Here is a 57,671-nt window from a genome sequence, read left to right on the forward strand (position 1 = left end):
GCGCCGCGCCGCGCCGCGCCGCAGAGACGCAAACCCGCGCTCGCCACTCAGGCCACCCCGCCAAGCCGTGCCCGCCGAAAAATCCGCCTGCTCGCGGCCGAAGGTAAAAGCGTGGCCGACGCGCGGTGGTCCGAGCGGGACGCGGGGGTGATGGCAGGTTGGCGGGGCTGCCGGGATCATGGGCGTATGACCGAGGCCCGCTCCGATTCACGCCGGATGACGATCAGCGACCCCCAGGTGATGCGGGCGATGGCCCATCCGGCTCGAATCGCGATCATGGAGCACCTGAACAGTCGCGAGAGTGGTGGGACTGCCACCGAATGTGCCGAGATCGTTGGGTTGTCGCCGAGCGCAACCAGTTACCACCTTCGTTCGCTGGCGAAGTTCGGCCTGGTTGAGCAGGCGCCGAGCCGGGGGGACGCGCGCGAGCGGTTGTGGCGTGTGCCGAGTGTGAGTGTGCTGGTCGAGGCGGGTCGTGATGCCGGGCCTGAGGCGCGTGCGGCCGAGCAGGCGCTGGTGGAGGCGCATGCGGTCCGGGCCATGGAGCGGACCCGGGACTGGTTGCGGCGCGCCGGGGACGAGCCGGCCGAATGGTACGACACCGCTCTGTTCACCGACACGCTGTTGCTCCTCACCGCCGACGAGTTGGCCGAGTTGAACGAGGCGGTGCTGGCGCTGCTCCGGCCGTATCACCCGCGGCGGCGGCAGGGTGCCCCACCGGCGGGGGCGCGCACGGTCGCGGTGCAGTACCGGACGGTGCCGTTGGCATAGCCAGGCTTGCATCAATCAGTTGTGAAGCATTATTTTCGAAGTATGTCCTTCACAACGGACGAGTCGCGCTGGTCGGACGTCTGGCTCGCCGCCGCTGCTCGAGGCACCACGATCTGCGGCGACTTCCTCGCCGCGACCGCGCTGGCGCTGGCGCTACAGGGTGCCGGTGCCGGCGGTCTGGCCGTATCGGGGCTGCTGTTGTCCGCCACCCTGCCCCTGGTGGTACTCGCCCCACTCGCGGGCCGACTCGCCGACCGGACGGACAGCCGTACCCTGCTGGTGACCATCGGGTTCGGGCAGGCCGCAATCTGCGCGCTCCTCGCCGTCATCGAGCAACCGGTACTGATGGTAGGGCTCGTCGCCCTGCTGGCCTGCGGGCTCGCGGTCACCCAACCCTGCCTCGCCGCGCTGCTGCCGGCGATGGTCCGCCCGGCCGACCTGCCGCGAGCCAGCGCGATCAGTCAGACCGCCGTCTCGCTCGGTGCGCTCGGCGGCCCGGTGCTGGCCGGCCTGCTGGTGGGACAGTTCGGCACCCGCGTACCGCTGCTTCTCGATGCCGCGACCTACCTGGCGCTCGTGGTCGCGGGCCTACTGCTGCGGACCCGACGCGGCGGCCGGCGGCCCGCCGCCGTGGGCAGCGAGGCCGTTGTGGGCAGCGGGGCCGCCGCCAGCCCGGCCACCACCGTGAGCAGCCCGGCCGTTCTGGGCGGCGTGGCAACCCCTGGGGGTACGGAGATCGGCTGGCGGCTGCGCCGCGATCCGCTGATGCTCGTCATGGTGGTGAGCACCGCCGTGGTGATCGCGGCGATCGGCGGCATCAACGTGATCGAGGTCTTCTTCATCCGGGAGACGCTGGGGGGCTCGGCGACCACGTACGGCCTGGTGAGTGCCGCATGGATGGCTGGCATGCTGCCGGGGACCTGGCTCGCCGTACGACTTGCCGGGCGGCTCGACGACGACGGCGCGTTGGTACGGGGGGTGCTGGCCACTCTGGCCGTGTGCAGCCTGATGGTGTTGCTGGCGGCGACGGTGCCGGCCGCAGGTGTGTTGGTGCCGCTCTGGCTGGTGGGGGGTGCGGCCAACGGTGGCGAGAACGTCTTCGCCAACCTGCTCACCGCTCGGCGGGTACCGGAGGCGATGCGCGCCCGGGCGTACGCCAGCTACGGCGCTGCGGTGCAGGGTGGCTCGATGGCCGGCTTCCTGATCGGCGGGGCGTTGCTCGCGGTCGTTCCGCCTCGGCCGCTGATCGCCGGTGCCGGTGTGGTCGGGCTGCTGGTGGTGCTGGTGTTCGTGCCGGTCGTGACCCGGGCGGTACGACGGTCGTCAAATGCGGGCTTGGCCACTCCGCGCCGGCCCGCCGAGCCGGAGCCAGCCGCCGGCGATACGGTCGGGCCATGGCTGAGCGCATCGCACGCCCGCGGGTCGGGCACATCCAGTTCCTGAACTGCCTGCCGATCTACTGGGGTCTGATGCGTTCCGGTGCCCTGCTCGACGTCGACCTGCACAAGGACTCGCCGGACCGGTTGAGTGCGGCGCTGGTCGCCGGCGACCTCGACATCGGCCCGATCACGCTGTTGGAGTATCTGAAGCACGCCGACGAGCTGCTGCTCCTGCCGGACCTGGCGGTCGGCAGCGACGGGCCGGTGCTCTCGGTCAACATGGTCTCCACCCGGCCGCTCGCCGAGCTGGACGGCGCCCGGGTGGCGCTCGGTTCGACCTCGCGGACCGGGGTCATGCTGGCTCAATTGCTGCTCGCCGAGCAGTACAACGTGCGGCCCGAGTACTTCCGCTGCCCGCCGGATCTGACCCAGATGCTGCTGGAGGCCGACGCCGCCGTGCTGATCGGGGACGTGGCGCTGCGGGCGTACTACGAGGCACCGCAGAAGGGCCTCACTGTCACCGACCTCGGCCAGGCGTGGCGGGAGTGGACCGGGCTGCCGATGGTCTTCGCCGTCTGGGCGGTCCGCCGCGATTTCGCCACCGCCCACCCGGGCCTGGTGAAGGAGGTGCACGAGGCCTTCCTGCGCTCGCGGGATCTCTGCCTGGCGGAGTTGGACCAGGTCGCCGAGGCGGCTGCCCGCTGGGAGACCTTCGACGCGGAGACGCTGGCCACGTACTTCCGTACCCTCGATTTTTCCCTTGGCGACCGGCAGGTCGCCGGGCTGCGCGAGTGGGCCCGACGGGCCGCCGCCATCGGCGAGGCCCCGGCGTTGCCGGACGGCGGCCCGGAGTTCTTCGCCGGCTGACCGCTGCCAGCCGGGCCGGCAAAGCCAACCGGCCCGGCGAAGCGCCGAGGCGCCAGGGGCTCAGGTGCCGGGGCGGAGCAGTGCCTCGGTGATCTTCTGGCAGTTCTTCATGCCGTAGTCGTAGCCCATGTTGATCGGGTACTTGACCATCACGCCCATCGTCCAGGTGTCACCGATGGCCAGGCAGTTGATGTGCATCTCCTGCTCCCTGGTCCGGTCGATCCACCCGTTCTTGATGGCGATCTTCTTCTGCTCGGCCGCCGGGAAGGCCTTGCGGATACCGAAGTCGCCGGCACCGCGAACCAGTTTCATCTCGTTGAGCAGCCACTTGGTCCACTTCGGCCCGGCGGCGGTGCCGGTGACGATGCAGTTGCCCATCCGAGCCGTGTCCCGGGGGGAGAGCGCCGTCCGGCTCCAGCCGCCGTCGGGGGCGACGCTGCTGTCGGTCAGTTTGCACATGGAGATGAGCCGCTTGATCGAGGCGTCCCGGTCGACCTGGTTGTAGAACTGTTCGGCCCGGGTGTTGTCGCTGTCCCGGATGATCCGGGTCGCGTCGGCGAGCTTCGCGTCGCTCGGGGTCTGGCCGGCGTCGGCCGCGCGACGCAGGTAGTCGGCGACGATCCATGCCTTGATCATCGAGGCGGTGGTGCTGGTCTCGCCCATGTTCTTCGAACCGATGATCTTCCCGGTTCGGCGGTCGAGGACGCTCCAGGAGTACCAGCCCTCGATGTTCAGATCGAGGTCCTTGGCCACGAAGGGCAGCGGCTCCAGCGACGGGCTGGGCTTCGGTGACGGCGAGGACGGCTGGCGGGCGCTGCGGTCGGTGCCGGCGCCGGTGGGGCGGTCGCTGGTGCCGGAGCCCGCGTCGCCCCACTTGGCTGCGGCGGACGACTCGAACGGCGAACCGGGCAGCAGCCGCAGCGACACCAGGACCAGCCCGATGAGGATGACCGCGACGGCGATCAGCCGAATCGGTGAAGCCTCGCCGCCGTTGCGCCGGTCGACCCGACGGTTACCGGCCATCAGAGCTTTCCGACCGGCTGCTGCGGCACCTTGAGCGCGGCGCCCGGCTGCGGGGTGACCAGTTGGGTGGCCACACTGGCGCAGACCTTCGCGCCGTAGTCCAGGCCGGTCCTGATCGGGTAGCGCAGCATCACCGCGAGGCTCCACTTGCTGGTGACGGCGAGGCAGTTGACGTGCCAGTTGCCGTCGCCGTAGATCGGGGTCCAGCCGTTCTTCATGCTGACCGGCCCCTGAGCGGTGATCGACTTCGGTAGGCCGTCGATGATCCCCCAGCGGCCACCGCCGGACTCGGTCTTCTGGTCCTTGGTCGCGGTGGTGCCCCTGACCTTGCTCATCTGATCCAACACCCACTTGGTCCACTTCGGGCCGGCAGCCTTACCGTCGGCGATGCAGTCGCCGACCCGGACCGCGTCGCGGGGAGACATCCGGGTATAGCTCCAGTAGCCGGTGTACGGCTTGGTGTTGCCGCGCTTGGTGTCGGTCAGCCCGCAGATCTTGATCGCCCGCTGGATCACCGCGTCGGGAATGCTGCTGGTCGAGGGCTTGTATGAGCCACCCGCGGCGGCGTGGACCTTGTTCGCCGCCCCGTCGTTGCTGTCGACGATGGCGAGTCGAGCCGCCTCCTTCAGCGCTGCGGGCGGCTCCTTGTCGCCGAGCTGCCGCAGGTAGTCGGAGACGATCCACGCTTTGATCATCGATTCGGTGGAGCTGGTCGCAGTCATGTTCGGCGACCCGGAGATCTTGCCCGTCTTCCGGTCCAGCAGAGCCCACGAGAAGAACTCACCCTTGAAGCTCACCGACACCGGGCCGGCCGCCAGGGTGGGTGGCGGCGGTGGGGTGGGTGCGGGCGCGGCGACGCTCGCCGTGCTTCCGCCGCCGCCTCCGCCGCTGCCGTCGCTGGCGAGTCGGGCGTACGCGGTGGGGACCAGTAGGACGCCGCCGAGCACGACCGCCGTGATGGCGAGCACCAGGGTCACGCGAGATCGCATGAGTGGCTGAACTCCAGGTGTCAGGGCCGGGGGGACCGGCTTGCCGTCGGGACGAATCGGGTGCGATCGCCGAGGCCGGGGGAGGTGGCCTCTGTGGAGATGTCGATGTCGGCAGCCGATCGGTTGACCGGCAGAAGTCTACGTCCGGACCGGCAGACCGCCAGGGTTCGACACTAGGCAACCTGCGATAAAGGCGGGATATGGGGCCGGTATGAGGTTTTTGCAGGGATTCACCTTTGTTTCGTGGCCTAAGTCACGACGACAGGGCGACCTCCAGGTAGCACAAAGCAGTCATTCGATTACGGATGGGATGCTCGGATTCCTGTTACACCCCCTGGCGCAACGTGGCGCAAGCTGTAACACTTAGCCTCATGTATGGCAACGACTTCTCCGCCCCGAACGGCACCCCGGACGAGGCGCCCGGCGGCCTGCTGGGCGAGGTCGAGGCCGCCGAGGCCGAGCTGCGGGCGGCGGCGACGCGCGGGCGGCGTGGCGGGCCCGCGCCGGACGAGGACCTGGCGGCGTACTTCGCCGAGGTGGTCGACGCCGAGCAGAAGATCGAACCCCGCGACTGGATGCCCGACGCGTACCGGCGGACGTTGATCCGGCAGATCGCCCAGCACGCCCACTCCGAGATCATCGGCATGCAGCCGGAGGGCAACTGGATCAGTCGGGCGCCGTCGCTCAAGCGCAAGGCGATCCTGCTGGCCAAGGTGCAGGACGAGGCGGGTCACGGCCTCTACCTCTACGCCGCCGCCGAGACCCTCGGCATCAGCCGCGACGAGCTGGTCCAACTGCTGCTCGACGGCCGCCAGAAGTACAGCTCGATCTTCAACTACCCCACCCTGAGCTGGGCCGACGTGGGCGCCATCGGGTGGCTGGTGGACGGCGCGGCGATCGTCAACCAGGTGCCGCTCTGCCGTTGCTCCTACGGCCCGTACGCCCGCGCGATGATCCGGGTCTGCAAGGAGGAGTCGTTCCACCAGCGGCAGGGCTACGAGATCCTGCACACCCTGGCGCACGGCACCCCAGCGCAGCAGGCGATGGCCCAGGACGCGGTGGACCGTTGGTGGTACCCGTCGCTGGCCATGTTCGGCCCGCCAGACGGCGACTCCACGCACTCCGCCCAGTCGATGGCCTGGAAGATCAAGCGCTTCTCGAACGACGATCTGCGCCAACGCTTCGTCGACATGTGCGTCCAGCAGGCCGAGATCCTCGGGCTGCGCATCCCCGACGCGGACCTGCGCTGGAACGACGAGCGGCAGGCGTACGACTACACCCAGCCGGACTACGACGAGCTGATGCAGGTGATCTCGGGCGACGGGCCGTGCAACCGGGAGCGGATGGCCCACCGCCGGGCCGCGCACACCGACGGCACCTGGGTACGCGAGGCCGCCGCGGCATACGCCGCGAAGCGGGCAGGACAGAAGGAGACGGTCGCAGCATGACGCAACACACCCCGCTCTGGGAGGTCTTCGTGCGGGCCCGGCGCGGGCTGTCGCACACGCACGTCGGCAGCCTGCACGCGCCCGACGCCGCGCTTGCCCTGCGCAACGCCCGCGACCTCTACACCCGCCGCCAGGAGGGCGTGTCGATCTGGGTGGTGCCGGCCGGTGCGATCACCGCGTCCAGCCCGGACGAGAAGGACTCCTTCTTCGACCCGGCCGCCGACAAGGTCTACCGCCACCCCACCTTCTACGAGGTGCCGGACGGGGTGGCCCACCTGTGAACGGGCCCTTCGACTTCACCCTCGCGCTCGCCGACGACGCGTTGGTCGCGGCCCAGCGGTTGGCCGAGTGGACCACCCGTGCCCCGGAGATGGAAGAGGACATCGCGCTGGCCAACATCGCCCTCGACCAGCTCGGCGCGGCGCGCCTGCTGCTGTCGTACGCGGGCGAGCTGGAGGGCGCCGGCCGCGACGAGGACGCGCTGGCGTACCTGCGCGACGACCGGGAGTTCCGCAACGCGCTAGTGGTCGAGCTGCCCAACGACGACTTCGCGGTGACGATGGCGAAGCTTTTCTTCCTGGCCGCGTACCAACTGCCGCTCTACACGGCGCTGGCCGGCTGCGCGGACGAGCGGTTGGCCGCGATCGGCGCGAAGGCACGCAAGGAGTCGGCGTACCACCTGGACCATGGCGCGCTGTGGGTGAAGCGGCTCGGTGACGGCACCGAGGAGTCGCATCGCCGGATGCAGGCGGCCGTCGACAAGGTGTGGCCGTACACCCACGAGTTGTTCGCCGCGGACCCGGCGGCACCGGTCGACCCGGCCACCCTGCGGCCGGCGTTCGACGAGGTCGTCGGCCCGGTGCTGGCCGAGGCGACGCTCATCCAGCCGGACAGCGCCTGGGCCCCGGCCGGTGGGCGGGCCGGTGTGCACACCGAGCACCTGGCCTACCTGCTCGCCGAGATGCAGGTGCTGCACCGCGCCCACCCCGGAGCGAAGTGGTGAACCCCAGGGAGGCGGCCGCGTCGGTGGTGGACCCGGAGATCCGGGTCATCACCATCGACGAGCTGGGCATCCTGCGGGCGGTCGAGGAGGATCCGGCCAGTGGCCGGGTCACCGTCACCATCACCCCGACCTACACCGGCTGCCCGGCGATGGATGTGATCCGGGCCGACATCCGCCGCGCGCTCACCGCCGCCGGCCACCCGGACGCGCAGGTCCAGACCGTCTACAGCCCACCGTGGAGCACCGACTGGATCTCCGAGCGTGGGCGGACCAAGCTCGCTGCCGCCGGGATCGCCCCACCGGCCCCGGTGCCCGCCGCCGGCGTCGTGTCGCTGACGCTGGCGGTCCGCTGCCCGCAGTGCGGCTCGCCGGAGACCGAGCAGGTCAGCCGGTTCGGCTCCACCGCGTGCAAGGCGTTGTGGCGGTGCCGTTCCTGCTCCGAACCCTTCGACCACCTGAAGGCGCTGTGACTGTCACCATCACCCGCCCGGTTCGCCGCCGGCCGGTCTTCCACCCGTTGACCGTCGCCGCCGTCGACCGGCTCACCGACGACTCCGTGGCGGTGACCTTCGCCGTACCCGAGGAACTGCGGGAGACCTTCGCGTTCCGCGCCGGTCAGCACCTCACAGTGCGGCGAGCCGCGGAGGACGGCGCGGACGTGCGCCGGTCGTACTCGATCTGTTCCACCCCCGACGACCTGGCCCGGCACGGCCGGTTGCGGATCGGGGTGCGGGAGATCCCCGGCGGCGCCTTCTCGGCGTTCGCCTGCGGGGCGCTGCGCGGCGGCGACACCGTCGAGGTGCTGCCGCCGCTGGGCACCTTCACCACGGCGTTCGCGCCGGACCGGGTGCGGCACTACGGCGCTGTCGTCGCCGGCTCCGGCATCACCCCGGTGCTCGGGCTGGTCGCGACCGCCCTGGCCGTCGAGCCGGCCAGCACCTTCACACTGGTGTACGGCAACCGCACGGCGAACACTGTGATGTTCGCCGAGGAGTTGGCCGACCTGAAGGACCGTTACCCCACCCGGCTGCACCTGGTGCACGTCCTCTCCCGGGAACAGGGCGAGTCGCCGCTGCTCTCCGGTCGGATCGACGCCGAACGGCTGGGCCGGTTGCTGGGCACCATCGTGCCGGACGACCTGATCGAGGAGTGGTTCCTCTGCGGCCCGTACGGCATGGTGGTCGACGTCCGGGACGTGCTGACCGCACGTGGGCTGCCCGAGTCGGCGGTGCACACCGAGCTGTTCCACGTCGACACGCCGCCGGAGCCGGTGCGCCGGCCGGTCGACCAGGCGGGCGCCGGGGCCGAGGTGACCATCGTCCTGGACGGCCGGTCGTCGAGCTTCACCATGGGCCGCGAGGAACGGGTGCTGGACGCCGCGCTGAAGGTGCGGGGCGAGCTGCCGTACGCCTGCAAGGGTGGCGTCTGCTCGACCTGCAAGGCGAAGGTCGTCGACGGCGCGGTCACGATGGCCCGCAACTACGCGTTGGAGCCCGACGAGCTGGCCGCCGGCTACGTGCTGACCTGCCAGTCCAGCCCGACAACCGACAAGCTCACCGTCGACTACGACGCGTGACGACGCCGAATGCGCCGATCTTGCAGTTTCGGTTGTCGAGATGAGTGGGATGCCCCTTATGTCGCGACAGAAAGTGCAAGATCGCGGAGACGGTGCCAGCCCTGAGCACCCCTCCGGGCCAGGGCGCGGGACCGGCGTAGGCTCGGGGGCGTGACGGTGAGCCGGGAGATCGACGACATCCTGCAGCGCGGCGCGGACGGCGGGCGGATCACGCCCGAGGGGGCGCTGCTGCTCTACACCGAGGCGCCCTTCCACGCGTTGGGCGAGGCGGCGGACGCGGTGCGTCGGCGACGCTACCCGGACAACGTCGTCACCTACCTGATCGACCGCAACATCAACTACACGAACGTCTGCGTGACGGCGTGCAAGTTCTGCGCGTTCTACCGGGCGCCCAAGCACAAGGAAGGGTGGACCCACCCGACCGAGGAGATCCTTCGCCGGTGCGGCGAGGCGGTCGAGCTGGGCGCCACCCAGGTGATGCTCCAGGGCGGGCACCACCCGGACTACGGAGTGGAGTACTACGAGGAGCTGTTCTCCTCGGTCAAGCAGGCGTACCCACAGCTGGTCATCCACTCGATCGGCCCCAGCGAGATCCTGCACATGGCCAAGGTCTCCGGGGTGAGCCTGGACGAGGCCATCGCCCGGATCAAGACCGCCGGCCTGGACTCGATCGCCGGCGCCGGCGCGGAGATGCTGCCCGAGCGGCCCCGCAAGGCCATCGCCCCCCTCAAGGAGTCGGGCGAGCGCTGGCTGGAGGTCATGGAGCTGGCCCACCGGCAGGGCATCGAGTCGACCGCCACCATGATGATGGGCACCGGCGAGACGCACGCCGAGCGGATCGAGCACCTGCGCATGATCCGCGACGTGCAGGACCGCACCCGCGGTTTCCGGTCCTTCATCCCGTGGACGTACCAGCCGGAGAACAACCACCTCAAGGGCCGCACCCAGGCGACCACCTTGGAATACCTGCGCCTGGTCGCGGTGGCCCGGCTCTTCTTCGAGACCGTGCCGCACCTGCAGGCGTCCTGGTTGACCACCGGCAAGGACGTCGGGCAGCTCTCGCTGCACATGGGCGTCGACGACCTCGGCTCGATCATGCTGGAGGAGAACGTCATCTCCTCCGCCGGTGCCCGGCACCGCTCCAACCTGCACGAGCTGATCGGCATGATCCGCTCCGCGGACCGGATCCCGGCGCAGCGTGACACTCTCTACAACCGGCTCGCCGTGCACCACACGCCGGCCGACGACCCGACCGACGAGCGGGTGGTCTCGCACTTCTCCTCGATCGCGCTGCCCGGCGGCGGCGCGGGCCGATCCCTGCCCCTGGTGGACGTCAGCTGACTGTCGACACCCGGCCGTTCGGCTGATCGACGCTCATGCTCCCGCCGGATCACCCCGGCGGTACGGGTGGTCCCCGCCGCCGCAGCGTCAGCCTGTCCGCTGCGGGGCTGGTGGAGATGATCGTCGGCCGCTAGCGTCCCGGCTCATATCCGTCACCACCGTCGACGGACGAGGCTGTCCTCCATCGGCCCGCTGCGGGTCGTTCATATAACGCACGGCAGTACGGGCGGGATGGGTGACCATCCCGCCCGTACTGTCTGCCCAGCTCGGACCGGACGGATGAAAACGGCTCCGCCTGCTGGTGTGGAAGATCGGCCTCCGATAACGTCCGCTCGTTCCGCAACCATTCTTTCTTCCCTACCCCCGGGGGACTGATGACAGCGTTCCACCGCTCGACGCTGGTGCGCGCCAGTGTCGTGGCGCTGCTCGCGGCCGGCGGCATCGCCGCCGCGGCCGCACCAGTGCTTGCGGCCGAGGAGGCCGATCTGGCCCTGGTGCCGCTCAGCTACAACCTGGCCAAGGGTGTGACGGAGGCCAAGAGCAAGCCGTTCAAGTTCTCGGTCGACAACACCCGGAGCAAGGAAGACGCCAAGGGCGTCAGTTACACAGTGGACACCAGCAAACTGAAGACGAACAAGGTTCGGGTAGTGGTACCCGACGGCTGCCGGGTGAACGGCAAGAAGTTCACCTGCCGCCTCGGCGACCTGGCCGCCGGCACCAGCGAGGACTTCGGTATCCCGGTCTTCTCCACCGGTGGTAAGGGCGCCGCCGGCACTCTGGTGGTCACCATCCGCTCGGCCACCGAGGACCCCAACGAGGAAGACAACAAGGTCGAGCACGACATCACCGTCACCGAGCCCGGGTACGACCTGACCAGTTGGGTGCAGGACGTCAACGCGAACGTCGTGGTGAACGGCGTCAACGGCGACGACCCCGACCTTCGGCCGGTGCGGCCGGGCGAGACGGTGCCGGTCGACTGGGCGGTCTACAACGACGGCAGCCGCAAGGCCACCGGCCTCGCCTACGTGCTGACCCTCCCGGCGGGCGTCACCTTCGACACCCTGCCGGACACGTGCACCACGCAGACCTTCGGCGTCACTCAGGCGCTCTGCCAGGACGACGGCGCGGTGATCCGGCCCGGTGACTACTACACCGCGGACATCAAGGTGACCGTCGGCAAGGACGTCACCGAGCCGGTGCTGCGGGTCGGCGAGCTTGTGGCACACGGCCTGGACGCGGCGGCCGGCAAGCCCGAGGAGCAGCCGCGGCGGGCCAACACCGCCCAGCGGAAGGCCTTCACCGAGATCGACGAGGGCGACAACCAGGCGATCTTCGACGTCTTCGTCGACCTGGCCGTCGACCCGACGCCGACGCCCACGCCGACGGCCACCCCGACGGCCACCCCGACGGGATCGCCGACCCCGACGCCGACGGTCACCCCGACCCCGACGCCCACGGTCACCCCGACGCCGACGCCGACGGTCACTCCGACCGAGTCGCCGACGCCGACGCCGACGGTCACCCCGACCGAGTCGCCGACGCCGACGGCCACTCCGACGGAGTCGCCGACCCCGACCCCGACGCCGACGGTCACCCCGACGGAGACGCCGACCCCGACCCCGACGCCGACGGCCACTCCGACCGAGTCGCCGACGCCGACGGTCACCCCGACCGCGACGGTCAGCCCGACCGTGACGCCGACCGCGACGGTCAGCCCGACCGCGACGCCGACCGTGACGGCCAGCCCGACCGTGACGCCGACCGGGACGGTCAGCCCGACCGTGACGGCCACGCCGACGCCGATCCCCAGCGGTACGACGACGCCGGGCACTACCGTCTCGCCGGGTACCGGTGGTGACCCCGCCGGTGGTGGCTCGGGCGGTGGCGGCCTGCCGGTGACCGGTGTGCAGGTCGGCCTGATCGGTGGGATCGGCGTGGTCATCCTGCTGGTGGGTGGGGCGCTGCTGGTGCTCACCCGTCGCCGCAAGGTGGTCCTGGTCTCGCCGGCCGACGAGAAGTCGACCGACTGACACCGGTGCCCTGACCGGCGGCGCGCCGGCGAGGCGCGACCGCGACGGGTGCGATGGCGACAGGCGTTCGGACCGAGGTGTCACGGACGCGGGCACGACGCGAGGGCGGGGTGGGCGACCACCCCGCCCTTTCGCGTACGGGGTTCGTGCCGCCCACCCAGCGAACGTCGGTTGGCGGGCGGCTGGCAGAGTGAGGGGGTGAGCCGTACCCCGCAGGGCCAGCGCGCCAGTCTGGACAAGCAGCCGCACGAGGTCGCCGCGATGTTCGACGGCGTGGCAGAGCGTTACGACCTGACCAACACGGTGATTTCGCTGGGCCAGGACCGTTCCTGGCGGCGGGCCACCCGCGCGGCGCTCGGGCTGCGGCCGGGCGAGCGGGTGCTGGACGTGGGCGCGGGCACCGGCGTCTCGACGCGCGAGCTGGCCCAGTCCGGGGCGTACGCGGTCGGGGTCGACCTGTCGCTCGGCATGCTGCACACCGGCAAGAGGGCGCGGCCCGAGGTGCCGCTGCTGGCCGGAGACGCGCTGCGGCTGCCGTTCGCCGACGCCAGCTTCGACGCGGTGACCATCTCCTTTGCGCTGCGCAACGTCAACGACACCGACGCGGCGCTGCGTGAGTTGGCCCGGGTGACCCGGCCGGGCGGCCGGTTGGTGGTCTGCGAGTTCAGCACCCCGGTCAACCCGGTCTTCCGGACGGTCTACCTGTCGTACCTGATGCGGTCGCTGCCGGCGGTGGCCCGCACGGTGTCGAGCAACCCCGAGGCGTACGTCTATCTCGCCGAGTCGGTCCGGGCCTGGCCGGCACAGTCCGCGCTGGCCGGCCGGGTGGCCGCAGCCGGGTGGGGGCGCGTGGCGTGGCGCAACCTGACCGGTGGCGTGGTGGCCCTGCACCGGGGGATCCGCGAGTAGCGAGCGGACCGCACCGACCGCTACGGACATTATTCAGGTTCCGTAAATATCGGACTTGGTCCACTTTGCCCGGTACGCTCGATCGCATGACCGGAGCACACCCGGCGGACCCGGTGGCCGCCACCGACGACGACGCGGCCGAACTCATCTCTCAGTTGCGCGACTTGGCCGGGGCCGACCCGGTGGAGGTCCGGCAGGTGGTCGCCGAGGTGTTGGCCGCACTGGACCGGGCGGCGGGTGGGGCGCTCCGCGAGCATCTGCCGGAGACAATTCGGGTCGACGCGGGCTTGGACGCCTCCAGCCCGGCCTGACACCTGACCGCTGTGGACGGTGATGAGCTGTCACATCGGCGAGTTAGGTACCCCTGATCCTGCGCTGGTATGACGCCGGTCATACACTCGTCCCGTCTGGCTTGTGAAGCATTTCACGAGCGTGCGGGAGGAGGCGCGAATGACCGCGGTGGAACATGACGCCGACGTCATTGTCGTGGGCGCCGGTCCCGGTGGGTCAGCGACTGCGTACCACCTGGCCCGGCACGGCGTACGGGTGCTGTTGTTGGAGAAGACCGAGTTCCCCCGGGAAAAGGTCTGCGGCGACGGGTTGACCCCGCGCGCCGTGCGCCAGCTCGTCCGGATGGGTGTGGACACCTCGCCCGAGGCGGGCTGGCTGCACAACCGCGGCCTGCGGGTCATCGGCGGCGGGGTGCGCCTCGAACTGGACTGGCCGGAGCTGGCCAGCTTCCCCAACTACGGTCTGGTGCGCACGCGGCTGGACTTCGACGACCTGCTCGCCCAGCGGGCGGTGGCCGCCGGCGCGAAACTGCGGACCAACGTCAACGTGCTAGGCCCGGTGCTCGACGGCGACGGCCGCGTCACCGGCGTCGAGGCGGAGGTCGGGCCGGGCAAGGAGCCCACCACCTTCCACGCCCCGCTGGTCGTCGCGGCGGACGGCGTCTCCGGCCGGTTCCCGCTCGCGCTCGGGCTGGCCAAGCGGGAGGACCGGCCGATCGGCGTCGCCGTCCGCCGCTACTACCGCTCGCCGGCCAAGCACGAGGACAACTACCTGGAGTCCTGGCTGGAGCTGCGCAGCAAGGACAGCGGCGACAACCTGCTGCCCGGGTACGGCTGGATCTTCGGCCTCGGTGACGGGCGGGTCAACGTCGGGCTCGGCGTGCTCAACTCGTCCTCGGCGTTCGGCAAGACCAACTACCGCCGGCTGCTCACCGACTGGCTCGCCAACACCCCGGAAGACTGGGGGATGACCGACGAGACCAACGCCGACGGCCCGATCCTCGGTGCCGCGCTGCCGATGGGCTTCAACCGGGTGCCCCACTACACCCGGGGTGTGCTGCTGGTCGGCGACTCGGGCGGCATGGTCAACCCGTTCAACGGCGAGGGCATCGCGTACGCGATGGAGTCCGGCGAACTGGCCGCGGAGGTCATGGTCCAGGCCCTCGCCCGCCCGGCAGGGCCGGAACGCGAGCGCGCGCTGCTGGCGTACCCGAACGAGCTGAAGGCCCGGCTCGGCGGCTACTACCGGCTGGGCGGCATCTTCGTGAAACTGATCGGCCGCCCCGAGATCATGCGGATCGCCACCAAACACGGCATGCCGCACCCGACGCTGATGCGTTTCGTGCTCAAGCTGTTGGCCAACCTGACCGACCCGCGCGGCGGGGACGCGATGGATCGGGTCATCAACGCGATGACGAAGGCCGCCCCAGCCGTATAAGTAGGACGGCATCGGCGCTGGTCACGGCACCGATGCCGACAAAGATCGACCCCCGCCGACTGCCACTGCGAGGGACGTGAATAGTGTGATTTTCGTCAAGCACCGAGGGCAGGGAAGGACGAGCAGGAGAAAACGATGTCGCTCTCGCCTTACGCACCGATCATCGGGCTGTTCGCCCTCGCCGCGGCGTTCTCGCTGTTTTCCGTTGGCGCCGCCCGCTTCGCCGGTCCCCGTCGCTACAACAAGGCCAAACTCGAGGCTTACGAGTGCGGCATCGAGCCCAGCCCGCAGCCGGTCGGCGGCGGGCGGTTCCCGATCAAGTTCTACCTGACGGCGATGCTCTTCATCGTCTTCGACATCGAGATCATCTTCCTCTACCCCTGGGCGGTCTCGTTCGACGCTCTGCCGATCTTCGGCTTCGTGGAGATGGTCCTGTTCATCGTCGCGGTCTTCGTTGCGTACGCCTACGTGTGGCGGCGCGGCGGCCTGGACTGGGACTGAGGAAGGAACGTCAGATGGGCATCGAGGAGAAGCTTCCCGCCGGCGTCCTGCTCACCTCGGTGGAGAAGCTGGTCAACTGGTCTCGGAAGTCGTCCGTGTGGGGCGCCACCTTCGGCCTGGCCTGCTGCGCCATCGAGATGATGGCCGCCGGTGGTCCGCACTACGACATGGGCCGCTGGGGCATGGAGGTCTTCCGGGCGTCGCCCCGGCAGGCCGACCTGATGATCGTGGCCGGCCGGGTGAGTCAGAAGATGGCCCCGGTGCTGCGCCAGATCTACGACCAGATGGCCGAGCCGCGCTGGGTGCTCTCGATGGGCGTCTGCGCCAGCAGCGGCGGCATGTTCAACAACTACGCGATCGTGCAGGGCGTCGACCACGTGGTGCCCGTCGACATGTACCTGCCCGGCTGCCCGCCCCGGCCGGAGATGCTCATCGACGCGATCCTCAAGCTCCGCGAGAAGATCATGTATGAGCCGCTGGGCCCGAACGGCCGCAAGATGCTGGCGGCCCGCCAGGAGCGCGGCGACGTTCCGATCGTGCCCTACGGCTCGATGCCCTCCTCGTACCGCAGCGACAAGGCCCGGCGCGCCGAGTGGACCCGGGCGGTCCGCGAGGGCCGCGAGGAGCAGCTGCGCATCGAGAACTGGATGAACGCTCAGAACCACCTCCACCCGCAGGCAGGCCCGAAATGACGTCACCCACGGACAAGCCAAACGACGGCGGAGTGCCGCTGCCGGTGGTGCCGGCCGGCGCCACCAGTGGTGCCCCCGCCGAGTTCCCGCCGGCCAGCCCGGCTGGTCGCGGGATGTTCGGCAACCAGGGCACCGGCGACGTGTCCGGCTACGGCGGCCTGGTCCGCCAGCGCCAGCCCATCGAGGAGGCGTCCCGGCCGTACGGGGGCTACTTCGACGAGGTCCGCGACGCGCTGGAGGAGGCGTACCCGGCCTTCAACGACGCGATCGAGAAGGTAGTTGTCGACCGGGGTGAGCTGACCCTGCACGTACGCCCGGAGCGGATCGCCGAGGTGTGCCAGGTGATGCGGGACGACCTGGCGCTGCGGTTCGAGCTGTGCTCCTCGGTGTCCGGTGCGGACTACCTGGGCGCCGACGAACGCCGGCTGCACGTGGTCTACCTGCTCACCTCGATGACGTACCGGCGGCGGGTCCGGCTGGAGGCTGCGGTCTCCGTCGAGGCCCCGCACCTGCCCAGCGTGACCGCCATCTACCCGACGGCGGACTGGCAGGAGCGCGAGGCGTACGACATGTTCGGCATCGTCTTCGACGGCCACCCCAACCTGACCCGGATCCTCATGCCGGACGACTGGGAGGGCCACCCGCAGCGCAAGGACTACCCGCTCGGCGGCGTCCCCGTCGAGTACAAGGGCGCGGAGATCCAGCCGCCGAACGAGCGGAGGTCGTACCAGTGAGCGCGAGGAGTGCAGCGGGTCGGAGCCCCGCAGTCGCGATCGGAGGGCCGGCACTGTGACGACGTCGAACTACGCCAGCGAGCGCGAAACCGACGAGGGCCGGGTCTTCACCGTCACCGGTGGGGACTGGGACACGATCGTCTCGGGCACCGACCCGATCAACGACGAGCGCATCGTTGTCAACATGGGTCCGCAGCACCCGTCCACGCACGGGGTGCTGCGGCTGATCCTGGAGCTGGAGGGCGAGACGGTCCGCGAGGCCCGCTCGGTCATCGGCTACCTGCACACCGGCATCGAGAAGAACCTCGAATACCGCAACTGGGTCCAGGGCTCGACGTTCGTCACCCGGATGGACTACCTCGCCCCGATCTTCAACGAGACGGCGTACGCCCTCGCGGTCGAGAAGCTGCTCGGCATCACCGACGACATCACCGAGCGGGCCACCACGATCCGCGTGCTGATGATGGAGCTCAACCGGATCTCGTCGCACCTGGTCTGGCTGGCCACCACCGGCATGGAGCTGGGCGCGATCTCGATCATGCTGTACGGCTTCCGCGAGCGGGAGTACATCCTCGACATCTTCGAGACCATCACCGGCCTGCGGATGAACCACGCGTACGTGCGGCCGGGCGGTGTGGCGCAGGACGTGCCGGACGACGCGATCGTCAAGATCCGCGAGTTCCTCAAGATGATGCCGAAGAAGCTCAAGGAGTACGAGGACCTCCTCTCCGGCCAACCGATCTGGACCGAGCGGACGAAGAACGTCGCGGTGCTGGACGTCACCGGCTGTGTGGCGCTCGGCATCACCGGCCCCGTGCTGCGCTCCGCCGGCCTCGCCTGGGACCTGCGCAAGACCATGCCGTACTGCGGCTACGAGACGTACGAGTTCGACGTGCCGACCCACCCCGACGGTGACGTGTGGGGTCGCTACCAGGTCCGGCTCGCCGAGATCCGGGAGTCGATGAAGCTGGTCGAGCAGGCGCTGGACCGGCTCCGTCCGGGCCCGGTGATGGTCGCCGACCGCAAGATCGCCTGGCCGGCGCAGCTCGCCATCGGCGTGGACGGCATGGGCAACTCGCTGGAGCACGTCGCGAAGATCATGGGTCAGTCGATGGAGTCGCTGATCCACCACTTCAAGCTGGTGACCGAGGGCTTCCGGGTCCCGCCCGGCCAGGTGTACGTCGCCATCGAGGCGCCCCGCGGCGAGCTGGGCGTCCACGCGGTCTCCGACGGTGGCACCCGGCCCTACCGGGTGCACTACCGGGAGCCGAGCTTCGTCAACCTGCAGGCCCTCCCGGCGATGGCCGAGGGCGGTCTGATCGCCGACGTGATCGCCGGCGGCGCCTCGTTGGACCCGGTGATGGGTGGGTGTGACCGATGACGACGACTTTCACTGACGAGACCCGGGAGCGGGCGCGCGACATCATCGCCCGTTACCCGGCGGACCGGTCCCGCTCGGCGTTGCTGCCGCTGCTGCACCTGGTGCAGGCCGAAGAGGGGTACGTCTCCCCGGCCGGGGTCGCGTTCTGCGCCGAGGTGCTGGGGCTGAACAAGGCCCAGGTCGGCGCGGTGGCCACCTTCTACACGATGTACAAGCGCAAGCCGACCGGTGACTTCCTGGTCAGCGTCTGCACCAACACGATGTGCAACGTGCTCGGTGGCCAGGAGGTCTACGACACCCTCGCCGAGCACCTCGGCGTCGGGCACGACGAGACCACAGCGGACGGCACGATCACGCTGGAGCACGCCGAGTGCCTGGCGGCGTGCGACTACGGCCCGGTGATGACCGTCAACTACGACTTCTTCGACGGCGTGGACGCCTCCACCGCTGTCGGTGTGGTCGACGAGCTGCGGGCCGGCGGTCGGCCGATGCCGACCCGGGGTGCGCGGCTCTGCACGCTCAAGGAGATGGCGGTGCAGCTCGCCGGTTTCGCCGACGAGCGCGACGGTGCGGTCGCCGACGGCGGGCCGGGCGAGCCCACCCTGCGCGGGCTGCGGCTGGCCCAGCAGCACGGCGTCTCGGTGCCGGGCTTCGACCCGAACACCCCGATCCGCAGCAAGGCCGAGGCCGACAAGGCCGCCGCCGAGGCGAAGGCGAAGGCGGACGCCGCCAAACCGGCGCCCGTCGAGGCCAGCGCGGCGCCGGTCAAGGGTGGCGACGGGGCGTCCGCCCCGACGGGGGCGGCCGGGGTCGCCGGGCCGGCGAAGCCGGCAGAGACCACCGAGCCGGCGAAGCCAGAGGCCGCCAGTGGCAGCACCACGCGGGACGTCAAGGCACCGGACGACAAGTCGCCGCAGGTGCGTACCGCCGAGACCCGGCAGCCGGACGCAAGCACGGCAGTGCCGGACGCCCCTGGCACGAAGGTCCCGACGGACGGCACCGGCACCGCGCCCGCGGCTGGCGACGCGCGGTCGGCCGAGGCCGCCGGCGTGGCGGCCAACGCGCCGGCCGGCGACGGCAAGCCCGCCGGCGACGAGGCCGGGGCGCAGGAGCGCAACCTCACCGAAGCGAAGGCTGGGACGGACGCCGACGGCGCCGGACCGGCGGACGCGAACGAAACGGGGGCCCAGAAGTGACCACTCCCCGCCCGGAGACGCTGGCCAAGCTGACGCCGGTGCTGACCAAGCGCTGGCTCTCGCCGGACGCCTGGCGCATCGGCACGTACGAGCAGTTGGACGGCTACGCCGCGCTGCGCAAGGCGCTCAAGGCCCACCCGGACGACCTGATCCAGTTGATCAAGGATTCCGGGCTGCGGGGCCGTGGCGGCGCCGGCTTCCCCACCGGCCTCAAGTGGGGCTTCATTCCGCAGGGCGACGGCAAGCCGCACTACCTGGTGGTCAACGCCGACGAGGGCGAGCCGGGCACCTGCAAGGACCTGCCGCTGATGACCCACGACCCGCACGCGCTGGTCGAGGGCGTCATCATCGCGTCGTACGCGATCCGGGCCGCCCGCGCCTACATCTACATCCGGGGCGAGGCGGTGCACGCCGCGCGTCGGCTGCGCAACGCGGTCCAGGAGGCGTACGACAAGGGTTACCTGGGCCGGAACATCCTGCGCAGCGGCTACGACCTGGAGCTGGTGGTGCACTCCGGCGCCGGGGCGTACATCTGCGGCGAGGAGACGGCGCTGCTGGACTCGCTGGAGGGGTTCCGGGGTCAGCCCCGGCTGCGCCCGCCGTTCCCGGCCACCCACGGCCTGTACGCGAGCCCGACGGTGGTGAACAACGTCGGCACCATCGCCAGCGTGCCGCCGATCGTGCTCGGTGGGGCCGACTGGTGGAAGAGCATGGGCACCGAGAAGTCCTCCGGGCCGATGATCTACTCGCTCTCCGGCCGGGTCGCCAACCCGGGCCAGTACGAGTGCTCGATGGGTGTCACGTTGCGCGAGCTGCTGGAACTGGCCGGCGGCATGCAGCCCGGTCACAACCTGCGGTTCTGGACCCCGGGCGGCTCGTCCACCCCGCTGCTCGCCGCCGAGCACCTGGACGTGCCACTGGACTTCGAGGGGGTGGCGGCGGCCGGCTCGATCCTCGGCACCACTGCCACCCAGATCTTCTCCGACCAGGACTGCCCGGTCTACGCGACGTACCGGTGGCTGGAGTTCTACCACCACGAGTCGTGCGGCAAGTGCACCCCGTGCCGTGAGGGCAACTACTGGATGGTCCGGGTCTACCGGCGGATCCTCGCCGGTCAGGGCACCCACGAAGACCTGGACACCCTGCTGGACACCTGCGACAACATCCTCGGCCGCTCGTTCTGCGGTCTGGGTGACGGCGCGACCAGCTCGGTCACCTCCTCGCTGCAGTACTTCAAGCAGGACTACCTCGACTACATCGAGGGTCGGACCGCACCCAAGCTGTCGGAGAAGACCCTGGTAGGGGCGCACTGATGACCGACGTAGCCAAGCAGACCGAGACCGTCACCCTCACCATCGACGGCGTCGAGGTCACCGCCCCCAAGGGGACGCTGCTGATCCGGGTCGCCGAGCAGATGGGCACCGAGATCCCCCGGTTCTGCGACCACCCGCTGCTGGCCCCGGCCGGCGCGTGCCGGCAGTGCCTGGTCGAGGTGGAGGGCCAGCGCAAGCCGGTCGCCTCCTGCACCCAGACCGTCGCCGACGGCATGGTCGTGCGTACCCAGATCACCTCCCCGGTTGCCAAGAAGGCGCAGGAGGGGGTGATGGAGCTGCTGCTGCTCAACCACCCGCTGGACTGCCCGATGTGTGACAAGGGCGGCGAGTGCCCGCTCCAGAACCAGGCGATGTCCACCGGCCGCACCGACTCGCGCTTCCACGAGCACAAGCGGGAGTACGAGAAGCCGATGGCGATCAGCAGCCAGGTGCTGCTGGACCGCGAGCGGTGCGTGCTCTGCCAGCGGTGCACCCGGTTCTCCGAGGAGATCGCCGGCGACAAGTTCATCGACCTGATGGGCCGGTCGTCCGCCGAAGAGATCAACATCTACCGGGACGACGCGTACGGCGAAGAGGGCGACGCCGGCGACGTTCCGTTCAACTCCTACTTCTCCGGCAACACGGTGCAGATCTGCCCGGTGGGCGCGCTGACCGGTGCCCAGTACCGCTTCCGCGCCCGCCCGTTCGACCTGGTCTCCAGCCCGAGCGTCTGCGAGCACTGCTCGGCCGGCTGCGGGCAGCGCACCGACTGGCGGCGCGGCAAGGTCCTGCGTCGGCTGGCCGGCGACGAGCCGGCGGTGAACGAGGAGTGGAACTGCGACAAGGGCCGCTGGGGCTTCCAGTACACCCGGGCCGCCGACCGGCTGACCACCCCGCTGGTCCGCGACGAGCACACCGGTGAGCTGCGCGAGGCGTCCTGGAGTGAGGCGCTCACCGTTGCCGCCGAGGGGCTGCACATCGCCCGGGAGAGCGGGCAGGGCACTGCGGTGCTCACCGGCGGTCGGCTGACCGTCGAGGACGCCTACGCCTACGCCAAGTTCGCCCGGGTCGCGTTGAACACCAACGACATCGACTTCCGGGCCCGCCCGGTCTCCCGCGAGGAGGCCGACTTCCTGGCCAGCTCGGTCGCCGGGGTCACCGACGTCACCTACACCGACGTGGAGAACGCGCCGGCGGTGGTGCTGGTGGGCCTGGAGCCCGAGGAGGAGTGCCCGATCCTCTTCCTGCGGCTGCGCAAGGCGTACCTGAAGAAGACCCTGACGGTGTACGCGCTGGCGCCCTTCGCCACCCGCGGCCTGGAGAAGCTCGGTGCCAAGCTGGCCCGGGTGGTGCCGGGCGAGGAGGCCAGCGTGCTCGCCGAGCACGCCACTGTCAGCGAGGCGCTGAGCGCACCGGGCGCGATCCTGATCGTCGGCGAGCGGCTGGCCACCGTACCGGGTGGGCTCTCCGCCGCGGCCGACGTGGCCCGGCGTACCGGCGCGAAGCTGGCCTGGGTGCCGCGGCGCGCGGGTGACCGCGGCGCTGTCGACGCGGGCTGCCTGCCCAACCTGCTCCCCGGTGGACGCCTGGTCACCGAGCCGGCCGCCCGGGCCGAGCTGGGTGAGGCGTGGGACATCCCGGCCGGGGTGATCCCGAGCCAGGCCGGTCGGGACACCGACGGCATCCTGACCGCGGCCGCCAACGGGCAGCTCGGCGCGCTCGTCGTCGGCGGTGTCGACCCGGCCGACCTGGCCGACCCGCGACTGGCCGAGTCCGCCCTGGACGCGGTGCCGTTCCTGGTCAGCCTGGAGCTGCGCGCCAGCGCGGTGACCCGGCGGGCGAACGTGGTGCTGCCGGTCGCCCCGGTGGCCGAGAAGGCCGGAAGCTTCCTGGACTGGGAGGGCCGGCTGCGCCCGTTCGAGGCGGTGCTGAACACCGCGGCGATGACCGACGGCCGGGTGCTCGACGCGCTGGCCGCGCTGCTAGACGTACGCCTCGGCACGGCCGACGTGCTGAGCGTCCGTCGTGAGCTGGGCACGCTGCCGGCGACGCGGATGTCCCGGCCGGCCGCGCCGTCGGTCGCACCGGGCCCGGTGCCGCAGCCGAACGCCGGGGAGGCCGTGCTGGCCACCTGGCACCAGCTGGTGGACCTCGGCACCCTGACCGAGGGCGACGAGAACCTCGCCGGCACCGCTCGCCCGCCGGTGGTCCGGCTGGGTAAGGGCACCGCCGAGGCGCTCGGTGTGGTCGACGGTGACGCGGTCACTGTCGGCACCGACCGTGGGGCGCTGACCCTGCCGGCGGAACTCACCGAGATGCCGGACGGCGTGGTCTGGCTGCCGACCAACTCACCCGGCTCGACAGTGCGGCGCAGCCTCGGGGCGACGTCCGGCGCGGTCGTCCGGATCTCCGTCCCCGCACCGAGTACGGCCATCCCGGCCGGACGCGTGGCGGCTGACGAGACCGGTCTCCCGGGTCCGCTCCTCAACTCCGGGGGTAACCAGTGAGTCCGATCTACCTGGCCCAGGATCCGACGCTGGCCGACTTCGGCCGGGATCCGTGGTGGCTGGTTCTCGGCAAGATTGTCTTCGCGTTCGCCTTCGGTCTGCTGGCCACCCTGCTCGGCGTCTGGTTCGAACGGCGCGTGGTCGGTTACATGCAGGTGCGGCCCGGCCCCAACCAGGTCGGCCCGTTCGGCCTGCTGCAGACCCTCGCCGACGGCCTGAAGATGGCCTTCAAGGAGGACATCCTCCCGAAGGCGGCCGACAAGGTCGTCTACTTCTTCGCCCCGACCATCTCGGTGATCTGCGCGGTCACCGCCTTGTCGGTGGTGCCGTTCGGCCCGATGGTGAGCATCTTCGGTCACCACACGCCGTTGCAGGTCACCGATGTGCCGGTGGCGGTGCTGCTGCTGCTCGCCTGCTCCTCGATGGGCGTCTACGGCATCGTGCTTGGTGGCTGGGCCTCCGGCTCGACGTACCCGCTGCTGGGTGGTCTCCGGTCGAGCGCCCAGATGATCTCCTACGAGGTCGCCATGGGGCTCAGCATCGTGGCGGTCTTCATGACCGCCGGCACGATGAGCACCAGCGGGATCGTCGCCGCTCAGGGCGACGGCACCCAGCTGACCATCTTCGGCCAGACCGTCCCGGCGCCGGGCTGGTACGCGATCCTGCTGCTGCCGAGCTTCATCATCTTCTTCATCGCCACTGTGGGTGAGACCAACCGGGCGCCGTTCGACCTGCCCGAGGCCGAGTCCGAGCTGGTCGCCGGCTTCATGACTGAATACAGCTCGCTGAAGTTCGCGCTCTTCATGCTCAGCGAGTACGTCGCGATGGTGACCATGTCCGCGGTCACCACCACGCTGTTCCTGGGCGGTTGGCGAGCGCCCTGGCCGATCACCATCTGGGAGGGCGCCAACTCCGGTTGGTGGCCGATGCTCTGGTTCTTCGGCAAGGTGATCGCGCTGGTCTTCGTCTTCGTGTGGTTGCGTGGCACGCTGCCCCGGCTGCGGTACGACCAGTTCATGCGGCTCGGCTGGAAGGTGCTGCTGCCGATCAACCTGGTCTGGATCCTGGTCCTGTCGGGCCTGCGCTCCATCGAGGACTGGGACACCCGCGGCAAGGTGATCGCCGTCGGCATCCCGGCCGGCATCCTGCTGGTCGCCACGATCTTCTGGCCCAGCCGGAAGCCGAAGCCGAAGCCGACGACGCAGGAACAGGTCGACAACCGGCCGCACGGGAGCTTCCCGCTGCCGCCGATGGATCTTCAGGTACCACCGAGCCCGCGCATCACGCGCGTGGTCGCCGAGCGGGAGCCGGCCAACATCGTTGCCGGCTCGGACTCCAGGGAGGTGTGACGTGGGCGCGATCACCGGAACGTTCAAGGGATTCGGTGTCACCTTCTCGCACATGTTCAGGAAGGTCGTCACGACCGACTACCCGTTCAAGCCGCCGGTGTCGGCGCCGCGCTACCACGGGCGGCACATCCTCAACCGGCACCCGGACGGCCTGGAGAAGTGCATCGGCTGCGAGCTGTGCGCCTGGGCCTGCCCGGCGGACGCGATCTACGTCGAGGGTGGCGACAACACCGACGAGCAGCGCTTCTCGCCGGGTGAGCGGTACGCCAGCGTCTACCAGATCAACTACGCCCGCTGCATCTTCTGCGGGCTGTGCATCGAGGCATGCCCGACCCGGTCGCTCACCATGAGCAACGAGTACGAGTTGGCCCGGGACAACCGACAGGACCTGATCTTCACCAAGGAGCAGTTGCTCGCGCCGTTGCTGGAGGGCATGGAGCAGCCTCCGCACCCGATGCGGCTGGGTGACAGCGAGAAGGACTACTACGTCGGCGCGCTGGACAACCCGGGCACCTCCGCCGGTGCGGAGACGTCCCCGATGGGCCCCGGCCGCTACCAGGTCGAGGAGCACCCCGGCGTGACGTTCCCGGGCGCCGAGCAGGCCGCCCAGCGCGTGGCGGCCGGCAAGGGAGAAAAAGCATGACCACGTCTACGGTGCTCGCCGCGGCGGGTTCGGTCCCCACCGGCGAGGCGGTCACCTTCTGGATCCTCGCCCCGCTCGCGCTGATCGGCGGGATCGGGATGGTGGCCGCGCGCAACGCCGTGCACTCGGCGCTGTGGCTGGTGCTGACAATGCTCTGCCTGGGCGTCTTCTACGTGCTCCAGGCCGGTCCGTTCATCGGCATGGTGCAGATCATCGTCTACACCGGCGCGATCATGATGCTGTTCCTCTTCGTGCTGATGCTTGTCGGTCGGGACTCCACTGACTCGCTGATCGAGACGCTGCGCGGCCAGCGCGTCGCCGCGATCGTGCTCGGCCTGGGCTTCGCCGGCCTGGTCGGCACCGGCCTCTACCAGGCGCTCGACCGGACCAACACGGCCGGTCTGGACCAGGTCAACGCCGAGGGGAACGTGCAAGGCATCGCCCGACTGCTGTTCACCAAGTACGTCTTCGCGTTCGAGCTGACCTCGGCGCTGCTGATCACCGCGGCGGTCGGTGCCATGGTGCTGGCCCACGTCGAGCGGCGTAAGCAGGACAAGGTCGACCAGGTGTCGACGATGAAGGCACGCTTCGCCCCGGGCAACTACCCCGGCCCGAAGCCGGGCCCCGGCGTCTTCGCGACCTCCTCCTCGGTGGCCACCCCGGCCCGGCTGCCCGACGGCCGCCTGACCGACCGCAGCACCCCGGCGATCCTTCCGCAGCGCGAGCTGACCGCCGAGGAGACCTCGCTGAAGGGGACGGACAAGTAATGGGAACGTTCTTCTCGGTCGAGCCGACCTACTACCTCGTGCTCGCCGCGGTGCTGTTCACCATCGGCGCCGCCGGGGTGCTGGTCCGGCGCAACGCGATCGTGCTGTTCATGTGCGTGGAGCTGATGCTCAACGCGGCCAACCTGACGCTGGTCACCTTCAGCCGGATCAACGGTGACCTCAACGGCCAGATCATGGCGTTCTTCGTGATGGTGGTGGCGGCGGCCGAGGTCGTGGTCGGGCTCGCGATCATCATGTCCATCTTCCGGACGCGACGCTCGGCGAGTGTCGACGACGCCAACCTGCTCAAGTACTAGAGGGGTCCACCGGTGGAAGAGACTGTGGAATACGCCCAGGCCACGGGGCTGCTTGGGGGCGTCTGGCTGCTGGTGGCGATCCCGCTGGTCAGCGCGGCCATCCTGCTGCTGCTCGGCCGCCGGGCCGACCGCTGGGGGCACTGGTTGGGCGTCGCCGCCATCGGCGCCGCGTTCGTGCTCGGCCTGAGCTTCTTCTTCCAGCTGCGTGGCCTGGAGAACAAGTCGGTCGAGCTGAGCCTCTGGGACTTCATCGCCGTCGGAGATCTGCGCGTCGACTTCGGCCTGCTCTTCGACCCGCTGGCCGCGGTCTTCGTACTGCTGATCACCGGGGTGGGTTTCCTGATCCACCTGTACGCGGTGGAGTACATGGCGCACGACGCGGGCCGTCGTCGGTTCTTCGCGTACTTCAACCTGTTCGTCGCGGCGATGCTGCTGCTGGTGCTCGGCAACAACTACGTGATGCTGTACTTCGGCTGGGAGGGCGTCGGTCTGGCGTCGTACCTGCTGATCTCCTTCTGGACCGAGCGGCCGAGCGCGGCCACCGCCGGCAAGAAGGCGTTCCTGATGAACCGGGTCGGCGACGCCGGCCTGGCCATCGGCATCTTCATCATGTTCGCCACCCTGGGCACCACCCAGTACGACGAGGTGTTCAACGGTGTCGGCGCGCTGACCGGCACCACGGTGCTGGTCCTCGGCCTGTTGCTGCTGCTCGGGGCTGCCGGCAAGTCCGGCCAGTTCCCGCTCCAGGCGTGGTTGCCGGACGCGATGGAGGGCCCGACCCCCGTGTCGGCGCTCATCCACGCCGCCACCATGGTCACCGCGGGCGTCTACCTGATCGCCCGGTCCAACCCGATCTTCTCGGCCAACTCGACGCTGCAACTCGTGGTGGTCAGCGTCGGCGCGCTCACCCTGCTGATCGGCTGCATCATCGGTGCGGCCAAGGACGACATCAAGCGGGTGCTCGCCTGGTCGACGGTGAGCCAGATCGGCTACATGTTCCTCGGTGTCGGCCTCGGCGGCGCGGCGTACGCGCTGGCCATCGTGCACCTGCTGGCGCACGGCTTCTTCAAGGCCAACATGTTCCTGGGCGCCGGCTCGGTCATGCACGGAATGAAGGACCAGGTCGACATCCGCCGCTTCGGTGGGCTGTCCAAGTACATGAAGATCACCTGGTTGACCTTCATGATGGGCTGGCTGGCCATCATCGGCATGTTCCCGTTCTCCGGCTTCTTCTCCAAGGAGCCGATCATCGTGGCCGCCTTCGAGCGGGAGGACTGGACCGCCTGGCTCTTCGGCGGTGCGGCACTGCTCGGCGCCGGGCTCACCGCGTTCTACATGACGCGGCTGTTCGTGCTCACGTTCCACGGGCCGCAGCGGTGGACCGAGGACATCGAGCACCCGCACGAGTCGCCGAAGCTGATGACCATCCCGCTGATCCTGCTGGCGGTCGGGTCGGTCGGCGCCGGCTTCCTGCTCGCCACGTCCGTTCCGGACTGGCTGACGGAGACCGCCGGGCTGGGCGGCGAGCACGCGGAGCACGAGGCGGTCCTCTCGCACACCGTGATCACCATCCTGTCGCTGCTGGTCACCGTGCTCGGTGCCGGGCTCGCCTGGTTCCTGTTCCGGGCAGGCACTGCCACCGCGCCGCAGCCGGCCGGCGTGCTGGTCACCGCCGCCCGGCGCAACCTCTACACCGACACGGTCAACGAGGCGGTCTTCGAGAAGCCGGGCATCTTCCTCACCCGGGCGCTGGTGTACCTCGACAACCGGGGCATCGACGGGCTCGTCAACGGGCTCGCCGCCGCGGTCGGCGGGGGCTCGGGCCGCCTCCGTCGGATGCAGACCGGCTTTGTCCGCTCGTACGCCACCTCGATCCTGGCCGGTGCGCTGCTGGTGATGGCGGCGTTCCTGGCGGTGCAGGCGGGGTGGTTGGCGTGATCGACCTCAATACGCCCGCCCCCGCCGGCGGACCACGCATCCACGACGGAGGTAAGGCCGCATAATGTCCAACTTCCCGTTCCTCTCGGTGCTCACCGTGGCGCCGCTGGTGGGCGCCCTGGTGGTGGCCTTCCTGCCGCGCCACCGCCCGGAGCTGGCCAAGCAGGTGGCGTTCGCCTGGTCGCTGCTCGTGCTGGTGCTGTCGGTGGTGATGTGGGTCAGCTTCAACGCCGGCGGTGACCGGTTCCAGTTCCGCGAGTCGTACTCCTGGATTCCGAACTGGGGGGTCAGCTTCACCTTCGCCGCCGACGGCATCGCGCTGGTGATGCTGATGCTGATCGCGGTGCTGGTGCCGCTGGTGATCCTGGCGTCCTGGCACGACGCCGAGTCGTCGAAGCGGTCGGTGCCCGTCTACTTCGCGCTGCTGCTGGTCCTCGAGTGCACGATGATCGGCGTCTTCGCGGCCGCCGACGTCTTCCTGTTCTACGTGTTCTTCGAGGTCATGCTGGTGCCGATGTACTTCCTCATCGGCAGCTACGGCGGCCACCAGCGGCAGTACGCGGCGGTGAAGTTCTTCCTCTACTCGCTCGTCGGCGGTCTGTTCATGCTGGCCGCGGTGATCGGCCTGTGGGTGGTGGGCGGCAAGACCTTCGACTGGCAGGCGCTCTCGCAGGTCGACATCAGCACCGGCACCGAGCGGTGGCTGTTCCTCGGCTTCTTCCTCGCGTTCGCCATCAAGGCGCCGTTCTTCCCGTTCCACACCTGGTTGCCCGATGCCGGTGGCGCCGCCCCGGCGGGCGCGGCGGCGCTGCTCGTCGGCGTGCTGGACAAGGTCGGCACCTTCGGTATCCTGCGCTACTGCCTGCCGCTGTTCCCCGAGGCGTCGAAGTGGTTCGCGCCGTGGGCACTGGCCCTGGGTGTGATCGGCATCGTCTACGCCGCGCTGCTGGCGGTCGGCCAGAACGACCTCAAGCGGCTGGTGTCGTACACCTCGATCGCGCACTTCGGCTTCATCGGCGTGGGCATCTTCGCCTTCACCACCCAGGCCGGCACCGGCGCGGTGCTCTACATGCTCAACCACGGGCTGGCCACCGGCCTGCTCTTCCTGGTGGTGGGCATGCTGATCTCCCGGCGTGGTTCGGCGCTGATCAGCGACTTCGGTGGCGCCGGCAAGCTCGTCCCGGTGCTCGCCGGGGTGCTCTTCTTCGCCGGTCTCGCCTCGCTCGCGCTGCCCGGCACTGCACCGTTCATCTCCGAGTTCCTGGTGCTGATCGGCACCTTCACCGTGAACAAGCCGGTCGCGGTCATCGCCACGCTCGGCATCATCCTGGCCGCCGCGTACGTGCTGTGGATGGTGCAACGCACCACCCAGGGCACCCTCAACCCGGCGCTGACCGAGGTCGACGGCATGCGCCGGGACCTCAACCTGCGCGAGAAGGTAGTGGTCGCCCCGCTGATCGCGCTGATCGTGCTGCTCGGCTTCTTCCCCAAGCCGGTCACTGACGTGATCAACCCCGCCGTCCAGGCGACCATGGACGACATCGGCAGAACCGACCCGGCGCCGTCCGTGGGCGGCACCGTCCAGGAGGCGGCAAAGTGACCGAGTTGAAGCTGCCGTCGATCGACTACGCGGCGATCTCTCCGATCCTGATCATGCTGGGCACGGCGTTGCTCGGCGTGCTGGTCGAGGCCCTGGTGCCTCGTCGCTGGCGGCACGTGGTGCAGTTGACGCTGGCGCTGCTCGCGGTGCTCGCGGCCTTGACCATGGTGGTCCTCAGCGCCGATGAGCGGATCATCACCGCGGGTCAGGCGCTCGCGATCGACGGGCCGACGCTCTTCCTCCAGGGCGCGATCCTGGTGCTGGCAGCGATGGCGCTGCTGCTGATCGGTGACCGCTCGGTCGAGCGGGGCGGGGCGTTCGTCGCCCAGGCCGCGGTGACCGCGGAGTCGGCCGACGACCGGCGGCAGGCCGAGGGGCGCAACGGTCTCACCGAGGTCTACCCGCTGACCACGTTCGCGATCGGCGGCATGCTGATCTTCGTGGCGGCGAACGACCTGCTGACCATGTTCATCGCACTCGAGGTCTTCTCCCTGCCGCTCTACCTGCTCTGCGCGCTGGCCCGTCGCCGGCGTCTGCTGAGCCAGGAGGCGGCGATGAAGTACTTCCTGCTCGGCGCGTACGCCTCTGCGTTCTTCCTGTTCGGCGTGGCCCTGATCTACGGCTTCACCTCCGGCATCCCGGGCCGCACGGCCGGCGTCGACTTCGCCACCATCCACGCGGCGGTGGGCGAGTCGCCGGCCAGCCCGGTGCTCCTCTTCGCCGGCATGGCGCTGCTCGCCATCGGTCTGCTCTTCAAGGCCGCGGCGGCCCCGTTCCACGTCTGGACCCCGGACGTCTACCAGGGTGCTCCGACCCCGGTCACCGGGTTCATGGCGGCCTGCACCAAGGTCGCCGCGTTCGGTGCCCTGCTACGCGTCTTCCAGGTCGCGTTCGCCGACGCCAACTGGGACTTCACGCCGGTCCTCGGCGCGGTGGCGGTGCTGACCATGCTGGTGGGCGCGGTGCTCGCTGTCACCCAGACCGACATCAAGCGGCTGCTCGCGTACTCCTCGATCGCCAACGCCGGCTACCTGCTTGTCGGTGTGTTGGCGCCGAGCCGCGACGGGCTGGCCGGCACGATGTTCTACCTGGTCGCGTACGGCTTCTCGGTGCTGGCCGCGTTCGCCGTGGTGACGCTGGTACGGGACGACGACGGCGAGGCCACCCACCTGTCCCGCTGGGCCGGGCTGGGCCGCCGGTCGCCGTTCTTCGCCGCGCTGTTCACGTTCATCCTGCTGGCCTTCGCCGGTATTCCGCTGACCAGCGGCTTCACCAGCAAGTTCGCCATCTTCGGGCCGGCGCTGGAGGGTGGCCAGGCCTGGCTGGTGATCGCCGGTGTGCTGACCAGCATGATCCTCGCGTTCCCGTACCTGCGGGTCGTGGTGATGATGTGGCTCTCCGAGCCGGGCGAGTCCACCCCGACCGTCATGGTGCCCGGTGGGCTAACCTCCGCCGCGCTGATGATCGGTGTGCTGGCGACCCTGGTGTTGGGTGTCGCCCCGGCGCCGCTGCTCGATCTGGCTGCCGGAGCCGCCGAATTCGTTCGGTAACCGAAGGTTCGATCACCGGGGGTCGGCGCGTGTTCACGTGCCGGCCCCCGGTGCGTATCCCCGGGCCGGAGCAGGTCGAACGGGTGTGGCATGGTTGATAGCGTGGTGAATCCGGCGGGCGAGCGTTCAGGTGCCTCCGGCTCCGGCGGTCGACGGGGTCGGGCGAGCACGAGTCAGTTCGGCGCGCTTGGCCTCAGCCTCTCCGATCCCCGTGTCGAGGCGTCCGTGCTGGGTCTTCTGGACACGGTCGAGGTCGAGTTGCGGGCCAGCGTGGCCAGTGCCGACCCGTTCGTCACCGAGGCCGCCCGGCACCTCGTCGAGGCCGGCGGGAAGCGGTTCCGGCCGTTGCTGGTGGCGCTCGGCGCCCAGTTCGGTGACCCGACCGGTGCGCAGGTGGTCCCGGCCGCCGTGGTGATGGAGCTCACTCACCTCGCCACCCTCTACCACGACGACGTGATGGACGAGGCCGCCGTCCGTCGGGGCGCGCCGAGCGCGAACTCCCGGTGGACCAACTCGGTCGCCATCCTGGTCGGCGACTACCTCTTCGCCCGCGCGGCGGACATCGCCGCCGACCTGGGCCCCGAGGCGGTCCGGTTGCAGGCGCGCACCTTCGCCCGGCTGGTGCACGGCCAGATCGCGGAGACGGTCGGGCCGCGCGCCGACGACGACCCGGTGGCCCACTACCTGCACGTGATCGCCGAGAAGACGGGCTCGCTGATCGCCACGTCCGCCCGTTTCGGTGGCATGTTCGGTGGCGCCGCCCCTGAGCACGTGGAGGCCCTGGCCGGGTACGGCGAGACGATCGGCGTCGCCTTCCAGCTCTCCGACGACCTGCTGGACATCGCCTCCGAGTCGGTGCAGTCGGGCAAGACCCCCGGCACGGACCTGCGCGAGGGTGTCCCGACGCTGCCGGTGCTCTACGCCCGCGAGGCGGACGACTCCGACGCGTCGTCGGTGCGGCTGCGGGAGATCCTGGCGACCGGCCCGTTGACCGACGACGCGCTGCACGCCGAGGCGTTGGGGCTGCTCCGGGAGAGCGCGGCGCTCAAGCGGGCCCGGGAGACCGTGCGCAGCTACGCCGAGGAGGCCCGCGCGCAGCTCGCCCCGCTGCCACAGGGCCCGTCCCGCAGCGCGCTCGAGTCGCTCTGCGACTACATCGCCGACCGCACCAGCTGATCCACGCCCCGGCCCGCTGCGGCGGCGGCGCGGGTCAACAGTCGGCTGCCGACGAGCATGAGGGCGGCGGCGAGCAGCATCGCCACGGCCGCGATGGTCCACATCGCCGGGTAACCGAGGTGGGCGGCGAGTGGGCCCAGGCTCAGCGGGCCGAGACAGCCGCCCGCGTACACCCCGGTCTGGGTGATCGAGGTGGCGGCGGCCGGTGACTGCGGGTGGAGCCGGACCACGGCGAAGTTCATCAGGCCGGGCCAGGCCCAGCCCAGGCCGAAGCCGAGCACCACGCCGACCACCAACGGCACCGAGCCGGTCAACGCGAGCAGGCCCAGCCCGGCCGCGCCGACGAGCAGCATCGCGGCGATGAGGGCGACGTGGCCGGTCTCGCGGCGGTCGGCCACCCAGCCGGCGCCCACCCGAGACGCCACGCAGACCGCGCTACCGAGGGTCAGGGTGAGGCCGGCGAGGCCCGGCGACAGACCCCGGGCCGCGGCGGAGTCCACCAGGAAGGTGCCCAGCGAGTTGGCCGCGCCCGAGGCCAACGTCGCCGCCGCGCCGATCACCACCAGCGCCGCCGTCGCCCGACCGGCGCGCGCGGCGCCGGCCCGCCGGGCCGGGCCGGGCAACTGCCGGGGTACGGCGGCCAGCGTCGCCAGCGCGGCCACGGCGGCGGCCACGAACGCCCAGCGCCAGCCGGCGGTGAGCGCGATGGTGGGCACCGCCACCCCGGCCAGCAGGGTGGAGACCGGGATGGCGGCCTGCTTGACACCGAACGACAGCCCCTGCCGCCGGGCCGGCACGTGCTGGGCCAGCGCGGCGTTGCTGGCCAACTGGCCGAGCGCGTTCGCGGCGGCGCTGAGCGCGAGCAGGCCGACCAGCACCGGGTACGACCGGGCGAAGGCGGCCACGGCCAGCATCGACCCGGCGGCCAGCAGGATGCCGCAGCGGGCCACCACTGCCGGCCCGTACCGCTCGACCAACCGCCCGGAGGGCACCGAGGCCAGCGCGCTGATCCCGAAGTAGACGGAGACGGCCAGGCCCAGGCCGGCCGGCGAGAAGCCGAGGTCCGTGCCCATCTGCACGGCGAGACCGCCGAGCAGGAAGACGGGGAGTACGCAGGCCACTGTGGTGACGACTGCGCCGGCGCTGGCCCGGACCGGACGGGGTCGGGCAACGGCCGGATCGGGGGTGTTGGAGGTGTCGGTCATCGTTCGGCAAACCTACGCGAGCCCCGCTCACAGCACTCTTGGTGACTGGCGGGGCACAAGCTGTGGATGGTGATCTGGCATCCTCGACCCGAACAGGCATTTCGCACTGGGCCTGTTTTTCATATGGTGTAAGTCCCCGGCGGCGGAGGTGGTTGTGCGCGACCCCTTGGCAGAACCTTCGGACCTGATTCGCAGCGTGTCCCGAGCGCTACGGGTGCTGGAGTCGGTCGGTCGCGCCCCGAAGGGCCTGACCGTCAAGCAGATCGCCCGGCGCTGCGAGCTGACAGTGGCCACCACCTATCACCTGGTCCGCACCCTCGCCTACGAGGGCTACGTGATCCGTCGCGAGGACGGCACGTACATCGTGGGGTTGGAGGTGGCCGACCGGTACCGGGAGCTGGTGACGGCGTTCCGGGGCCCGCCGGCGGTCGGTGAGACGCTGCGGCGGGCCGCCCTGGACACCGGCTACAGCCACTACCTCGGTCGGTTCGTCGGCGGTCAGGTGGCCCTCACAGCGGTCGCCGAGGGGCACCGGTCGCCCTACCTGGAGGATCTGGTCCCCGGTTTCGACGAGGGGGCGCACGCGACAGCGCTCGGCAAGTCGTTGCTCGCCACCCTCACTACCGACCAGCGCTACCGCTATCTGCGCGAGTACGGCATGCGCCCGTTCACCACCGCCACGCTGACCACCACCGAGAGTTTCGAGGCCGACCTGGCCGCCGGCGACCGGCGTGGCATGCAACTGGAGATGGGGCAGTTCCGCCAGGGGGTGGCCTGCGCCGCGGTGCTCGTCGCGCCGGACAAGGACATGGAACGCCGGGTCGTGCTGGCCTGCGCGTTGCCGGCCAGCGAGATGATGACCTCCGCCCGGGTGGTACGCGCCAAGTTACTCACAGTGGCCCGCGGCGTGGCCGACAGCATCGCCACCGACAACTGACCGCCGAGAGGCCCTCTCCCGGGCTGGGAGAGGGCCTCTCGGGGCGGTCCGGCGCCGGACCGCCGGAGCAACGTCAGCGGCCGCTCGACCGCGGGTACGACGTCAGCTGCCCACCGGGCCGCCGTCGAGGCGCCAGGTGACCACCACGCCCGGCTTGGCGTAGTCACCGTCGGGCCAGTTCGAGGCCGGGTTCTCCACCGAGGCCCCGGTGATCTCGCCGGGGTGCTGCACGGCGACGAAGACCGAGCGGTTGTCGCCGGTGATGAACGGGCCGCAGGTCTCCGCGCCGAGCGGCACCGTCAGGAACTGCTTGAGGTGACCCCGCTCCGGGCCCTCCACGGCGGTGGCGAACAGGCCGTCGTTGCTGCCTAGCGCGTTGCCGTCGGTGGAGATCCAGAGGTTGCCGGTGGCGTCGAAGGCGACGTTGTCCGGGCAGGAGATCGGGGAGACCTTGGCCTTGTCGTACCCGGCGAAGAAGGTCGACGGGTCGGTCGGGTCGCCGCAGACGATCGGCAGCGACCAGGCGAAGGTCTCCGAGGTGTTGTCGTTGCGATCCTCGACCAGCTCCAGGATCTGCCCGTGCTTGTTGGCGTTGCGCGGGTTGGCCTCGTCCGCCTTCGGGTTGCTCCCGACGCCCCGGTTGGTGTTGTTTGTCAGCGCCACGTACACCTTGCCGGTGAGCAGGCTCGGCTCGACGTCCTCGGGGCGGTCCATCTTGGTCGCGCCGACCTTGTCACCGGCGAGCCGGGTGAAGGTGAGCACGTCGGCGGCGGTCATCCCGTCGACGAACGACCGGTTGCCGCTGACCAGCCTGATCCAGCGACCCCGACCGTTGAACGCGCCGTCGGCCGGGAGCTTGCCCGTGCCGTCGATCTCGGCGGCGCTGGTCTGGTCGAGCTTCGCCACGTAGAGCGTGCCGGACTCCAGCAGGGTCAGGTTGTGCTTGCGGGCAGCCCAGGAGTTGCCCTTCATGAACTTCTTGTCCGAGACGAACTTGTAGAGGTAGTCGAACCGCTCGTCGTCGCCCATGTACGCGACCACGTGGCCGTCCTTCGCGACGATCACGTTGGCGCCCTCGTGCTTGAACCGGCCCAGCGCTGTGTGCTTGCGCGGGCGGCTCTCCGGGTCGAACGGGTCGATCTCGACGATCCAGCCGAACCGGTGTGCCTCGTTGGGGTGCTTCGCCAGGTCGAAGCGCTCGTCCGCGCGCTCCCACTTGCGGCTGCCGCTGGGGTAGCGGCTGGCGGTGCTGATGCCGTAACGGTCCAGCTTCGGCTTCAGCTCGGCCGGGGCGGCGTCGGCGCCCACGAAGTACTGGTTGAAGTTCTCCTCGCCGGAGAGCACAGTGCCCCACGGGGTTACGCCACCGGCGCAGTTGTTCAGCGTGCCGACGACAGTGCGGCCCCTGGGGTCGGCGGCGGTCTTCAGCCAGGCCGAGCCGGCGGCCGGGCCGGTCAGGTCGAACTTGGTGCTCAGCGCGGTGACCCGCCGGTTGTACGGCCGTGGGCCCTTGCCCACCGGCTTCCACTGCCCGGTGCCCGCGACCCGCTCAAGCTCCACCACTGACATGCCGTGCGCGGCCATGGCGGTGCGCAGCTGCTCCACGGAGAGCCCGTCCAGGCCGGGGAAGCCCGGGAACATCAGGTCCTCGTTCGTGTACTCGTGGTTGACCACGAGCAGTGCCCGCTTGCCCTGCTTGTCCAGCGGCAGCACGCCCACGAAGTCGTTGTTGTAACCGAACTGCTTGGACTGCGCGGCGGCGGTCTGGTGGTGCAGGTCGAACTCCGGCGCGCCCGGCAGCACCGGGTCACCCCACTTGATCACCACGGCGTGGTCGTAGCCGTTCGGCACGACCAGGGTGTCCAGCTTGTTTGGTGGGATCGGCTTGAAGGTCAGCGCGCCGTTGCCGACCCCGGTGCCGGGACGACCGAACCCGAAGTTCTCCGGTACGTCCGGGGCGGTCGGGGCCGCCATGGCCGGGGCCGCTCCGGCGAGCGCGCCGGCTGCCGCGCCGCCGAAGCCGAGCACCAGCGCGCCGACCGCGCCGGCCCGGACCACGCCACGCCGCGACACCTCGGCGTTCACCACGTCACCGAAGTACGCGTTGTCGGAGGTGTTCGGGACCGGGTGGTCACACGCGTTTCCGCACCGGTACAGACAGGTCATGGCATCACGGGTGCCATGGCGGGTGCCGTTCAACAGGGGGAGCAGCCGGGGACGGTCGCTCATGGGGGAAGCCTCCAGAGAAGTCGGTGGCACGACAGGCGGCGTACCAGCCGGACGCTAGGAGGACGTGGTGAGCGCTCGTCAGCCGCGATGTGAACCGGGCATGAACACCTTCGTCGGTGGCACCACCACGCAACCGGTCTGACCTCGGGCTGAACCGATCGGCGTGACAGCACGTATTCCCGAGCGAACGCACCGCCGGACGCGCGCCGGAAGCGAGGAGACCGCCATCAGCGACCACGACGCCCAACTGCTGCGCGCGCTGCACGACGAGCACGCGGAGGCGCTGTACGCCCATGCTCTGCGGCTGGTCAACGGGGACCGGCAGCGGGCCGAGGACCTGGTGCAGGAGACGCTGCTGCGGGCCTGGCGACATCCGGAGTCACTCGACCCGAGGCGTGGATCGGTGCGGTCCTGGCTGTTCACCACCGCCCGCAACCTGGCCATCGACGCCTGGCGGCGCCGATCCACCCGGGTCGGCGAGGTGTTCACCGACGATCTGCCCGAACCGCCCGAGGTGATCGACGAGGCCGAACGGGCGGTGGAGGCGTGGACCGTCGCCGAGGCGCTGAACCGGCTCAGCCCGACCCACCGGGAGGTGCTGGTCGAGTGCTTCTACCAGGGGCGGTCGGTGGCCGAGGCGGCGTCCCGCCTGGGCGTACCGCCAGGGACCGTGAAATCCCGCACCCACTACGCGCTGCGGTCTCTACGGTTGGTCCTGGCCGAGATGGGGGTGACGGGATGACCCGGTGCGAGTTCGCGTACGACGACGGCGCGTACGTGCTGGGCGCCCTGGCCCCCGCCGAGCGGGCGGCCTACGAGCGGCACCTCGGCGGGTGCGCCGAGTGTCGGGAGGCGGTCGCCGAGATCGCGGTCCTGCCCGGGTTGCTCGGGCGCCTCGACCCGGCGGGGTTGGAGCAGATCCTGCCGCCGCCGGCCCCGCCCCGGGTGCCCGCACTGCTCGACGAGGCCCGCCAGCGCCGTCGTCGGGAACGCGCCGCGGACCGGCGACGGTACGCACTGACCACACTGGCCGCCGCCGGGCTGGCGCTGCTGGTCGGCGTGGGCACCGCAGTGGCGCTGCCCCGAACGGTCGACCCGTCCGGGCCGCCCGGCGCGCAGGGCACATCGACACCACAGGTGTCGATGGTCGCCATGCGGCCGGTGGCCGCCGCCGGGCCGGTGCACGCCGACCTCGGGCTCACCGGCACCAAGTGGGGCACCCAGGTGACCATGCGCTGCGGGTACGACGCGCGGACGAGCTACGGCAAGGCGTACCCGTTCCGGCTGGTGGCGCGGGGCCCGAACGGCGCCACCGAGCAGATCGGCTCCTGGTTGGCGGCGCCCGGCGACGACCTCAGCTTCACCGGCGCGACGAGGTTCACCGACGCCGAGCTGGTAAGCGTGGAGCTGCAAAAAGCCGACGGCACGCCCCTACTGACCTACGCCGTCCCCTAAACCACCCACCCACCCACCCCGGTCCTCCGCGATCTTGCACTTTCTGCCGTTCCATAAGGGGCATGGCAGGCATATAGACCACCGAAACTGCAAGATCGCGGGGTCAGGGGGTGGGGAGTGGGGTGGGGGCGGGGGTCTGTTGGCGGGACTGGCGGGTGCGGCGGGAGGTTCGGACGGCGTCGGCGGTGAAGACGATCAGGGCCAGCCAGACCAGCGCGAAGCCGGCCAGCCGGGCCGGCGGCATCGGCTCGTGGAAGATCAGCACCCCGCAGCCGAGCTGAAGGATCGGCGCCAGGTACTGGATCATGCCGAGGCTGCTCAGGGGCAGTCGGTTGGCCGCCCCGGCGAACAGCAGCAGGGGAACCGCCGTGGCCGCGCCGGCCAGCACCAGCAGCGCTGTGTGCCCGGCCGAGACGTGCCCGAAGGTCAGGTCGGCCCTCGCCGTCAGCCAGCCCAGGTAGCCCAGCGCCGGCAACGCCAGCACCGCCGACTCGACGAAGAGCCCCTCCGCCGCCGGCAGCCCGAGCCGCTTCTTCACCAGGCCGTAGCCGGCGAAGCTGAACGCCAGGGTCAACGCCAACCAGGGCAGCCGGCCGTAGTCCACGGTGAGCACCGCGACCGCCGACGCGCCGATCCCCAGCGCCACCCACTGCGCCGGGCGCAGCCGCTCCCGCAGCACCGTCACCCCGAGCAGCACCACTACCAGCGGGTTGATGAAGTAGCCGAGCGCCGTCTCCACCACCCGGTCGGAGTTGACCCCGTAGATGTAGGCGCCCCAGTTCACAGCGATCAACGCGGCGGCGGCGACGATCCCCGCCACCGCCCAGGGGCGGCGCAGCAGCGACCGCAGGAAGCCGACGTTGCGCAGCGCCGCCAGTAGCAGCGCCACGAAGACCACCGACCAGACGATCCGGTGGGACAGGATCTCCAGCGGGCCGGCGGGTCGCAGCAGCTTCAGGTAGAGCGGAAAGAAACCCCAGAGCAGGTACGCGCCGAGGCCGTAGAGGTATCCCAGACGGAGTGGCGTCACGCCTCCACCGTAAGGGGCGTAGTGCTGCTTTGTTCCTTTCCGGTGATCGGGGTCACCGGGGCTCGACGGTCCAGCTGCATCCACCGTTGCGGCGCGTCCAGCGGGGTGAAGCCCACCCCCGCGTACACCTGGTGGGCGTCGTTGGTGCAGAGCAGGATCCGGCGTACGCCCAGCTCGTCCAGGTGGTCGCGGACCGCGCCGGCCAGCCACCCGCCCAGCCCTCGACCCCGGGCGGCCCGGTCGACGTACACGTCGCAGAGCCAGGCGAAGGTGGCACCGTCAGTGACGACCCGGGCCACCGCGACCTGGCGGCCGTCCTCCGGCCGGTAGATGCCGAACGGCAGCGAGCCGGCGAACGACCGCTCGGTGGTCTCCCGGTCCCGTCCGAGCGCCCAGTACGCGTCGGTGGACAACCAGTGGTGCACCAGGTCCAGGTCGATCCGCGCCGGATCGGTACTGAGCAGGTGGCCGTCGGAATAGGTCAGCGAGAACATGCCGCGACGCTAACCGCCGAGGTGGGCGGTCCGGCCGCCACATTCCCGAACTCTGGTCAACGGCCCGCCGGGGCCCCGGCCGAGGTCGGAGCCCCGGACGGACCGGGGCGGTGCTGGCTGGTCGGCGGTCAGTCCCGGTCGAGGACGGCGCCGAGGATCCAGGTCACGATGCTCACGAAGAGAGCGCCGAGCACTGCTGCCGGCCAGAAACCGTCCACCGAGAACGGCAGCCCGGCCTGGTCGGCGATCCAGCTGGTGAGCAGGAAGAGCAACCCGTTCACCACCAGGGCGATGAGACCCAGGGTCAGGAGGTAGAAGCCACAACCGACGGTCTTGATGATCGGCTGGAGAACCGCGTTGACCACGCCGAAGATCACCGCCACCAGGAGCAGCGTGGTCACCGTCTCGGTGGCCGAGTTCGAATCCAGGGAGATGCCCGGGATGAGGAGCGTGGCCAGCCAGAAAGCCAGAGCTGTGCTGGCCAGCCGAATCAGCAGACCTTTCAGAAAACCCATGGCGGGGATCGTGCCACGGACACCGCACCGACGTAACCCGCCGGCTGGCCGTCCCGGTGGAATCAGGCGCGCGTCGGCGGGCCGATCAGTTGTGCCTCGATCGGAGTGGGGGAGAGCAGTGCCCAGCGCAGCGCCCGACGGTTGACCACGGCCACCATGTCCTCCCGGATCCGGGTCAGCCACTCGGCCGAGCCGCCCAGCCCCAGCGCGGCTCCGGCCAGGGTGGCCTCGGCGGAGGTCAGTGGCTGGAGCAACGCCAGGTCGGCGCGGCTCAACGCGTCCACATCGGCCGGGGTCAGCTCGTCGCGTACCACAAGGGTGGCCCGCCACGGCGGGCCCGGCGCGGCCTCGGCCGCCACCGGCCCGGCGTCGACGATCAGCAGCAACGGACGCAGCGCGGTGCCCACCCCGTCGGCGACCGCCCGACCGGGAGGGAGCAACGGGATCGTGCCGCCCGGCGCGCCAACCCCTCGGATGAACGGTTCCCAGGCGCGTGGCCGGGCGGTCTGCACCACCACCAGGGCGCCGAGTGCCAGGGCGCGCAGGGCCACCAGCTGGGCTGCCCGCACCCCGCCGACCAGCAGCACACGGGTGCTCTCCGGCCGGAACAGTCGCACTGTGACGGCTCGCCCGTGCCGGTTGGTGCCGGCCATCATTCCCGCGTCGCCCAGGGACAGCTCCCAGTCGTCGACCGCCGAGCCGGGTCGCGCTCCGGGCGTCGGTGGGCGGGGCTGCGCCCCGGGTGCCGTCAGCGCCAACGGCAGCGTGGCGGCGAGGCCGCTCAGGTGGGCGCCGTCCAGTCGGCGTAGTTTTCCGCCCAGGTCGGTCACCAGGCGGGTCAGCGCCTCGGTGGCCGCCGCCAACTCGGTCGCCGTCGCGGCGGCCAGGCGTACGGTCAGCTCGGTCGGCACTCCGCCGGCCGCCGGCGGACCCGACGACGTCGACATCGTCGGCGACGGGCCTGAGCAGATCGACACCGTCGTGGCCGTCGCCGGCAGTGCGAGCAGGCGGGGCACGAGCCGGCGTCCAGCCGCAGCACCCGCGTCGGGCCAGTGGAGCAGACGGAAGGTGGCCTGGACGAGAGTGCCGGACCGGATCGCCGGCCAGGACTCCCGGACCGGTTCGCCGTCGTGGTGGGCCAACTCGCCCAGGACACGCAGCGCCGCCGGCACCCCGAGCGGCCTCGCGGCCAACGGCCCGAGCCGGCGGACGATGCGGCGGACCGTGCCGGCGAGCACCCGGCGCAGGTCCTCCTCGGACCAACCGTTCACCCGCAGCACCCGGACCGCCACCACCGCCCGCTCGCGCCCGGGGAGCCGCCCGTCGGTGAGCTGCCGGTACGACGTGCCGACAGTGCCACCGGCGCTCGGCACCGGCGCCGGCGCACCGGCGAGCAGCAGTTGGACCAGCAGCGGGGGCTGGTCCGGCCCGGTAGGGGGGAGCAACGCGGCCGGGGCGGGAATCGCCTGGGACACGTCGCCCAGCAGGTCGCCGGGGTCACCGAGCTCCAGGAGCGCGACCATGCCGGTGGTGTCCTCCAGGACGGCCGCCGGCCCGCCGGTCAACTCGGTCGAGCGGACGACGGTGCCCGGGGCGACCAGGTCGAGCAGTTCGGCCGGGTCGGCCGGCCCGGTCAACGCCCGTCGACGGGTGAGGTGCCCGATGGCGGTGCCCAGCCACTCGAACAGCCACAGCCCCCGCACCGGCACCCAGGCGGCGGCCACCAGCAGCACGGCCACCAGTACGGCCGCCGCGACGACCGGTGCGGGTCGGCCGAGGGTGACGAGCACCAGCGCCGCCGCGACCTGTGCGGTGACCAGTTGGCCGGCTCGCGCTCCGGCAGCCGCCCGACGGCCGAGTGTGACCCAGTGGGCCACCGGCGACCGGCGACGGAGGGTGCGCTGATCGACCGGCCCCGGGCCCCGGTCGGTGGGTCGACCCGACCCGCCCACCCGTGCGGAGGCGCCTGCCTCGGACCCGACCGGGGTCGGCGGGTGCGGCCCTCCGGTGGTGATCGCCGGCACCGTGCCTCCTCGACCATTGGGGACCGGGTCGGGCGGCCGGCCGCCCTCCGGCGGTCCGTCACACGCCGCGACGTGGCTGCGGCACATCGTAATCGACCGATGGCCTCCTCGGTTGTCCACAGGGGAAGCCGGTGGGGTAGCAGAACCGCTACGAGGTCGCTACCGTCAGCCACGAAGTCCTTCGCTGACCCGTGTCTCAGTGCTCGACGACCGGGCCAAGCGACGACGCGTCGCCCCAGGGTGGGCGCGTCGACGGCCAGGTGCGATCCGAGAGACGAGGTGACGTCCGGGTGTCCCAAACCAAGGCAGAAGCAGCGGTGATGCAGCAGACTGCCGCGAAGTTCGAGCAGGTGGACCAGTCGTTGCAGTCCATGCTGACCGGCCTGCTGGCCGAGCTGGAGGTGTTGCAGCAGGCCTGGCGTGGCGCTGGTGGCCGGTCGTTCGAGCAGGTCAAGCAGCAGTGGTCACAGGACCAGGCGGCGCTGCACCGCGCGCTGCGCGAGACCGCCGGTGCGATCCGCACCGCCGGTCGGCAGTACGACGTGTCCGACGACGAGGTGTCCAGCCGGGTGGCCGGCACCAACCGCGGCGGCATCCAGTTGCCGCTCTGATCCCGCTTGGGGAGGGAATCCGATGGACCATGGTGTGCTGGTCGTCAACTTCGCCGCGCTGCAGCAGGCCGGCGCTGACATTCAGAAGGCGTTGAACACCCTCGACGCGCAACTCGGCCAACTCGAACGCGACGCCGCCCCGCTGGTGGCGAGTTGGACGGGCGAGGCGCGACAGGCATACGAGCAGCGGCAGGCGAAGTGGCGCTCGGCCTCGCAGGACCTGCAGGCCATGCTGCGTGACATCAGGTTGGCGGTGAACGACTCCGCCACCGACTACCTGGACACCGAAAAGAAGAACACCGGGCTGTTCCAGTGAGCGATGTGGGCCGGGAGCGCTGACCGTGTCCGGGCCAGCGCCCCGCCCGCAACCGGTCGGCGGTCAGGGCCGCACGCCGGCGGGCTCAGGCCGTGCGCGGGCGGGCTCAGGCCGTGCGCCCGTGGGCTCAGGCCGGGCCGGCCGGGCGCCAGCGTCGACGGGCACCACGGGGCACCACCAGGGCGAGCAGCGCCACTGTGACCGCCGTGATGCCGGCCACCGCCCCGACCAGCAGGGCTCGGTCCCGTGCGGCGGCCCGGCGGGCCTGGTGGGCGAGCTGCGCCGGGTCGGCCCGGTCGTCGGCGAGGGCGGCGACCGGCCGCGCGTCGGCCGCACGGCCGCCGCTGGTCTCGGTGACCGCCCGGTAGGGGTTCAACACCCCGGCGCCGTATCCGCCGCCCCGGCCCGCGCCCGGAGCTGGGTCGGCGGTGGCGATGATCCGCTCCGCCACCTGGGCGGCGGTCAGCTCCGGCCGGTACTGCCGCAGCAACGCGGCGGTGGCGGCCACGAAGGGCGCCGCGTAACTGGTGCCTTCAACCCGATGGTGGCCGGCACCGGGCGCGGCGGTCAGCACCTCGCTGCCCGGGGCCACCAGGTCGACGTGCGGGCCGGTCTGCGAGAACGCCGCCCGCCCGCCGTCCGCCCCGATCGCGCCCACGCCGAGCACCCCGTCGTAGCCGGCGGGGAACGGTCGGGGGTTCCCGCTGTCGTGCAGATTGCCGGCGGCGGCCACCAGCACCACGTCCCGGTCGACCGCGTACCGCACTGCCGAACGGACCTCCGGGTCGTCCGCGTACAGCACCACGGACAGGTTCACCACGTCGGCGTCATGATCGACGGCCCACCGGATGGCCCGGGCGAACTCGTCGGCGCTGACCGTGCGCCCCGACTCCCGTCCCTGCACAACCTGCTGCTCACTCACCCGCACCGGCAGGATTCGGGCACCCGGTGCCAGACCGCGGAAGGCGACGTCCGAGCGGGGTGCCGCGGCGATGATGCTCGCCACACCGGTGCCGTGCCCGGCGCAGTCCCGACCGCCGTCCCCGCCGGGGTCGAGCAGGTCGACGCCGGCCAGCACCCGTCCAGCCAGCTGCGGGTGCACCCGGTCCACCCCGGAGTCGACCACCGCGACGGTCACCCCGGCGCCGGTGGCCAGCGGCGCGAGCCGCGCCGGGTCGTACCGTTGCTGTGGCCAGGGCCTGGCCGCGACCGGCCGGACGGGGGCGAGTGCTGTCGCGCACGCCGGCGCCGCCCGGAGCCCGGCGGTGGCGGCGACGGTCGGAAGGGCCGGTACGGTCAACAGGCTGGCGGCCAGACCTGCGAGGACCGGGCGCGTGATCGATTGGGACATCGACACCCTCCGTATCGTGTCGGCTCCGGAACGGGATGTTATCTCCTCCTCCGGGCCCTGGCAGGCCGCCGCCGGCCAGCCATTGTGATCTTGGTACCACCTTGTAGGTTGTACGCGATACCTGTGGCCTGTTCTCGGAAGGGGAGGTGGCCGTGACCGCATGGGAGCCGGCCACGGAGGCCGAGGTGGCGATGCGCGACGCGCTGCGCGCCAACGACCAGGAGCTCTACTTCCGACTCCTGTCCCGCACCGATGTGCTGCTGCCGGTCTCCGCGCCGACGCAGCCCGGCCAGCCACCCGCCGGATGGGGCACCTGGACCACCGGCGGCCGGACCCACGTCCTGGCCTTCACCTCCGCCGCCGCCCTGCGAGCCTGCCTCGGCGATCACGCCGGCAGCAACCGACGCATCCCCTTCGCCGATCTCGCGGCCAGCTGGCCCAATCACGAGTGGTGGCTCGCCGTCAATCCGGGTCTGCCGGTCGAGGGTTACCTGCCGGCCTGGTTCGTGTCCCAGCTGTCCCGAGGCGACGTGCGACTGCCCGGCCGTGCCATGGGTGCCCGCGCTCGACTGGAGCGAGCCGAGACGTTGGCCCGCACCCGGCCCGGCATGCCACCGCGGGACGCCGCGCCAGCCGCTGGATCGCCTCCCGTGACGGGGGTGACCCCGTCCGGGCCCGAGAGTGCTCCGCTCGCACCCCGAAGGCCCGCGCGGAGCCCGGGCCCTCGGGTGGGTGCCCCGCCGGTGCCGGGTCCGGCGCCCCGGCCACCCGTCCCCGCTGAGCCGCCGCGCCGACCTGGCGAGGAGGACCTGCCCGCCGCCGGTCAGCGGCACCCGACCGAGCCGCCCCGGCCCGCGCCGGGCAACGGAGCGCTGCCCCGTGCCGGCCGGCCGTCCCGGTTCACCCCGTTGGCGACCGCCGGCCCCACCACCGACCAGGCCGGGCCGGGCGCTGGCTGGCCGGCAGCAGCGACCCGGCCGGGCGACGTCGACGGCCCCGCTCCGGCTAACGGCAACGGTGGCCCCCAGGCCGCGCCCCGGCGCTCCTTCTTCGACCCCAGCCCGGCCCGCGATCCCGCCCCGAGCGGGGGACGCCCCGGTGACCGGGCGGCCCCGCCGACCCGGTTCGGACGAGGCAGCCAGCCCTTCCCTCGCCGCCGCCCGGCCGATGCGCCGGCCGACGAGACCACGACGCGGGCCTTTCCGATGGCGGCGGACCCGGCAGCCACCCAGCCGGTACGACGGCCGGAGGGCGGCCTCGGCGCGTCCCGCGGGATGGACGCGCCGCCATCCGGCGAGGAGATCACCCAGCCGCTGCCGCCGCGCCGGCACAACCCGCTGGCTGAGGAACCCACCCGTGCGTTCCGGATGACCGGTGAGCCTCCCCTGACCGGTGCGCCTGGGCGGCCATCGGCGGAGGAGACGCAGGCGATTCCGCAGGCCCGGCCGGGCCGGTTCGACCCGGCGGAGGATCTGCCGGTGTCCGTCGCGGAACCGGTCTCCGGGCCGCCCGCGCCGCGCCGCGGCTTCACGCCCATCGTCATCGAGGGCACCATCATCGAGTCCCGCGATCTCACCGACCCGGTCGAGAGCAGCGCGCCGGTCGACGCGCCCCGGCGGCCCAGCCCCGCCGAGGCCGCCCCGCCGGCGTTCGGCTCGACGCCCCCCGGTCCGGGCCTGTTCGGTCCGTCGTCCTTCGGTTCCAGCCCATCCGGGCCCACGCCGTTCAGCCCTGGTCAGCCCGCCCCGAGCCCGTCCGCCCCGCACCCGGTGATTCCGACCGAGGCCGGTGCTCCCGGCGGTGGGCTGGGCGACCCGCGAATCGACGGCCGCGTCGACGCCCCGCTGCGTGACGACCGCGCCGACACTGCTGTTTCGTCGGCCGGCCCGGCCGGTACGGACCAGGCCGGCGGCGACGGCAGCGGCGTGAGCGTGATCGCGGACGACGTTCCGCACCCGCCGGCCGACGAGCCGCCGCCGGTCGAGTTCGAGCCGGCCAACACGGTCGAGGAGGACCTGCTCAGCGCCGCCGGCTCGGGCAGTACCGACACGTTCCTGTCCACCCTGCTGCTGGCCCGGGTGCTACTGCCGGCCGCACCGGACTCGGTGCGGGGAAGCCGCCCTGGGGATCCCGGCTTCGTCTGGCGTACCGGGCAGCTCGACGGCGAGACGTACGTGGTGGTCTACACGTCGCCGGAGCGCCTCGCCGACCATGTCGAGGAGGACGTCGACACGGTCCGGGTGAAGTTCGCCCAACTGATCCGGCGCTGGCCCGACGAGGACTGGTCGTTCGCCGTCAACCCGGGCACGCCGGTGGGTGCCAAGTTGCCCGGCGAGCAGATCGTCGCGTTGGCCAACTGGGCCGCCGAGGTGGGGCTCGGCGACGACCTGGAAGTGGACCAGGTGGAAGCGCCGGCCGTGGCCGAACCCGCCGCCCGTCCCCGGTACGCCCCCGCAGCGGTCGACCCGACCCGGCCGACGGTCATGCAGAAGGCGGTCGCCCCCAGCCAGCTCGCGTACTACCTGGATCGTGGGTACGACCGGGTGTCCGGGTTCGTGCACCGGGCCGGTGAGCTGTCCCACCTGACCACACCGGCTCAGCTGCACGAGGCGCTGGGCCTCAGCTACCCCGGTTCGCCGTTCGCTCCGGACGCCGAGGAGATCTACGTGCTGCGCTGGCCGGCGCACCGGCCGAGCCTCTACCGCATCCCGTACGGCGGTCAGAACGAGCCGGCGATGCGGGCCATGGAGGGCTGGGTCATCGAACGTCCGCCGTTCCGGGGCAACGGCTTCGCCCCGGGTGAGAGCAGCGACGTGGTGGCGGAGTTCAAGGTGGACAGCGCACGGCTGCCGCACGGTGCCCAACTCTGGCGCATCGGCGCGGACGGCAGCGAGCGGGTGGTCGCGGAGCTGGACACCGACTCGGTCACCTGGCGACGGGTCGGGGAGGCGTGATGCGCGACGGTTACGTGGCCCGTTGGCAGGGCCGGGAATACCAGGCCAGCCCGGACGGCGACGACATCCGGCTCTACCAGCCCGAGGCGGGCGAGGGCTTCGAGGAGGTCCGCGCGGGCCGCTACGTACGGGTGCTGCCGGTGAGCGAGATCGAGGATCTGGCGTACGTGCGGACCACCTGCACCTGGCAGGGGCAGCCGTTCATAGTGCTCGGCGAGCACGACGCCTGGCTGCGGGTGGAGTACACCGGTGGTCGCTGGCCGGTGGCCGAGGCGATGCGGCTGGAGGTCTTCGACTTCGGCGTCTACCAGGGTTGGGCGCCGGCCGCCGAGGTCACCGACCTGCGGGAGCAGCGGGTCTGACCGGTCAGGTCTTCGCCCACCGCAGGATTTCGCCGAGCACCAGCTCCGGTGCCTCCAGGTGCGGGAAGTGCCCCACCCCGTCGAGCAGTCGCCACTCGTACGGGGCGACGACGTACCGGCCGGAACCCAGCGCGGTGCGGGGCAGGGAGGCGGTGTCCAGGGCACCGTGCAGTTGCAGGGTCGGGGTGGACAGCGGCTTCTGCATCAGGCGGACGAACCGGTAGCCGTGCAGTCGCAGCAGCGAGCGGAACGCCCAGCGGTAACCCTCCAGCGCGCAGAACGCGGCCTGCGGGATGCACATCGCCTCCCGGCACCGCTCGGCGTACGCCTCGAAGTCCGGCCCGGCCACCCACTGTGGGCCTCCCCAGCGGCGCATGATCTCGCCGACGGCCGCCGCACCGTCGCGGGTCAGCACGTGCTCGTAGCGGGGTAGCTGGAACTTCAACGCCGGGGTGGAGGCGGTGAACTGCCCGCGCGGGTCGGCGAAGATGGCGGCGCGCAGTCGCAGCGGGTGCGGTGCCCCCAGCACCACGAGCCGGCGGACCAGGGACGGGTGGAACGAGGCCACCGTCCAGGCCACCATGCCGCCGAGGCCGCTGCCGACGATCGTCGCGGATCGTTCACCGAGCGCGCGGATCAGCCCGGCGATGTCGGCGGCGAGGGTGTAGCCGTCGTACCCCCGGGGTGGTTTGTCGCTGGCGCCGTAGCCGCGCAGGTCGACGGCGACCGCCCGGAAGCCGGCGTCGGCGATGGCCGGCAGCATCTGGTGCCAGGCCCACCAGTGCTCCGGGAAGCCGTGCAGGAAGAGCACCATCGGCCCGGTGCCGCCCTCGACCACGTGGAACCGGCTGCCGTTGGCGCCGACGAAACGGTGCGTCCACGGCCCCTCGGTGAGGACACAGGACTCGTCGACGGCCCCGCCGCGCTGGTCGGTCATGGCAGACAGCCTAGGACCCGGTTGCCGCAGGCGACCCTGGTGGTCGCGTTGAACAGGGGAAAGCCCCGGGTTGCCCCGGAGCGGGACCAGGGGCACCGGCTCGACTGAGGCAGGTTCGGCCATCCCGGAGGTGGCGCACAAAGGGCGACGCCCCGGGCAGATGACCTGCCCGGGGCGTCGCTGGTTGGTGCGGGATCAGTGGTCAGCTGACCCGGATCTTCATCGCGGTGCCGTCCTGCTCCAGAACCTTGATCTTGACACCGGTCGCGGGAAGCTTGACGCCGTGGTTCGGCAGCTCCTCGTAGAAGTACTTCTTGGTGTCGTCGAACAGCGGCTCAGCAGCCTGGCCACGGATGTACTGCGGCTGGCTGTTGAGGTGCAGGGTGAACGAGTCGGCCTTGTTCAGGCTGAACGGTGCGTCGTACACCTGGACGCGGGCCCGCCACGGAGCCCCGGTCAGGTTGTAGATCGGGCGCGGGTGCGCGTCGATGTACAGGTTGCGACCCTCACCGGGGTGACCACCCGGGTTGGTCGGGGATGCCGGGGCGGTGTTGTTGTCGTCCCAGCGGGTGTTCCAGTACGAGATGAGCAGGCCCTCCTGGTACGCGTAGTGGTCCACCCAGTCCGGGCGGGTGTTCGCGTAGCCGAAGAAGTACGGGCCGGTCTTCAGGTACTTGTCGTACGAGACGTACGAGCGGTTGCCGGCGATGTAGAAGTTGTCGAACTCGTCGGTGTACGTGGCACCGACGACCTCCCACTCGTCGAGCGCCCAACCCGCGTCGGTCTCGGCACCGTCGCTGAGCACGGTCTGGCCGTCGGCGGTCACGGTGATCGCGTCACCGAAGAAGCCGCCCTCGGACACGCCACCGTCGGTGACGTAGTGCAGGCGGACCTGCGCCACCTTGCCGGCCAGCGAGTTCAACGGAATGTTGATGTCCGCCCAGGCGCCGTTGCTGCTGCCGTCGAGGGCCGGGCGGCCGGCGCCGTCGACGCCGATCGGCTGGCCGTTGACGGTGCCGTCCAGGTCGGTCCAGGTCTGACCACCGTCGGTCGACGCCTCGAAGTAGAGGTAGTCGTAGGTCTCCTCGATGCTGTACTTGCCCTTGAGCGACAGCGCCGCCGCGGACTTGCCGGTGAGGTCGAACGTCCTCGTCATGGTGCCGTCGAGGTTGTCCTTGTTACCGGAGAAGTACTGCTTCGAGCCCTCGAACGGCGCGCCGTAGTCGAAGGTGTACTCCCGCTTCGGCAGCACGACCACGACGGCCTGTGCCTTCTTCGAGTTGTACTCCTGCGGGCCGAGCTCCAACGTGCGCTTCTGCCCCGCCACGACCACCTCGTAGTCGAGCCAGCCGAGCTGGAACTTGTTCCATGCCCCGAGGTCGCCGCCACGGTCGCCGATGCCGGCGTCGTTCTTGGCGCCGAGCCGGCTCTGGGCCATCAGGGTCCAGTGCTCGTTGCTGTTGTCCGCCGGGCCGTAGTCGTCCGGCAGGCCCAGGTCGTGGCCGTACTCGTGGTAGAAGACGCTGCGGCCGCCGTTTTCCGGCTGGATCGTGTAGTCGCGGATCCAGACGCCGGTGTTGCCGATCTCGGTGCCGCCGATCGGGAAGTTCGGCGGGCCGACGGGCGAGCTGTTGAAGGCCGACCAACGGTGGCTCCAGATGGCGTCCTCACCCTGCTGCGGGTCACCGTCGGCCTGGTCGCCGCCGGAGTGGACGATCTGGAAGTGGTCGATGTAGCCGTCCGACTCGTTGAAGTCGCCGTCACCGTCGTAGTCGAAGCGGTCCCACTGGTCGAAGGACTTCATCTCGGTGGCGATCTGGGCGTCCGTCCGGCCCTTGGCCTTCTGGTCGGCGACCCACTGGTTGGCGGCGTCGCGGATCAGGTTCCAGGTGCTCGGGCAGACGGAGTCGGCGCAGACGGCGGGGTCGCCGGTCGGGTCGTCGTCGGCCTTCGGGTCGTCGGAGCGACCGTAGCGGGCCTCGTTGTACCGGACCTTGACCCAGTCGGTCACCTCACCCTCGACGGTGTAGCGACCCGAGGACTGCGCCTCGTAGTACTGCTTGAGCGACTCGTCGCCCGGGTTGGTGCCGAAGTAGAGCTGGCGGAAGTGCTCCGGGCTGAAGTCCGGCTGCCAGATGGTGGAGTTGTCCACGGCCCGGTTGGGCTCGGGGATCTTGTTGTGCAGCGGCCCCTCGAACGTCGCCGGGCCGGCGACATCCGGGTTCATGTCCTTGTCCGGGTAGGACGGGTGCCGCTCGTCACCGAACTCGGCCAGGATCACGAAGATCTTGTCGGTCCGCTCACGCTTGAGCTCGACGTACTGGTCCCTGGTCTGCGCGCCGGCGCCGGCGCGTGCGCGAGCGTTGGCGCCCGTTCCGCCCGCCTTGCCGACCTCGCCGACCTTGACAACCGTGCTTCCGTTGCGCTCGATCGGCTTGCTCCGACCGGTCAGCACGTCGCTGAGACCCTGCTGACGCAGCGCGCGGCGCTTCTCCTCGAGCTTGTCGGGGAGCTCATCCTGCAGTGACTGCGGTTCGGCAGCGGCCGGTGCTGCTGCCGGCAGTTTGGGCTGAGGCGCCGCCGAGGCGGACGGGCCGAAAGCCAGGCCTGTCGCCGTCAGTGAGAGCCCGAGCAGACCCACTGCGACTTTGCGCACGTGGTACCTCCGGTTTGAGGGAACCGGCCCAACGGGGGTACGGGCCGGTGGGAGATCGATCCCACTAGTGGGACCATTGGTGAACATAGTTACTGGCGGGACGGGTGGGAAGAACCTCGCGTCGATTTGTTGCAAGATTTTGTTGGGAATGCTTTTCACCGTCACACCCCGCCGGTTCATCAGCCGTGCTGACCAGCGCGAGCCCGGACGCGAACGTATACAACGACATTTTTCGATCAAGCTGAGCGCACTTACGACAGTGGGGCCGGCAGCGTCTCCGCCACCGGCCCCACAGTCAGTTCTCGATCCGTGAAACCGTTACTTCTTCGCCGGAGTCACGTAGATCATGGCTGACGAGTTGTCCCCGGCAGCCTTCTTGATCGTCAGCGAGACGCCGTAGTTCACGCCCTGGTCGCCGGGGTTTCCGGTGCCCAGCACGATCGCGCCACCGCCCAGGGTCACGCCGTAGAACTCCGGCGCCGGGCTGCCGTCCGGGTTGGTGACCCGGGTGGTGTACGGCGCGTTGTTACGCGACGGCAGGACCACCGACGCGTCGTTGTCCCGGGCGTAGGCAGCGCCATCACGCATCTCGATGCCCGGGTAGTAGCCCTTGGCGTCGGTGAACGCCTTCACCGGCGGGAGCCCCTTGAACTTCGTGCAGTACGCGCTGTACGGCTCGTCCGCCGCCTCCAGGCACTCGGTGAACGGGTACGTCCGGTTCAGCGTGAAGGCCGCGTTCGAGGACTGCGGGCGGCTCGGCAGGTTGTCCGTCACCGACGGGTCCTTCACGGCCGCCTCGCCGGTGCGCCGCAACGGGTCGAAGTGCGAGTCGACGATGAGCAACCCGCCCTTCGCGCCGTAGCTGGGCAGCGAGGTCATCTGCCCGGTGACGTGGTTGACGTCGCCGAGCGCGGTGTCCCGGTACCAGACCAGCATGCCCGGCGCGTTGTAGGAGATCCGGTCGACCTTCCACGCCTCGTGCGAGTAGATGGTGTCGTAGGCGTACTGCAGGCCCTTGTCGAAGCCGTCGAAGTTGCGCCACTCCGCCAGGTAGTACTGGGCGTGCACCTCGGTGCCGCTGGAGACCTTCCAGCCCCCACCGGTGGTGTCGACGAAGGTGCCGCCGGTGGCCGTCCAGCCGTTGGCGCCGCCCTCGACGTCGTCACTCCAGGTGGTGGCGCCACCGCCGGTGACCGAGAAGTCGTCGACGAACCAGTTGCGCTCCTCGAACGCCTCGTCGGTGGCCAGGCGCAGCCGCACCTGGACCGTCGTGCCGGCGTACGCCGACAGGTCGACGTAGTCGTGCCGCCAGCCGTCGGTGCTGCCGGTCAGGCCGTACTTCTTGCCGCCGAAGTCGTTCATGCGGCCGTTGGGGTCCGGGTAGCCGTCCGGCGTGGTGACCACCGTGCCGCCCTCGTCGTACACCTTCTGCTCGGTCCAGGTCGTACCGCCGTCGGTGGAGAGCTCCACGAAGCCGTAGTCCCAGTCCTCCTCGATGATGTAGTTGTTCCACATCCAGAACTTCGAGTCGGCAGCCGCCGGCACGTCGACCGAGCGGCTCAGCTTGACGTCGGCCCACTCCTGGTCGTTGTTGCTGTGCCACATCTTGGTGCCGCTGTGCGGGGTCGCCAGCGTCGTCACCTTGTCCGGCAGGTCGACCTTGATGCCGTCCTCGGAGTCGATCGGGGTGCGTGACGTCTGGCCGAGCTTCACCTCGCGCGGGTTCGACCCGGGGCGGATGGTCAGCGGGTCGGCCCAACCGAGCACCCACTTGTCCCAGATGCCCATGTGCGTCGGCAGCGCCTGGAAGATCTCACCCGAGTGCGAGCCCGAGGCCATCAGGTCCCAGAAGTCCACGTCGGAGTCGGCGTTGCCGGACGTGTCGTAGAGGTCCGGCAGACCCAGGTCGTGGCCGAACTCGTGGGCGAAGACGCCGACGCCGGCGTCCTCCGGCTGCACGATGTAGTTCGACGCCTTCAGGTTGGTGCCCGGGATGGTGTAACCACCGGCGACCGTGGAGGAGTGCGCCCACACGGCGTACACGCCCTCGGCGCCGCCGCCGCGGGACTTGCCCTGGCCGGCGTGCACCAGCACGAGGTGGTCGATCACGCCGTCCGGCTCGAAGACGTTGCCGTCACCGTCGCGGTCGGCCTGGTCCTCGATGTCGTAGTCGGCCCACGGAAAGTCCGGGTCCTTCGCGACGAGCGCGTCGATCGCGTCGGTCGCCAGGCGGCCCGCGCCGGCCGGGTTGTCCGGGTGGCCGTTCATCGACTGCTCACGGCCGGGAACCCACGCGCCGGTCTCGTCCTGGAAGCAGCGGTTGGCCGCGTACCAGCCCTCCGAGTGCGGCACTGTGATCCACGGGCTGGCCTGCCCGTCCACCGTGTACGCGTTCTTGGACATCTCCAGGTACATGTTGTGCATGGTGCGACCGGACAGGTCGATGCCCTTCTTGCCGTCCGGGCCCTTCAGGTCCGTGCGGACCCGCTCGGTGATGCCCTTCTTGCTGTAGAGCATCTTGTTGTAGTGCTGCGGGGAGAAGTCCGGCACCCACATCGAGTTGTTGTCCTCGTGGGGCAGGCGCGCCGGGTCCGGGATCTTGTTGTGCTTCGGGCCGTTCTGGACCGTGCCGGGGACGCAGGTGCGGTCCTCGAACACCGTCTTGGGGACCATCACGCCGGTGAAGTCGTCGTTGGCCTTGTCGTTGAACTCCACCAGCAGCGTCAGCAGCTTCGCCGTCTGGGTGGTCGGGGCCTTCTTGAACTTGCGGGGGTTCTGGCCCGTCTTCAGCGACTTGGCCTCGTCCTTGGCCAGCTGCCGTGCGGTCACCGGGTTGCCCCGGGCGTGCTTGCGGTCGAACGCTCGCGCGGACTCCGCGGCAGGGGTGTAGATGCCACCCTTGCCCTTCACCTCGCGGCCGGTGGTGTCCGGCTGCACCTCGGGCTCGGCGTAGTTGATGTAGTGCTCGTCGGCGCCGATCACCGCCAGAGGGGTGCCGGAAGGCGACTGGGCCGCCGCGCTGCCACTCACGGTCAGTGAGGTGGCCGCGAGGGCGATGGCGGGCAGTGCGACGAGTAGACGTCGCCGCGCCCTGGACTGCGGTTTGTGGTTCATGCCGCTCCGTTTCTCGGGCATGGGGAGGAGGACGTTGGCGTGGCCGACCATCGATGTGATGCGTGTCGAACTCTTCCAACCTGCGTGAACCTAAAGCACAACCGGCCGAAAGGACAGCGGTGGCCCACGCCTGTGCCCGTTCAGCTTCTCCCGACTCCCCCGACCGACCGATGTGACAGTGGCGGGGCGGCGCAAACCGTACCCGTAAGACACGACGGAGGGTGGCGGTCCGCGCGGACCGCCACCCTCCTATGAGTACGCCTACCGTCAGTCCTCGTCGGACTTCGTACCGCTCATCCCCGAGGAGATCAGGTCCATCACCGAGGAGTCCTGCAACGTGGTCACGTCGCCCAGCGACCGGTTCTCCGCCACGTCCCGCAGCAACCGGCGCATGATCTTGCCGGAGCGGGTCTTCGGCAGCTCCGGCACCAGCATGATCTGCCGCGGCTTGGCGATCGGGCCGAGCGTCTTCGACACGTGGTTGCGCAGGTCGGCGATGAGCTGCTCGCCCGCCTCACCGGCGATGTCAGTGCTGCCCCGCGGAATGGCGAACGCGACGATCGCCTGACCGGTGGTCGGGTCGGTCGCGCCGACCACCGCCGCCTCGGCCACCGACGGGTGCGACACCAGCGCCGACTCCACCTCGGTCGTCGAGATGTTGTGCCCGGACACCAGCATCACGTCGTCCACCCGGCCGAGCAGCCAGATGTGCCCGTCGTCGTCCTTCTTCGCACCGTCGCCGGCGAAGTACATGCCCTGGAAACGCGACCAGTACGTGTCGATGAACCGGTCGTCGTCACCCCAGATGGTGCGCAGCATCGACGGCCACGGCTCGCGCAGCACCAGGTAGCCGCCACCACCGTTCGGCACCGACTGGCCCTGGTCGTCCACCACGTCGGCCACGATGCCCGGCAGCGGCGTCATCGCCGAACCCGGCTTGGCCGCCGTCACCCCCGGCAACGGCGAGATCATGATTGCGCCCGTCTCGGTCTGCCACCAGGTGTCCACCACCGGCAGTTCGCCCCGGCCGATGTGCTCCCGGTACCACATCCAGGCCTCCGGGTTGATCGGCTCGCCGACGCTGCCCAACAGGCGCAGCGACGACAGGTCGAAGCCCGCCGGGATGTCGTCGCCCCACTTCATCATCGTCCGGATCAGGGTGGGAGCGGTGTAGAGGATGCTCACCCCGTACTTGTCGATGATCTCCCAGAACCGGCCCTTGTGCGGCGTGTCCGGGGTGCCCTCGTACATCACCTGGGTGGCGCCGTTGGAGAGCGGGCCGTACACGATGTAGGAGTGCCCGGTGACCCAGCCGATGTCGGCAGTGCACCAGTAGACGTCCGTCTCCGGCTTCAGGTCGAACACCGCGTGCGTCGTGTACGACGCCTGGGTGAGGTAACCGCCGGTGGTGTGCAGGATGCCCTTCGGGCGGGCCGTGGTGCCGCTGGTGTAGAGGATGAACAGCGGGTGCTCGGCGTCGAACGGCTGCGCGGTGTGCTCGGCCGACGCGGTCTCCACCGTCTCGTGCCACCAGTGGTCCTTCTCCGACCACGCCACGTCCTCGCCGGTGCGGCGGACCACGAGCACGTGCTCCACCGACGGGGAGTTCGCCACCGCCTCGTCCACAGTGGGCTTCAACGCCGACGGCTTGCCCCGCCGGTAACCACCATCCGCGGTGATCACCACCTTGGCGCTGGCGTCCTGGATCCGGTTGCTCAACGAGTCGGCGGAGAAGCCACCGAAGACCACACTGTGCGCGGCGCCGATCCGGGCGCACGCCAACATGGCCACCGCAGCCTCCGGGATCATCGGCAGGTAGATCGCCACCCGGTCGCCGGCGGTCACCCCCAGGTCGGTGAGCGCGTTCGCCGCCCGGCAGGTCAGCTCGTGCAGGTCCGCGTACGTGATGGTGCGGGTGTCGCCCGGCTCGCCCTCCCAGTGGATCGCCACCTTGTCGCCCCGGCCCGCCTCGACGTGCCGGTCCAGGCAGTTGTACGCGACGTTGAGCTGCCCACCCACGAACCACTTCGCGAACGGCGGGTTCGACCAGTCGAGCACCTCATCCCACTTCTTCGACCAGGCCAGCCGATCGGCCTGCTTCGCCCAGAAGGCCAGCCGGTCGGCCTCCGCCTCGGCGTACGCGTCGATGGTGACGTTGGCGTGCGCGGCGAGTTCGGCCGGCGGGGGGAACTGGCGCGTCTCGTTCAGCAGATTGGCCAATGCCTCGCTCATGCCGTGACTCCTCATCCTCGGGGTGACCTGGGTCTCGATGGCACGAGGGTAGTCGCGGGGCCTGCGAGCGGCCACGGCTGCCCACTGCGTCGCGCCGAGTGGCCCCCGCCGCGCGCCCGGCGGCCCGTCCCGCCGGTTCGCCCCCCGGGTCGGGTGGTCCGGGTCGCGTTGCGGGCGGGTGCGGCCCGCCGCGCCGGGCCGGGTCGTTAGCGTGGCGGGGTGACCACCGACCCGCTCGCCCCGCTGCTCGCGCTCGCCGACATCTCCGCCGCCGTCGAGCAGGCCCGCGCGCGGTTCGACCAGGCGCTCGGGCACCGGGCGCTGCGCCGGCACGGTGGACAGGTCGCCGCCGAGGTCAGCCTCCGCTCCGCGGTGGCCAGCGCGGCCCTCGAAGGGGCCGGGCACGAGCGCGAGGCGGTCCGGGCCGGCACCGTCACCGACCCGGTGCTCCAGGGGGCGCTGCGGGTCGCCGGAGCGCTGCCGGGCCTGAGCGAGCTGTGGCCGAAGGCGCCCCGCCAGGC

The 57,671-nt window shown here is 70.7% G+C and carries 48 protein-coding genes and 1 pseudogene (1 of these 49 running past the window's edge); 36 read left to right on the forward strand and 13 right to left on the reverse strand.

Annotated features, from left to right (window positions below; translation table 11 throughout):
- The 3 genes from PSH03_RS14780 to PSH03_RS14790 all read left to right on the forward strand — a co-directional run.
- A partial coding sequence (locus tag PSH03_RS14780; protein ID WP_308194382.1) for a winged helix-turn-helix domain-containing protein occupies window positions 1-771 on the forward strand: 771 nt, incomplete at its 5' end.
- A gap of 42 nt (window positions 772-813) precedes the next feature.
- Window positions 814-2,214: an MFS transporter gene (locus PSH03_RS14785; RefSeq protein ID WP_238689468.1), complete on the forward strand. Its 1,401-nt coding sequence runs from the start codon at window positions 814-816 to the stop codon at window positions 2,212-2,214.
- The gene (locus PSH03_RS14790; protein WP_238689469.1) at window positions 2,166-3,017 is read left to right on the forward strand and encodes a menaquinone biosynthetic enzyme MqnA/MqnD family protein; all 852 of its coding nucleotides are present in this window, start codon (window positions 2,166-2,168) and stop codon (window positions 3,015-3,017) included. Before PSH03_RS14785 ends, PSH03_RS14790 begins: the two co-directional genes overlap by 49 nt.
- Before the next feature lie 60 nt (window positions 3,018-3,077).
- Here the strand turns inward: PSH03_RS14790 and PSH03_RS14795 are convergent, their stop codons facing one another.
- Together PSH03_RS14795 and PSH03_RS14800 are read right to left on the reverse strand one after the other, a co-directional pair.
- Window positions 3,078-4,040: a serine hydrolase gene (locus tag PSH03_RS14795; RefSeq protein WP_238689470.1), complete on the reverse strand. Its 963-nt coding sequence runs from the start codon at window positions 4,038-4,040 to the stop codon at window positions 3,078-3,080.
- Entirely contained in the window at window positions 4,040-5,029 is a 990-nt protein-coding gene (locus PSH03_RS14800; protein ID WP_210785478.1) for a serine hydrolase, read from the reverse strand. The genes PSH03_RS14795 and PSH03_RS14800 overlap by 1 nt, the downstream gene beginning before the upstream one ends.
- Before the next feature lie 371 nt (window positions 5,030-5,400).
- Between PSH03_RS14800 and paaA the strand changes: the two genes are divergently transcribed.
- From paaA to PSH03_RS14925, 25 genes and pseudogenes are all read left to right on the forward strand, one after another.
- A complete protein-coding gene (gene paaA, locus PSH03_RS14805; protein ID WP_238689471.1) occupies window positions 5,401-6,477 on the forward strand; it encodes a 1,2-phenylacetyl-CoA epoxidase subunit PaaA in 1,077 nt (358 codons plus the stop codon).
- The gene (gene paaB / locus PSH03_RS14810; protein WP_238689472.1) at window positions 6,474-6,758 is read left to right on the forward strand and encodes a 1,2-phenylacetyl-CoA epoxidase subunit PaaB; all 285 of its coding nucleotides are present in this window, start codon (window positions 6,474-6,476) and stop codon (window positions 6,756-6,758) included. Before paaA ends, paaB begins: the two co-directional genes overlap by 4 nt.
- Window positions 6,755-7,480, forward strand: a complete 726-nt coding sequence (paaC, locus tag PSH03_RS14815; RefSeq protein WP_238689473.1) for a 1,2-phenylacetyl-CoA epoxidase subunit PaaC — start codon at window positions 6,755-6,757, stop codon at window positions 7,478-7,480. Before paaB ends, paaC begins: the two co-directional genes overlap by 4 nt.
- Window positions 7,474-7,950 (forward strand): 1,2-phenylacetyl-CoA epoxidase subunit PaaD, encoded by a 477-nt coding sequence (gene paaD / locus PSH03_RS14820; protein WP_238689474.1) that lies wholly within the window; start codon window positions 7,474-7,476, stop codon window positions 7,948-7,950. Before paaC ends, paaD begins: the two co-directional genes overlap by 7 nt.
- Window positions 7,947-9,056 carry a 1,2-phenylacetyl-CoA epoxidase subunit PaaE gene (gene paaE, locus PSH03_RS14825; protein WP_238689475.1) on the forward strand — a complete coding sequence of 370 codons (1,110 nt, stop codon included), beginning with the start codon at window positions 7,947-7,949 and terminating at the stop codon, window positions 9,054-9,056. Before paaD ends, paaE begins: the two co-directional genes overlap by 4 nt.
- A 150-nt stretch (window positions 9,057-9,206) precedes the next feature.
- Entirely contained in the window at window positions 9,207-10,397 is a 1,191-nt protein-coding gene (gene mqnC / locus PSH03_RS14830; RefSeq protein ID WP_238689476.1) for a cyclic dehypoxanthinyl futalosine synthase, read from the forward strand.
- A 374-nt stretch (window positions 10,398-10,771) separates the two neighbouring features.
- A pseudogene (locus PSH03_RS32870) lies at window positions 10,772-11,839 on the forward strand (cell wall anchor protein); the annotation flags it as partial.
- A 786-nt stretch (window positions 11,840-12,625) separates the two neighbouring features.
- A complete protein-coding gene (locus PSH03_RS14840) occupies window positions 12,626-13,336 on the forward strand; it encodes a demethylmenaquinone methyltransferase (RefSeq protein WP_196920656.1) in 711 nt (236 codons plus the stop codon).
- A gap of 86 nt (window positions 13,337-13,422) precedes the next feature.
- Window positions 13,423-13,647, forward strand: a complete 225-nt coding sequence (locus PSH03_RS14845) for a hypothetical protein (protein WP_210785485.1) — start codon at window positions 13,423-13,425, stop codon at window positions 13,645-13,647.
- Window positions 13,648-13,786: 139 nt separating this feature from the next.
- A complete protein-coding gene (locus PSH03_RS14850; protein WP_210785486.1) occupies window positions 13,787-15,064 on the forward strand; it encodes a geranylgeranyl reductase family protein in 1,278 nt (425 codons plus the stop codon).
- A 135-nt stretch (window positions 15,065-15,199) separates the two neighbouring features.
- The gene (locus PSH03_RS14855; RefSeq protein WP_007454588.1) at window positions 15,200-15,565 is read left to right on the forward strand and encodes an NADH-quinone oxidoreductase subunit A; all 366 of its coding nucleotides are present in this window, start codon (window positions 15,200-15,202) and stop codon (window positions 15,563-15,565) included.
- A gap of 14 nt (window positions 15,566-15,579) precedes the next feature.
- Complete coding sequence (locus PSH03_RS14860; protein WP_124821345.1) at window positions 15,580-16,257, forward strand: NuoB/complex I 20 kDa subunit family protein; 678 nt, start codon at window positions 15,580-15,582, stop codon at window positions 16,255-16,257.
- Complete coding sequence (locus PSH03_RS14865; RefSeq protein ID WP_112620361.1) at window positions 16,254-16,991, forward strand: NADH-quinone oxidoreductase subunit C; 738 nt, start codon at window positions 16,254-16,256, stop codon at window positions 16,989-16,991. The genes PSH03_RS14860 and PSH03_RS14865 overlap by 4 nt, the downstream gene beginning before the upstream one ends.
- 55 nt (window positions 16,992-17,046) lie before the next feature.
- Window positions 17,047-18,372 carry an NADH-quinone oxidoreductase subunit D gene (locus PSH03_RS14870; RefSeq protein ID WP_210785487.1) on the forward strand — a complete coding sequence of 442 codons (1,326 nt, stop codon included), beginning with the start codon at window positions 17,047-17,049 and terminating at the stop codon, window positions 18,370-18,372.
- Window positions 18,369-19,568, forward strand: a complete 1,200-nt coding sequence (gene nuoE, locus PSH03_RS14875; RefSeq protein ID WP_238689478.1) for an NADH-quinone oxidoreductase subunit NuoE — start codon at window positions 18,369-18,371, stop codon at window positions 19,566-19,568. The genes PSH03_RS14870 and nuoE overlap by 4 nt, the downstream gene beginning before the upstream one ends.
- Window positions 19,565-20,881 (forward strand): NADH-quinone oxidoreductase subunit NuoF, encoded by a 1,317-nt coding sequence (nuoF, locus tag PSH03_RS14880; protein WP_112585688.1) that lies wholly within the window; start codon window positions 19,565-19,567, stop codon window positions 20,879-20,881. Before nuoE ends, nuoF begins: the two co-directional genes overlap by 4 nt.
- Window positions 20,881-23,388 carry an NADH-quinone oxidoreductase subunit G gene (locus PSH03_RS14885; RefSeq protein ID WP_210785489.1) on the forward strand — a complete coding sequence of 836 codons (2,508 nt, stop codon included), beginning with the start codon at window positions 20,881-20,883 and terminating at the stop codon, window positions 23,386-23,388. Before nuoF ends, PSH03_RS14885 begins: the two co-directional genes overlap by 1 nt.
- On the forward strand, window positions 23,385-24,737 hold the full coding sequence (nuoH, locus tag PSH03_RS14890) for an NADH-quinone oxidoreductase subunit NuoH (RefSeq protein WP_238689479.1): 1,353 nt from the start codon (window positions 23,385-23,387) through the stop codon (window positions 24,735-24,737). The genes PSH03_RS14885 and nuoH overlap by 4 nt, the downstream gene beginning before the upstream one ends.
- 1 nt (window position 24,738) lies before the next feature.
- Complete coding sequence (gene nuoI, locus PSH03_RS14895) at window positions 24,739-25,380, forward strand: NADH-quinone oxidoreductase subunit NuoI (RefSeq protein ID WP_210785491.1); 642 nt, start codon at window positions 24,739-24,741, stop codon at window positions 25,378-25,380.
- Entirely contained in the window at window positions 25,377-26,147 is a 771-nt protein-coding gene (locus PSH03_RS14900) for an NADH-quinone oxidoreductase subunit J (RefSeq protein WP_238689480.1), read from the forward strand. Before nuoI ends, PSH03_RS14900 begins: the two co-directional genes overlap by 4 nt.
- A complete protein-coding gene (nuoK, locus tag PSH03_RS14905; RefSeq protein ID WP_210785493.1) occupies window positions 26,147-26,464 on the forward strand; it encodes an NADH-quinone oxidoreductase subunit NuoK in 318 nt (105 codons plus the stop codon). The genes PSH03_RS14900 and nuoK overlap by 1 nt, the downstream gene beginning before the upstream one ends.
- A 12-nt stretch (window positions 26,465-26,476) precedes the next feature.
- Window positions 26,477-28,402 (forward strand): NADH-quinone oxidoreductase subunit L, encoded by a 1,926-nt coding sequence (nuoL, locus tag PSH03_RS14910; RefSeq protein ID WP_238689481.1) that lies wholly within the window; start codon window positions 26,477-26,479, stop codon window positions 28,400-28,402.
- A 64-nt stretch (window positions 28,403-28,466) separates the two neighbouring features.
- Window positions 28,467-30,002: an NADH-quinone oxidoreductase subunit M gene (locus tag PSH03_RS14915; protein WP_112585696.1), complete on the forward strand. Its 1,536-nt coding sequence runs from the start codon at window positions 28,467-28,469 to the stop codon at window positions 30,000-30,002.
- Window positions 29,999-31,552, forward strand: a complete 1,554-nt coding sequence (nuoN, locus tag PSH03_RS14920) for an NADH-quinone oxidoreductase subunit NuoN (RefSeq protein WP_238689482.1) — start codon at window positions 29,999-30,001, stop codon at window positions 31,550-31,552. Before PSH03_RS14915 ends, nuoN begins: the two co-directional genes overlap by 4 nt.
- A gap of 90 nt (window positions 31,553-31,642) precedes the next feature.
- The gene (locus PSH03_RS14925; protein WP_210785496.1) at window positions 31,643-32,728 is read left to right on the forward strand and encodes a polyprenyl synthetase family protein; all 1,086 of its coding nucleotides are present in this window, start codon (window positions 31,643-31,645) and stop codon (window positions 32,726-32,728) included.
- Here PSH03_RS14925 and PSH03_RS14930 read toward each other — a convergent pair.
- Window positions 32,704-33,933: an MFS transporter gene (locus tag PSH03_RS14930; protein WP_210785497.1), complete on the reverse strand. Its 1,230-nt coding sequence runs from the start codon at window positions 33,931-33,933 to the stop codon at window positions 32,704-32,706. The genes PSH03_RS14925 and PSH03_RS14930 overlap by 25 nt on opposite strands.
- Before the next feature lie 154 nt (window positions 33,934-34,087).
- Here PSH03_RS14930 and PSH03_RS14935 point away from each other — a divergent pair, with 154 nt between their 5' ends.
- Window positions 34,088-34,870: an IclR family transcriptional regulator gene (locus PSH03_RS14935; protein WP_210785498.1), complete on the forward strand. Its 783-nt coding sequence runs from the start codon at window positions 34,088-34,090 to the stop codon at window positions 34,868-34,870.
- Window positions 34,871-34,972: 102 nt separating this feature from the next.
- Here the strand turns inward: PSH03_RS14935 and PSH03_RS14940 are convergent, their stop codons facing one another.
- Window positions 34,973-37,099: a PhoX family protein gene (locus tag PSH03_RS14940; RefSeq protein ID WP_238689483.1), complete on the reverse strand. Its 2,127-nt coding sequence runs from the start codon at window positions 37,097-37,099 to the stop codon at window positions 34,973-34,975.
- A gap of 226 nt (window positions 37,100-37,325) precedes the next feature.
- On the opposite strand from PSH03_RS14940, the gene PSH03_RS14945 reads away from it, so the two are divergent.
- Window positions 37,326-37,841 carry a sigma-70 family RNA polymerase sigma factor gene (locus PSH03_RS14945; protein WP_051708644.1) on the forward strand — a complete coding sequence of 172 codons (516 nt, stop codon included), beginning with the start codon at window positions 37,326-37,328 and terminating at the stop codon, window positions 37,839-37,841.
- Window positions 37,838-38,554 (forward strand): anti-sigma factor family protein, encoded by a 717-nt coding sequence (locus PSH03_RS14950; protein WP_210785500.1) that lies wholly within the window; start codon window positions 37,838-37,840, stop codon window positions 38,552-38,554. Before PSH03_RS14945 ends, PSH03_RS14950 begins: the two co-directional genes overlap by 4 nt.
- Window positions 38,555-38,657: 103 nt before the next feature.
- On the opposite strand, the gene rarD is transcribed toward PSH03_RS14950, so the two are convergent.
- The 4 genes from rarD to eccE all read right to left on the reverse strand — a co-directional run bounded on the left by rarD (window position 38,658) and on the right by eccE (window position 42,704).
- The gene (gene rarD, locus PSH03_RS14955; RefSeq protein WP_238689484.1) at window positions 38,658-39,584 is read right to left on the reverse strand and encodes an EamA family transporter RarD; all 927 of its coding nucleotides are present in this window, start codon (window positions 39,582-39,584) and stop codon (window positions 38,658-38,660) included.
- Window positions 39,581-40,078 carry a GNAT family N-acetyltransferase gene (locus PSH03_RS14960; RefSeq protein ID WP_210784021.1) on the reverse strand — a complete coding sequence of 166 codons (498 nt, stop codon included), beginning with the start codon at window positions 40,076-40,078 and terminating at the stop codon, window positions 39,581-39,583. The genes rarD and PSH03_RS14960 overlap by 4 nt, the downstream gene beginning before the upstream one ends.
- Window positions 40,079-40,206: 128 nt before the next feature.
- Window positions 40,207-40,593, reverse strand: coding sequence for a phage holin family protein (locus tag PSH03_RS14965; RefSeq protein ID WP_091395522.1), 387 nt, complete (start codon window positions 40,591-40,593; stop codon window positions 40,207-40,209).
- Between the two features lie 62 nt (window positions 40,594-40,655).
- Window positions 40,656-42,704: a type VII secretion protein EccE gene (gene eccE, locus PSH03_RS14970; protein ID WP_255750640.1), complete on the reverse strand. Its 2,049-nt coding sequence runs from the start codon at window positions 42,702-42,704 to the stop codon at window positions 40,656-40,658.
- Between the two features lie 203 nt (window positions 42,705-42,907).
- Between eccE and PSH03_RS14975 the strand changes: the two genes are divergently transcribed.
- Both PSH03_RS14975 and PSH03_RS14980 read left to right on the forward strand, forming a co-directional pair.
- Complete coding sequence (locus tag PSH03_RS14975; RefSeq protein ID WP_030486283.1) at window positions 42,908-43,228, forward strand: WXG100 family type VII secretion target; 321 nt, start codon at window positions 42,908-42,910, stop codon at window positions 43,226-43,228.
- Between the two features lie 22 nt (window positions 43,229-43,250).
- Entirely contained in the window at window positions 43,251-43,544 is a 294-nt protein-coding gene (locus tag PSH03_RS14980; RefSeq protein WP_210784020.1) for a WXG100 family type VII secretion target, read from the forward strand.
- Window positions 43,545-43,671: 127 nt separating this feature from the next.
- On the opposite strand, the gene mycP is transcribed toward PSH03_RS14980, so the two are convergent.
- Window positions 43,672-44,895: a type VII secretion-associated serine protease mycosin gene (gene mycP, locus PSH03_RS14985; RefSeq protein WP_238689486.1), complete on the reverse strand. Its 1,224-nt coding sequence runs from the start codon at window positions 44,893-44,895 to the stop codon at window positions 43,672-43,674.
- Between the two features lie 152 nt (window positions 44,896-45,047).
- Here mycP and PSH03_RS14990 point away from each other — a divergent pair, with 152 nt between their 5' ends.
- Both PSH03_RS14990 and PSH03_RS14995 read left to right on the forward strand, forming a co-directional pair.
- The gene (locus PSH03_RS14990) at window positions 45,048-47,849 is read left to right on the forward strand and encodes an SseB family protein (protein WP_238689487.1); all 2,802 of its coding nucleotides are present in this window, start codon (window positions 45,048-45,050) and stop codon (window positions 47,847-47,849) included.
- Window positions 47,846-48,211: a UCP033725 family protein gene (locus tag PSH03_RS14995; RefSeq protein ID WP_238689488.1), complete on the forward strand. Its 366-nt coding sequence runs from the start codon at window positions 47,846-47,848 to the stop codon at window positions 48,209-48,211. The genes PSH03_RS14990 and PSH03_RS14995 overlap by 4 nt, the downstream gene beginning before the upstream one ends.
- Before the next feature lie 4 nt (window positions 48,212-48,215).
- Here the strand turns inward: PSH03_RS14995 and PSH03_RS15000 are convergent, their stop codons facing one another.
- The 4 genes from PSH03_RS15000 to acs form a co-directional block, all read right to left on the reverse strand.
- Window positions 48,216-49,148: an alpha/beta fold hydrolase gene (locus tag PSH03_RS15000; protein ID WP_112638703.1), complete on the reverse strand. Its 933-nt coding sequence runs from the start codon at window positions 49,146-49,148 to the stop codon at window positions 48,216-48,218.
- 202 nt (window positions 49,149-49,350) lie between these two features.
- Window positions 49,351-51,789 (reverse strand): immune inhibitor A domain-containing protein, encoded by a 2,439-nt coding sequence (locus tag PSH03_RS15005; RefSeq protein ID WP_210784029.1) that lies wholly within the window; start codon window positions 51,787-51,789, stop codon window positions 49,351-49,353.
- A gap of 333 nt (window positions 51,790-52,122) precedes the next feature.
- On the reverse strand, window positions 52,123-54,918 hold the full coding sequence (locus PSH03_RS15010) for an immune inhibitor A domain-containing protein (protein WP_238689489.1): 2,796 nt from the start codon (window positions 54,916-54,918) through the stop codon (window positions 52,123-52,125).
- A gap of 267 nt (window positions 54,919-55,185) precedes the next feature.
- On the reverse strand, window positions 55,186-57,150 hold the full coding sequence (acs, locus tag PSH03_RS15015; protein WP_210784014.1) for an acetate--CoA ligase: 1,965 nt from the start codon (window positions 57,148-57,150) through the stop codon (window positions 55,186-55,188).
- A gap of 219 nt (window positions 57,151-57,369) precedes the next feature.
- Here acs and PSH03_RS15020 point away from each other — a divergent pair, with 219 nt between their 5' ends.
- Window positions 57,370-57,671 carry the beginning of a Fic family protein gene (locus tag PSH03_RS15020; protein ID WP_210784013.1) on the forward strand. It continues 445 nt past the right edge of the window, so only the first 302 of its 747 coding nucleotides appear in the window; its start codon is at window positions 57,370-57,372; its stop codon lies beyond the right edge, outside the window.

Origin of the sequence: Micromonospora salmantinae (genome assembly GCF_022230905.1) — a bacterium.
Taxonomy (GTDB): domain Bacteria; phylum Actinomycetota; class Actinomycetes; order Mycobacteriales; family Micromonosporaceae; genus Micromonospora; species Micromonospora salmantinae.

Coding starts and splice junctions, on each gene's coding strand:
- PSH03_RS14785 (WP_238689468.1), top strand. CDS start 814: ATGTCCTTCACAACGGACGAGTCGCGCTGGTCGGACGTCTGGCTCGCC.
- PSH03_RS14790 (WP_238689469.1), top strand. CDS start 2,166: ATGGCTGAGCGCATCGCACGCCCGCGGGTCGGGCACATCCAGTTCCTG.
- PSH03_RS14795 (WP_238689470.1), bottom strand. CDS start 4,040: ATGGCCGGTAACCGTCGGGTCGACCGGCGCAACGGCGGCGAGGCTTCA.
- PSH03_RS14800 (WP_210785478.1), bottom strand. CDS start 5,029: ATGCGATCTCGCGTGACCCTGGTGCTCGCCATCACGGCGGTCGTGCTC.
- paaA (WP_238689471.1), top strand. CDS start 5,401: ATGTATGGCAACGACTTCTCCGCCCCGAACGGCACCCCGGACGAGGCG.
- paaB (WP_238689472.1), top strand. CDS start 6,474: ATGACGCAACACACCCCGCTCTGGGAGGTCTTCGTGCGGGCCCGGCGC.
- PSH03_RS14845 (WP_210785485.1), top strand. CDS start 13,423: ATGACCGGAGCACACCCGGCGGACCCGGTGGCCGCCACCGACGACGAC.
- PSH03_RS14850 (WP_210785486.1), top strand. CDS start 13,787: ATGACCGCGGTGGAACATGACGCCGACGTCATTGTCGTGGGCGCCGGT.
- PSH03_RS14855 (WP_007454588.1), top strand. CDS start 15,200: ATGTCGCTCTCGCCTTACGCACCGATCATCGGGCTGTTCGCCCTCGCC.
- PSH03_RS14860 (WP_124821345.1), top strand. CDS start 15,580: ATGGGCATCGAGGAGAAGCTTCCCGCCGGCGTCCTGCTCACCTCGGTG.
- PSH03_RS14865 (WP_112620361.1), top strand. CDS start 16,254: ATGACGTCACCCACGGACAAGCCAAACGACGGCGGAGTGCCGCTGCCG.
- nuoE (WP_238689478.1), top strand. CDS start 18,369: ATGACGACGACTTTCACTGACGAGACCCGGGAGCGGGCGCGCGACATC.
- PSH03_RS14885 (WP_210785489.1), top strand. CDS start 20,881: ATGACCGACGTAGCCAAGCAGACCGAGACCGTCACCCTCACCATCGAC.
- PSH03_RS14900 (WP_238689480.1), top strand. CDS start 25,377: ATGACCACGTCTACGGTGCTCGCCGCGGCGGGTTCGGTCCCCACCGGC.
- nuoK (WP_210785493.1), top strand. CDS start 26,147: ATGGGAACGTTCTTCTCGGTCGAGCCGACCTACTACCTCGTGCTCGCC.
- PSH03_RS14915 (WP_112585696.1), top strand. CDS start 28,467: ATGTCCAACTTCCCGTTCCTCTCGGTGCTCACCGTGGCGCCGCTGGTG.
- PSH03_RS14925 (WP_210785496.1), top strand. CDS start 31,643: ATGGTTGATAGCGTGGTGAATCCGGCGGGCGAGCGTTCAGGTGCCTCC.
- PSH03_RS14930 (WP_210785497.1), bottom strand. CDS start 33,933: ATGACCGACACCTCCAACACCCCCGATCCGGCCGTTGCCCGACCCCGT.
- PSH03_RS14940 (WP_238689483.1), bottom strand. CDS start 37,099: ATGAGCGACCGTCCCCGGCTGCTCCCCCTGTTGAACGGCACCCGCCAT.
- PSH03_RS14950 (WP_210785500.1), top strand. CDS start 37,838: ATGACCCGGTGCGAGTTCGCGTACGACGACGGCGCGTACGTGCTGGGC.
- PSH03_RS14960 (WP_210784021.1), bottom strand. CDS start 40,078: ATGTTCTCGCTGACCTATTCCGACGGCCACCTGCTCAGTACCGATCCG.
- PSH03_RS14965 (WP_091395522.1), bottom strand. CDS start 40,593: ATGGGTTTTCTGAAAGGTCTGCTGATTCGGCTGGCCAGCACAGCTCTG.
- eccE (WP_255750640.1), bottom strand. CDS start 42,704: ATGTGCCGCAGCCACGTCGCGGCGTGTGACGGACCGCCGGAGGGCGGC.
- PSH03_RS14980 (WP_210784020.1), top strand. CDS start 43,251: ATGGACCATGGTGTGCTGGTCGTCAACTTCGCCGCGCTGCAGCAGGCC.
- mycP (WP_238689486.1), bottom strand. CDS start 44,895: ATGTCCCAATCGATCACGCGCCCGGTCCTCGCAGGTCTGGCCGCCAGC.
- PSH03_RS15000 (WP_112638703.1), bottom strand. CDS start 49,148: ATGACCGACCAGCGCGGCGGGGCCGTCGACGAGTCCTGTGTCCTCACC.
- PSH03_RS15010 (WP_238689489.1), bottom strand. CDS start 54,918: ATGAACCACAAACCGCAGTCCAGGGCGCGGCGACGTCTACTCGTCGCA.
- acs (WP_210784014.1), bottom strand. CDS start 57,150: ATGAGCGAGGCATTGGCCAATCTGCTGAACGAGACGCGCCAGTTCCCC.